Annotated in this window: 59 protein-coding genes and 1 pseudogene (1 of these 60 cut by a window edge); 28 read left to right on the top strand and 32 right to left on the bottom strand. The window is 59.3% G+C overall.

Features of this window, described 5'->3' with window-relative positions:
- Positions 1–408: 408 nt before the first annotated feature.
- Complete coding sequence (locus P9292_RS42040) at positions 409–600, bottom strand: hypothetical protein (RefSeq protein ID WP_309966072.1); 192 nt, start codon at positions 598–600, stop codon at positions 409–411.
- Between the two features lie 1,037 nt (positions 601–1,637).
- Between P9292_RS42040 and P9292_RS42045 the strand changes: the two genes are divergently transcribed.
- Complete coding sequence (locus P9292_RS42045; protein WP_309966075.1) at positions 1,638–2,291, top strand: DNA ligase; 654 nt, start codon at positions 1,638–1,640, stop codon at positions 2,289–2,291.
- A 106-nt stretch (positions 2,292–2,397) separates the two neighbouring features.
- Here the strand turns inward: P9292_RS42045 and P9292_RS42050 are convergent, their stop codons facing one another.
- Together P9292_RS42050 and P9292_RS42055 are read right to left on the bottom strand one after the other, a co-directional pair.
- Positions 2,398–2,592: a CsbD family protein gene (locus P9292_RS42050; RefSeq protein ID WP_309966078.1), complete on the bottom strand. Its 195-nt coding sequence runs from the start codon at positions 2,590–2,592 to the stop codon at positions 2,398–2,400.
- A gap of 117 nt (positions 2,593–2,709) precedes the next feature.
- Positions 2,710–2,976: a hypothetical protein gene (locus tag P9292_RS42055; RefSeq protein WP_309966082.1), complete on the bottom strand. Its 267-nt coding sequence runs from the start codon at positions 2,974–2,976 to the stop codon at positions 2,710–2,712.
- Between the two features lie 411 nt (positions 2,977–3,387).
- On the opposite strand from P9292_RS42055, the gene P9292_RS42060 reads away from it, so the two are divergent.
- The 5 genes and pseudogenes from P9292_RS42060 (at position 3,388) to P9292_RS42080 (ending at position 6,972) form a co-directional block, all read left to right on the top strand.
- Positions 3,388–3,513: a CHAD domain-containing protein gene (locus P9292_RS42060; protein WP_309966085.1), complete on the top strand. Its 126-nt coding sequence runs from the start codon at positions 3,388–3,390 to the stop codon at positions 3,511–3,513.
- A gap of 250 nt (positions 3,514–3,763) precedes the next feature.
- Positions 3,764–4,132 (top strand): CHAD domain-containing protein, encoded by a 369-nt coding sequence (locus tag P9292_RS42065; protein ID WP_309966089.1) that lies wholly within the window; start codon positions 3,764–3,766, stop codon positions 4,130–4,132.
- A gap of 428 nt (positions 4,133–4,560) precedes the next feature.
- A complete protein-coding gene (locus tag P9292_RS42070; protein ID WP_309966092.1) occupies positions 4,561–5,094 on the top strand; it encodes an SLATT domain-containing protein in 534 nt (177 codons plus the stop codon).
- A 590-nt stretch (positions 5,095–5,684) separates the two neighbouring features.
- Positions 5,685–6,094, top strand: a pseudogene (locus P9292_RS42075) (helix-turn-helix domain-containing protein); the annotation flags it as partial.
- A gap of 218 nt (positions 6,095–6,312) precedes the next feature.
- On the top strand, positions 6,313–6,972 hold the full coding sequence (locus tag P9292_RS42080) for a flavin reductase family protein (protein ID WP_309966095.1): 660 nt from the start codon (positions 6,313–6,315) through the stop codon (positions 6,970–6,972).
- Between the two features lie 242 nt (positions 6,973–7,214).
- Here P9292_RS42080 and P9292_RS42085 read toward each other — a convergent pair whose 3' ends face one another.
- Together P9292_RS42085 and P9292_RS42090 are read right to left on the bottom strand one after the other, a co-directional pair.
- On the bottom strand, positions 7,215–8,549 hold the full coding sequence (locus P9292_RS42085; protein WP_309966098.1) for a tyrosine-type recombinase/integrase: 1,335 nt from the start codon (positions 8,547–8,549) through the stop codon (positions 7,215–7,217).
- On the bottom strand, positions 8,539–9,219 hold the full coding sequence (locus P9292_RS42090; RefSeq protein WP_309966101.1) for a phage integrase family protein: 681 nt from the start codon (positions 9,217–9,219) through the stop codon (positions 8,539–8,541). The genes P9292_RS42085 and P9292_RS42090 overlap by 11 nt, the downstream gene beginning before the upstream one ends.
- 354 nt (positions 9,220–9,573) lie before the next feature.
- Here P9292_RS42090 and P9292_RS42095 point away from each other — a divergent pair, with 354 nt between their 5' ends.
- The 4 genes from P9292_RS42095 (at position 9,574) to P9292_RS42110 (ending at position 13,127) form a co-directional block, all read left to right on the top strand.
- Positions 9,574–10,083, top strand: a complete 510-nt coding sequence (locus tag P9292_RS42095) for a hypothetical protein (protein WP_309966104.1) — start codon at positions 9,574–9,576, stop codon at positions 10,081–10,083.
- Between the two features lie 73 nt (positions 10,084–10,156).
- Positions 10,157–11,683, top strand: coding sequence for a TonB-dependent receptor plug domain-containing protein (locus tag P9292_RS42100; protein WP_309966107.1), 1,527 nt, complete (start codon positions 10,157–10,159; stop codon positions 11,681–11,683).
- On the top strand, positions 11,592–12,416 hold the full coding sequence (locus P9292_RS42105) for a TonB-dependent receptor domain-containing protein (RefSeq protein ID WP_309966110.1): 825 nt from the start codon (positions 11,592–11,594) through the stop codon (positions 12,414–12,416). Before P9292_RS42100 ends, P9292_RS42105 begins: the two co-directional genes overlap by 92 nt.
- A 342-nt stretch (positions 12,417–12,758) precedes the next feature.
- Positions 12,759–13,127 carry a hypothetical protein gene (locus P9292_RS42110; protein ID WP_309966114.1) on the top strand — a complete coding sequence of 123 codons (369 nt, stop codon included), beginning with the start codon at positions 12,759–12,761 and terminating at the stop codon, positions 13,125–13,127.
- 116 nt (positions 13,128–13,243) lie between these two features.
- Here P9292_RS42110 and P9292_RS42115 read toward each other — a convergent pair whose 3' ends face one another.
- Positions 13,244–13,495 (bottom strand): hypothetical protein, encoded by a 252-nt coding sequence (locus tag P9292_RS42115; RefSeq protein WP_309966117.1) that lies wholly within the window; start codon positions 13,493–13,495, stop codon positions 13,244–13,246.
- A gap of 442 nt (positions 13,496–13,937) precedes the next feature.
- On the opposite strand from P9292_RS42115, the gene P9292_RS42120 reads away from it, so the two are divergent.
- From P9292_RS42120 to P9292_RS42135, 4 genes are all read left to right on the top strand, one after another.
- Positions 13,938–14,441 (top strand): hypothetical protein, encoded by a 504-nt coding sequence (locus P9292_RS42120; protein WP_309966120.1) that lies wholly within the window; start codon positions 13,938–13,940, stop codon positions 14,439–14,441.
- A 408-nt stretch (positions 14,442–14,849) separates the two neighbouring features.
- Positions 14,850–16,019, top strand: a complete 1,170-nt coding sequence (locus P9292_RS42125; protein WP_309966123.1) for an HPP family protein — start codon at positions 14,850–14,852, stop codon at positions 16,017–16,019.
- Entirely contained in the window at positions 16,016–16,426 is a 411-nt protein-coding gene (locus P9292_RS42130) for a MarR family transcriptional regulator (RefSeq protein WP_309966126.1), read from the top strand. The genes P9292_RS42125 and P9292_RS42130 overlap by 4 nt, the downstream gene beginning before the upstream one ends.
- Positions 16,427–16,452: 26 nt before the next feature.
- Positions 16,453–18,231, top strand: a complete 1,779-nt coding sequence (locus P9292_RS42135; RefSeq protein ID WP_309966129.1) for a chloride channel protein — start codon at positions 16,453–16,455, stop codon at positions 18,229–18,231.
- A 1,859-nt stretch (positions 18,232–20,090) separates the two neighbouring features.
- On the opposite strand, the gene P9292_RS42140 is transcribed toward P9292_RS42135, so the two are convergent.
- The 4 genes from P9292_RS42140 to P9292_RS42155 all read right to left on the bottom strand — a co-directional run bounded on the left by P9292_RS42140 (position 20,091) and on the right by P9292_RS42155 (position 22,721).
- Positions 20,091–20,345, bottom strand: a complete 255-nt coding sequence (locus P9292_RS42140) for a DUF378 domain-containing protein (protein WP_309966132.1) — start codon at positions 20,343–20,345, stop codon at positions 20,091–20,093.
- 175 nt (positions 20,346–20,520) lie between these two features.
- Positions 20,521–21,018, bottom strand: a complete 498-nt coding sequence (locus tag P9292_RS42145) for a DUF892 family protein (protein WP_309957885.1) — start codon at positions 21,016–21,018, stop codon at positions 20,521–20,523.
- Positions 21,019–21,145: 127 nt separating this feature from the next.
- The gene (locus P9292_RS42150) at positions 21,146–22,084 is read right to left on the bottom strand and encodes a hypothetical protein (protein WP_309966135.1); all 939 of its coding nucleotides are present in this window, start codon (positions 22,082–22,084) and stop codon (positions 21,146–21,148) included.
- 106 nt (positions 22,085–22,190) lie between these two features.
- Positions 22,191–22,721, bottom strand: a complete 531-nt coding sequence (locus P9292_RS42155; RefSeq protein WP_309966528.1) for a DUF4142 domain-containing protein — start codon at positions 22,719–22,721, stop codon at positions 22,191–22,193.
- A gap of 212 nt (positions 22,722–22,933) precedes the next feature.
- On the opposite strand from P9292_RS42155, the gene P9292_RS42160 reads away from it, so the two are divergent.
- Complete coding sequence (locus tag P9292_RS42160; RefSeq protein ID WP_309966137.1) at positions 22,934–23,488, top strand: DUF3005 domain-containing protein; 555 nt, start codon at positions 22,934–22,936, stop codon at positions 23,486–23,488.
- A 625-nt stretch (positions 23,489–24,113) separates the two neighbouring features.
- On the opposite strand, the gene nadE is transcribed toward P9292_RS42160, so the two are convergent.
- From nadE to P9292_RS42180, 4 genes are all read right to left on the bottom strand, one after another.
- The gene (gene nadE / locus P9292_RS42165) at positions 24,114–24,959 is read right to left on the bottom strand and encodes an ammonia-dependent NAD(+) synthetase (protein ID WP_309966140.1); all 846 of its coding nucleotides are present in this window, start codon (positions 24,957–24,959) and stop codon (positions 24,114–24,116) included.
- Between the two features lie 9 nt (positions 24,960–24,968).
- Positions 24,969–25,472, bottom strand: a complete 504-nt coding sequence (locus P9292_RS42170) for a CinA family protein (RefSeq protein ID WP_309966142.1) — start codon at positions 25,470–25,472, stop codon at positions 24,969–24,971.
- A 352-nt stretch (positions 25,473–25,824) separates the two neighbouring features.
- A complete protein-coding gene (locus tag P9292_RS42175; protein ID WP_309966145.1) occupies positions 25,825–26,850 on the bottom strand; it encodes an SDR family oxidoreductase in 1,026 nt (341 codons plus the stop codon).
- 663 nt (positions 26,851–27,513) lie between these two features.
- Positions 27,514–28,398, bottom strand: coding sequence for a LysR family transcriptional regulator (locus P9292_RS42180; protein ID WP_309966150.1), 885 nt, complete (start codon positions 28,396–28,398; stop codon positions 27,514–27,516).
- Positions 28,399–28,503: 105 nt separating this feature from the next.
- On the opposite strand from P9292_RS42180, the gene P9292_RS42185 reads away from it, so the two are divergent.
- Both P9292_RS42185 and P9292_RS42190 read left to right on the top strand, forming a co-directional pair.
- Positions 28,504–29,394: an NmrA family NAD(P)-binding protein gene (locus P9292_RS42185; RefSeq protein ID WP_309966153.1), complete on the top strand. Its 891-nt coding sequence runs from the start codon at positions 28,504–28,506 to the stop codon at positions 29,392–29,394.
- Positions 29,391–30,533 (top strand): alkene reductase, encoded by a 1,143-nt coding sequence (locus P9292_RS42190; protein ID WP_309966156.1) that lies wholly within the window; start codon positions 29,391–29,393, stop codon positions 30,531–30,533. The genes P9292_RS42185 and P9292_RS42190 overlap by 4 nt, the downstream gene beginning before the upstream one ends.
- 517 nt (positions 30,534–31,050) lie before the next feature.
- Here the strand turns inward: P9292_RS42190 and istB are convergent.
- The 6 genes from istB to P9292_RS42215 all read right to left on the bottom strand — a co-directional run bounded on the left by istB (position 31,051) and on the right by P9292_RS42215 (position 33,829).
- Positions 31,051–31,869 (bottom strand): IS21-like element helper ATPase IstB, encoded by an 819-nt coding sequence (gene istB / locus P9292_RS42195; RefSeq protein WP_121315176.1) that lies wholly within the window; start codon positions 31,867–31,869, stop codon positions 31,051–31,053.
- The gene (gene istA / locus P9292_RS42200) at positions 31,866–32,912 is read right to left on the bottom strand and encodes an IS21 family transposase (RefSeq protein ID WP_409015610.1); all 1,047 of its coding nucleotides are present in this window, start codon (positions 32,910–32,912) and stop codon (positions 31,866–31,868) included. The genes istB and istA overlap by 4 nt, the downstream gene beginning before the upstream one ends.
- Positions 32,913–32,980: 68 nt before the next feature.
- Positions 32,981–33,127 carry a hypothetical protein gene (locus P9292_RS42205; protein WP_309966168.1) on the bottom strand — a complete coding sequence of 49 codons (147 nt, stop codon included), beginning with the start codon at positions 33,125–33,127 and terminating at the stop codon, positions 32,981–32,983.
- The gene (locus P9292_RS43475) at positions 33,120–33,410 is read right to left on the bottom strand and encodes an MBL fold metallo-hydrolase (protein WP_409015612.1); all 291 of its coding nucleotides are present in this window, start codon (positions 33,408–33,410) and stop codon (positions 33,120–33,122) included. Before P9292_RS43475 ends, P9292_RS42205 begins: the two co-directional genes overlap by 8 nt.
- Positions 33,334–33,519: a hypothetical protein gene (locus P9292_RS42210; RefSeq protein WP_309966171.1), complete on the bottom strand. Its 186-nt coding sequence runs from the start codon at positions 33,517–33,519 to the stop codon at positions 33,334–33,336. Before P9292_RS42210 ends, P9292_RS43475 begins: the two co-directional genes overlap by 77 nt.
- Positions 33,512–33,829, bottom strand: coding sequence for a hypothetical protein (locus P9292_RS42215; protein WP_309966174.1), 318 nt, complete (start codon positions 33,827–33,829; stop codon positions 33,512–33,514). Before P9292_RS42215 ends, P9292_RS42210 begins: the two co-directional genes overlap by 8 nt.
- Positions 33,830–33,968: 139 nt before the next feature.
- Here P9292_RS42215 and P9292_RS42220 point away from each other — a divergent pair, with 139 nt between their 5' ends.
- Positions 33,969–34,859, top strand: coding sequence for a LysR family transcriptional regulator (locus tag P9292_RS42220; protein ID WP_309966176.1), 891 nt, complete (start codon positions 33,969–33,971; stop codon positions 34,857–34,859).
- 95 nt (positions 34,860–34,954) lie between these two features.
- On the opposite strand, the gene P9292_RS42225 is transcribed toward P9292_RS42220, so the two are convergent.
- Positions 34,955–35,509: a LysR substrate-binding domain-containing protein gene (locus P9292_RS42225; RefSeq protein ID WP_309966179.1), complete on the bottom strand. Its 555-nt coding sequence runs from the start codon at positions 35,507–35,509 to the stop codon at positions 34,955–34,957.
- Between the two features lie 277 nt (positions 35,510–35,786).
- Between P9292_RS42225 and P9292_RS42230 the strand changes: the two genes are divergently transcribed.
- The 3 genes from P9292_RS42230 to gcvA all read left to right on the top strand — a co-directional run bounded on the left by P9292_RS42230 (position 35,787) and on the right by gcvA (position 38,597).
- A complete protein-coding gene (locus P9292_RS42230; RefSeq protein ID WP_309851247.1) occupies positions 35,787–36,533 on the top strand; it encodes an SDR family oxidoreductase in 747 nt (248 codons plus the stop codon).
- A 56-nt stretch (positions 36,534–36,589) separates the two neighbouring features.
- Entirely contained in the window at positions 36,590–37,600 is a 1,011-nt protein-coding gene (locus tag P9292_RS42235; protein WP_309850729.1) for a D-cysteine desulfhydrase family protein, read from the top strand.
- Between the two features lie 79 nt (positions 37,601–37,679).
- Complete coding sequence (gcvA, locus tag P9292_RS42240; RefSeq protein ID WP_309966183.1) at positions 37,680–38,597, top strand: transcriptional regulator GcvA; 918 nt, start codon at positions 37,680–37,682, stop codon at positions 38,595–38,597.
- Between the two features lie 670 nt (positions 38,598–39,267).
- On the opposite strand, the gene andAa is transcribed toward gcvA, so the two are convergent.
- The 8 genes from andAa to P9292_RS42280 all read right to left on the bottom strand — a co-directional run bounded on the left by andAa (position 39,268) and on the right by P9292_RS42280 (position 47,051).
- A complete protein-coding gene (gene andAa, locus P9292_RS42245) occupies positions 39,268–40,485 on the bottom strand; it encodes an anthranilate 1,2-dioxygenase system ferredoxin--NAD(+) reductase (protein ID WP_309966186.1) in 1,218 nt (405 codons plus the stop codon).
- Positions 40,475–40,798 (bottom strand): anthranilate 1,2-dioxygenase ferredoxin subunit AndAb, encoded by a 324-nt coding sequence (gene andAb, locus P9292_RS42250; RefSeq protein WP_309850738.1) that lies wholly within the window; start codon positions 40,796–40,798, stop codon positions 40,475–40,477. Before andAb ends, andAa begins: the two co-directional genes overlap by 11 nt.
- Positions 40,799–40,808: 10 nt before the next feature.
- Complete coding sequence (gene andAd, locus P9292_RS42255) at positions 40,809–41,282, bottom strand: anthranilate 1,2-dioxygenase small subunit AndAd (protein WP_309850740.1); 474 nt, start codon at positions 41,280–41,282, stop codon at positions 40,809–40,811.
- A 15-nt stretch (positions 41,283–41,297) separates the two neighbouring features.
- The gene (andAc, locus tag P9292_RS42260; protein WP_309850742.1) at positions 41,298–42,566 is read right to left on the bottom strand and encodes an anthranilate 1,2-dioxygenase large subunit AndAc; all 1,269 of its coding nucleotides are present in this window, start codon (positions 42,564–42,566) and stop codon (positions 41,298–41,300) included.
- A gap of 96 nt (positions 42,567–42,662) precedes the next feature.
- A complete protein-coding gene (locus P9292_RS42265; RefSeq protein ID WP_309966190.1) occupies positions 42,663–43,775 on the bottom strand; it encodes a M14 family metallopeptidase in 1,113 nt (370 codons plus the stop codon).
- A 15-nt stretch (positions 43,776–43,790) separates the two neighbouring features.
- Positions 43,791–45,116, bottom strand: coding sequence for an MFS transporter (locus tag P9292_RS42270; RefSeq protein WP_309966193.1), 1,326 nt, complete (start codon positions 45,114–45,116; stop codon positions 43,791–43,793).
- 142 nt (positions 45,117–45,258) lie between these two features.
- Positions 45,259–46,569, bottom strand: a complete 1,311-nt coding sequence (locus tag P9292_RS42275; protein ID WP_309850751.1) for an FAD-binding oxidoreductase — start codon at positions 46,567–46,569, stop codon at positions 45,259–45,261.
- Positions 46,569–47,051, bottom strand: a complete 483-nt coding sequence (locus P9292_RS42280) for a DUF3830 family protein (RefSeq protein ID WP_250467730.1) — start codon at positions 47,049–47,051, stop codon at positions 46,569–46,571. Before P9292_RS42280 ends, P9292_RS42275 begins: the two co-directional genes overlap by 1 nt.
- Before the next feature lie 212 nt (positions 47,052–47,263).
- On the opposite strand from P9292_RS42280, the gene P9292_RS42285 reads away from it, so the two are divergent.
- Positions 47,264–47,890, top strand: a complete 627-nt coding sequence (locus P9292_RS42285) for a redoxin domain-containing protein (protein WP_309966195.1) — start codon at positions 47,264–47,266, stop codon at positions 47,888–47,890.
- A 26-nt stretch (positions 47,891–47,916) separates the two neighbouring features.
- Here the strand turns inward: P9292_RS42285 and P9292_RS42290 are convergent, their stop codons facing one another.
- The gene (locus P9292_RS42290) at positions 47,917–48,285 is read right to left on the bottom strand and encodes a hypothetical protein (protein ID WP_309966197.1); all 369 of its coding nucleotides are present in this window, start codon (positions 48,283–48,285) and stop codon (positions 47,917–47,919) included.
- A 63-nt stretch (positions 48,286–48,348) separates the two neighbouring features.
- Positions 48,349–48,678, bottom strand: a complete 330-nt coding sequence (locus P9292_RS42295; RefSeq protein WP_309966199.1) for a hypothetical protein — start codon at positions 48,676–48,678, stop codon at positions 48,349–48,351.
- Positions 48,679–48,838: 160 nt separating this feature from the next.
- Between P9292_RS42295 and P9292_RS42300 the strand changes: the two genes are divergently transcribed.
- The 4 genes from P9292_RS42300 (at position 48,839) to P9292_RS42315 (ending at position 53,117) form a co-directional block, all read left to right on the top strand.
- Positions 48,839–49,885 (top strand): alpha/beta hydrolase domain-containing protein, encoded by a 1,047-nt coding sequence (locus tag P9292_RS42300; RefSeq protein WP_309966202.1) that lies wholly within the window; start codon positions 48,839–48,841, stop codon positions 49,883–49,885.
- 5 nt (positions 49,886–49,890) lie between these two features.
- Positions 49,891–50,625: an SDR family NAD(P)-dependent oxidoreductase gene (locus P9292_RS42305; protein ID WP_309850757.1), complete on the top strand. Its 735-nt coding sequence runs from the start codon at positions 49,891–49,893 to the stop codon at positions 50,623–50,625.
- A gap of 11 nt (positions 50,626–50,636) precedes the next feature.
- A complete protein-coding gene (locus tag P9292_RS42310) occupies positions 50,637–51,872 on the top strand; it encodes a dienelactone hydrolase family protein (RefSeq protein ID WP_404989450.1) in 1,236 nt (411 codons plus the stop codon).
- An 81-nt stretch (positions 51,873–51,953) separates the two neighbouring features.
- Positions 51,954–53,117, top strand: a complete 1,164-nt coding sequence (locus P9292_RS42315) for an aminotransferase class I/II-fold pyridoxal phosphate-dependent enzyme (RefSeq protein ID WP_309966203.1) — start codon at positions 51,954–51,956, stop codon at positions 53,115–53,117.
- Between the two features lie 74 nt (positions 53,118–53,191).
- Here P9292_RS42315 and P9292_RS42320 read toward each other — a convergent pair whose 3' ends face one another.
- Entirely contained in the window at positions 53,192–54,295 is a 1,104-nt protein-coding gene (locus P9292_RS42320) for a porin (protein WP_309850766.1), read from the bottom strand.
- A 284-nt stretch (positions 54,296–54,579) separates the two neighbouring features.
- Here P9292_RS42320 and P9292_RS42325 point away from each other — a divergent pair, with 284 nt between their 5' ends.
- Positions 54,580–55,284: a GntR family transcriptional regulator gene (locus tag P9292_RS42325; protein WP_309850767.1), complete on the top strand. Its 705-nt coding sequence runs from the start codon at positions 54,580–54,582 to the stop codon at positions 55,282–55,284.
- Between the two features lie 860 nt (positions 55,285–56,144).
- A protein-coding gene (locus P9292_RS42330) for a type II toxin-antitoxin system ParD family antitoxin (protein WP_309966206.1) crosses the window boundary here: on the top strand, positions 56,145–56,317 show its 5' portion. 97 nt of this gene lie beyond the right edge of the window; 173 of the gene's 270 nt are visible here — the first part of the coding sequence; it begins with the start codon at positions 56,145–56,147; its stop codon lies off the right edge, out of view.

The raw sequence follows: 56,317 nt of genomic DNA on the forward strand, positions 1-56,317 counted from the left end.
CGATTCAATGCGACTCAATCTTGATCACATCAAGGCGATAGACAGAGTCCTTGGCCCAGCTCTTCACCTCATATGGACTCCGGCATCCAAAGATGCCTTTCACCGCTACATCATCGATAAAGATGCAGCCGGACCAAACGCCGCAAGAAGTGCAGTAGATCCTCAGGTATGTTTGCGGACGCATGATTTTTCCTGAGGGCCGAGGATGAGATCAGCATACGCTTGTCAATGGCCAAAAGCTGTCGTGACCGACTTGGCTCATTCCGTTATGCCGTCGCCGAAGAGCGGCGCGGATCGGATGCAACGCGCGAAGCACGTACTAGCACTTTCCGCATGCGTCCCTCTAGCAATTCCGCAAAGCTGGGCGCTGCCTTCCCTTCGAGAACAGACCATCGCTCGGTGCGGCAGTCACTCTGCGGCAGGCAGCACTCGAATGTCGGCGCCAGGACGAACCGCGTGCGCGAAAGCGATTGCCGCGCGCTCGTCGTCGACTAAATTGACAGCAACCCCGTCACCGGTCGGAATCTCGACCTGCCAGCGTCCATCAGCGGCCGGTCGAACGATGACCTCGGTGTCATCCGCGCCTTCGCGTGTAAGCATGTAGACTAGATCTCCCAATATGAAAAGAACATTGCACTCGTTCTTCGGGCGACGGAGCGCCTCATACAAATATATCGGCTAAGAAGCACGGCGATCTAATAAAGAGAGCAGTGCAAGCGCTGAAATGAGTACGCAGGTCGGTCAATGCTGAAAGACCCAAAAAGGCAAACCTCATGGACGTCACCATCACGGCCCTTGAAGTGGCCCACGCAGGAGGCCGACCTGCACAGGTTCAAGTTCTACGCGGACGGCGGCGCGAATAGCTTCCGCGAAGGTGTCAGTCTGCGTACAGCTCTCGTCCTCGCGCACGCATTATGGGGTCTTACGGGCCTGGACGCCATGATGGGGGCGATCGTTGCTGCCCTTCCTGCCGACACGATACGCTTATTGGCGAACGGTTCGGCGATACGTAAGTGCCCAGTGTCGGCTGCTACGAACGCGGCAACGACATACATCATGCCGGTTGCGCGACTCACTCAACGTCGTCCGCGTAACAACGTGCCGCCGCTTCGAGCAAACGCCGCTTCTCCGCCTTGACGTAAATCGAGATTGTTTGCAGGATGCGTCGCCCAAAATCAGTTGGACGACGTTGGTGGGCAACCTGGGCGACGGCGCGCTTGCCCAAAATGTATGGCGAAACCATATGGAAGGATTTTACTCGCTATGCTTCGCGCAAATGTTTGGTGATACGCTTCTGACGTCAGAAGTTTTCCCGCCGAAGTCGGGCCGTTCCACCTAATTTCTAAGCCATCAAGCGGGGCTCGGGCAGACTGCATCGGGAAGCCAGCTTCGCAGAGCTTTGTCGCACCGGGCACTCGGAATGCGACACATCGGATGTTGCGCTGCTGCATTGCTACCATGACGCATCAAATCGCTGGCGGCGCCGAACTGTTAGACGCAAGTCGACGTGGAAAACAGCGTTGAATGATCTCGAGCAGTTTTGCGCCTGCGCTGACAACAATGCACGCAAAGTGAGTCACGAAGCTTTTGCCCGGTGAAGCTGGATTCTGCCAGCGCGCATTTTGTGGAACCTGACCATGCTACTGTCGCTTGATGGTGCTGATCTCATGCATGGCACCTTGGCTCCCGGTCCGTTTTCCCGCGAAGGATGGATCTTCGAAGTTAAATACGACGGCTACCGGGCGCTGGTTCGGAAGATAGGCGGCTCAGTCGATTTGATCTCGCGCAACGGCAAGTCCCTCAACGAACACTTTCCCGAAGTTGTCGCTGCAGTTAAGGCAATTCCTGGCAGCTTCTCTTGGGACGCGGAGCTGACGGTCAATGACGGCACCGGTCGCACCTCATTGGAACGCCTTCAACGGCGGACGCGAAACCGCCATCCAATGAGCCTACATGCAGCCGCTACAGAGGATTCGGCCCGGCTCTACGTTTTCGACATGCTCGCTTGGGGCCACCACGACATGCGGCGCATGCGGCTTTTTGATCGAAAAGCGATGTTGCGCGAGAGCTTTGCAGACACGATGGTCATCGTGTACGTTGATGGCATCGAGGAGCAAGGCGAGCTGGCATTCGAGCGCGCAGCGCGATTGGACCTTGAAGGGGTGATGGCGAAACGGCTCAAGGCGCCTTATTCGGCTGGCTACACCCGTGACTGGCTCAAGGTCAAAAATCCGAACTACGGCCGTGCGACGGCGCCAATTAACTGGACCGGCATCCGCGGAGAAAGATAACAAAGTTAGCGGAACGTTGCCCGCGCGTTTCCATCGACGATCGTTGCCATAGGAAACGCCCACGGAACTAACCGCGGGCGTTCATTCGTTCGAGAAACGTATGCGGTTAGGGCTCTTGCGCGTCGTCGGCCGCGTCCTTCAGATCTTCCTTGGCGTCACCCACCTCTTTGCGAACTTCACCGCCTGCTTGTTGTGCGTCGCCCTTCGCTTCCTGCGTAGGATCATCCGTCATCTTCCCGACGCCCTCGTTTATCTTGCCTTTAACCTTCTCCCCCACGCCTTTTACCTGGTCTTCGTTCATGGTCACGCTCCTTGTCGCCTGCACCATGCGGGCATCTGGTCCGCGCAAAGGGATTGCCTCCTCGTTTTCGACGCAATCAAGAGCCGGCTAATTTGGCTAAAACCTCAAAGCTACTGGTTAGGTTCTCGGCTTTCGTTCGCGGCACTGCTCTCGCAGTTGATTTTGGGCACGCGCAATGTGGTCGAGCATGTCCGCTTGGTCGGCCCGGCTGGTCGGTGCGTCGAACGTGAGCGCGAAAAAACCTATGACTACGCCGCGGGCGGCACCCAGTTGCTCCCGAGCGACGTTTGGGTATTTCGTCAGATTGTTTGCTTCACCGATGTAGCGATTTACCGCCGCCCATGTCCGCTCGCAAAGCGTCTCGTAGGTATATTCCAGGTGCAAGTTATCAGTTATTTGACCTTGCGAGCATCGGTCGATTGCCAGGCGAGCACAGTGCTCTGTGCCTCGCTTCAAATGACATCGGACGTGAAAACGTGGAATTTTGTAAAAAGGTGAGGCCTCACATCTGATTAACTATCCGCGACCTTGGTGCTCCCCAAATTTGCCGCTTTTAGCTGCTGATCACACCCAGTGCGCATGCGGGAACCGGCTCGGCGCTTTTAGTGGCTACGCATCCTCATCCGAGTAATACCGTGCCGCCGCCTCGAGCATGCGCCCGCTTTTCCGCTTGCACGTACATGGAAGTTGTTTGCAGCGATGCATGGCCGAGAATCGACTGCACAACGTCGGTCGGCATGTCCCGAGCGACTGCGCGTACCGCAGGTATGGCGAAACGCATGGGCCGAGGTATCGATGCGCGTGGGCCGTCGTCGACTGCGCTCCGCGCTTGACTTGTTCGCGCCTGTGATCGCGGCACCGGCCGACTTCGACGCAGAACTGCGATGGATCGCCGGCGACTTAGGTGCGGCGCGTGACTGAGAGGTGCTTTCGGGGGCAACACTCCAACCAGCCTTCGGACGTGCTTCGAAGGACACTGACACGCTCACGCTTCGAAAGGCCGCGACCGACATTGCGACGCAGAATCGCAAGACCGCGGTCGCTGCAGTGGATTTCGTTCGTTACGCACGACTGATGCTTCGGTTTGCGCTGTGGGCTGAAACGATGGGATGGCGCGAAGGGCGGCAAGGCGCAACAGAGGCCCGTTGAAGACTTCGCGAACAAGACGCTCATGCAGCGGCATAAGAAGCTGCTCAAGCGCGGCGACAATCTTGCCGAGCTTGACGATGAGACTCGTCACCGTGCTCGCATTGCGGCTAAAAAGCTCCGGTACGCAACTGAATTATTCGTGTCGCCCTTGCCCAAGCGCGCCGTCAAGCACTACGTCAGCACGCTCACCGAATTGCAAGACGATCTTGGCTGGCGAAATGACGTGGTGGTTGCGGGCGGACTGCTCAAGTCGTTGGGCGAATCTAGACCTGAGACCGCATCGGGGACCGGATGTGCGCGAGGCTACTTGTCCTCCCGTGCCGCGCAGAACCACGATACCTTGAAAAAGTTGTGGAAGAAGTTTGGTTGCCTTGCTCCTCCCCAGGCGTAGCCTCGCGCGGAATTGGTGTCTACACGGCGGGGGACAACGCAACATCAGGTAGGCGGTAGGCGGCGCGTTATCGACCGCTAATCTGCGGTAGTTTGATCGATGCCGATCACGGAACTTCGATGTGCACACACGTAAAACGTGCGTCCGGCCCAGTCGGAAGGCAGCAGACACGCTGCGCTTCATACGGCGGGCCGGGGCACCAGCGCATCGTGCTCGCACCATATTTCAATACTGTGACAATGAAAACTTGATGCTTCGGAGCTCACCCTAGCGACCAATGTAAAGGTTCGCACGAGACGGCGCATTCGCCGTCACACTCAGACAGTCGAAACGGCTTTCTGGGCGGCCGCCGAGTGCAATACGAACCGGCGGGACGTGAAAAAGGCACGCGAATCTTGGCCGCGTCTCATGTTTGATGGAGACACGGTTTGTCTGCGGCGAGCGATAGACTGTTCTTACAGCCGGTCACCTTTTACAACATGGTCCGTCCAACTGAGAACGTCTCTTATGCTCCGCCACCCGACACGCGCCTTCTGGTATTGGAATGGCTAAGGCGCGCCCGCAATTCGCAGTCACGTCATTACGCGATGGCGGATCGACTTGCCAACTCTGGTCGTTATTTGGGCCTCGGTGTCATTGCAATCACATCGCTCACTGGAACGTCGGCATTCCTGTCGCTGATCGCGACGGCTGTCTCGCCGGCACTACGCGTGATTATCGGACTTACCAGCATCAGCGCGGCGGTTCTGGCCACCTTGCAGACGTTTCTGCGTTATAGCGAACGCGCCGAGCTGCATCGCCGAGCGGGCGCACAATACGGCGCGGTGCGTCGTCGGCTTGAGGCACTACATGCGAAGGGATCCCTCCTCGACTACGAACGAGAGGTCGCTTTGGCACGCGATGAGCTTGATCTTATCGCACAGTGTTCGCCTCATCTTCCGCGTCGCACGGTCGGGCGCTGAGTATGCCATGGGTCTGTTTGCAGGTTTCCGCCGGTGGTAGCGTATCAACATGCTTCGAGTGCTCGTCGCCTCATTGGCTCGGCGCGTGCGCGACATTTTTACGGACCCACTTGTCCACAGTTCACGTGGACAAGTGGGTGCATAACCCGGCTGCTGGGTTTTGGAGACGTTGGCTGAAAAGGGTTTTTAACGTGTGATTAATAAAGCAGCAGCAACGCTTGATTGCATTATTGGCGCGGTCAAAATGCCCGGAACGCGATATGCTTAATAACCGTCTGGTGTTTGGATGTCGCGCTGCAATCGTTCGTTAGCTAGCAATCTAAAACACGATGGGTCCAAGATGTTTTCGCGGCTCCACGTTAGCCGGCTGTCAGTCTTTTAAACGCGTGGACCACGTTGCGCGCATGGCTGAAGTAAAGCGCCAAGCGACAAGTGACGAGTGACGGCCTCACTTTTCTCCCTACTTAACGATCAGGTCGCAATATCGCGCACACGACGTGAGGCGGAACTCATGCGTCGGCGCTTTTGCTTCTTTAGCCACTGCAGCGATTCATGCACGACCTCGTCAGGCGTGCTGAAAGAGATATTCTTTTTTCGTGCTGACGGGCGAGCAAGGCGATGCAATGCGTGCATCGCTCGCGACGACCGGTCATTTCTCGCAGATCGCACGGGCGCTGCGCCGCATCCGCAGCGATTACGCCAAGCGTATCGACGTCGATAGTTTGAGCTACGCTAGCGGCACGAGCGTGCCGGCGTTTCACCGCGATTTCAAGGCTGTGACGCGCACTACGCCGATTCAATATCTAAAGTCGACGCGACTGCACCAGGCGCGCCTGTTGATGATCCGAACCGGGCTGACGGCAGCTGCCGCGTCCGCGACGGTGGCTACGAAAGCCCTTTGCAATTCACCCGGGAATTCAAGCGAGAATTCGGCCGATCGCCGACTGGGGAAGTCGAACAGATGAAGACGGCGTTCAATTGGTCCGCGTCAACGCTTTAAGCTGATCTTCGTTTTTTGCGCGCTTACCCCGCCCACGCTAATAGCAAGCCTAGTTTTCGACCCCGCCCGCAGCAGTTCACGGCCAAAGAAGATCGATTGAAAGCTTCCTGATGTGGATCGGACTGTTGCCATGTTGATCATAATTACGGAGCAAACACCGGAGTGTGCCTGACACGATGCGATCCCATCATGCATACATTAACTTCCGGAGCTAATTTATGAATGCGTCCCACGTCGTCGTCGAACCTCATATTCTGTATCCCGGCACCCCCGTTGTTTTAGTCAGCACGGTCAACGAAGATGGGAGCGACAACCTCGCGCCAATATCGTCGGCTTTCTGGCTTGGCTGGCGAGGCGTGCTCGGCATTGCGTCCGACTCGCAGACGACGCGCAATCTGCTTCGCAGCGGCGAATGCGTGCTAAATCTTCCGTCTCCCACCGAAGTCGGCGCAGTCGACCGCATCGCGCGGACGACCGGTAAGTATCCGGTGTCTGAGTTCAGGCGGGATATGGGCTACGTATATGAACCGGATAAGTTCGGCCGTGCTGGGATGACGAAATTGGCGTCCGAAACTGTCGAAGCGGCCCGCGCGCTCGAATGCCCGATCCAACTCGAGGCGGTCGTGGCGGCAACGCATGGGATCGGCGAGGACAGCGACGAGCTACGCGGCGCGATCCGTCTGATCGAAGTGCGTGTCCAGCGCGTGCACGTTCATCCAGATATGTTGATGGAAGGTCACGCCAACCGGATTAATCCGGACAAGTGGTCGCCGTTGATCATGAATTTTCAGAAGTTTTATGGCCTGAGCGGACAGGTGCATCCGTCCCGACTTGCCGAAATACCGGAGAGTGCTTACGCGTGCCTGGCAACGGTCTGACACCGTCTCCAGTCTTTACATCGAGCGCCGGAGCTTATTCGCCTTTCAATGAAAGGAGAACCCAGGTCTGTGCCGCTTTTGCGTAAAAAGCGTCCCGCAAGAGGGACCTACCGACCTTATTTCCAACGTCAGAAATAGCAGTTTGCGTCTATGACCTTTTGACGAGTCGACGCAGGCTTTGGGCCCAGGCGTGCGTAGCGCGTTGCACACGCGGGAAAGCTTTCTTGCGCGACCTCGCCACCCTACTGAGCATCGTCATCCGCGTAATACTTAGCTGCCGCCTCGAGCATGCGCCGCTTCTCGGCCTTCACGTAAATCGAGGTCGTTTGCAGCGATGCGTGGCCCAAGATTGACTGAACGACATCCGTCGGCATGTCGCGCGCGACGGCGCGCGTGCCGAACGTGTGACGAAATGCATGGGCCGAGGTAGTCACCAGTTGGACCAAGTCCTCCGTGCTCATTTCGCTCAACCCTGAGGGATCGGCACGAAGCTCGACTACGAGTCGCCGGACGGCCATGCGTACCACCCGCCCGAGTGCGTCCGGCGTATAAGCCACGTCATGATCTTCGGTGGTGTGTCGATTCTGCGCAGTGTCGGTTTCTGGAATCCAAAGCGGCGCAATGAGCGGCCCGTGCGCTTCGCCATCGAAGTCACGATCGCGGTCGGCCCAATGGGCGCGCAGTGCGTCAAGCGTGGCGCCGCTCACCGGCACCGTGCGCTGCTTGCGCCGCTTGCCAACGATCGTCAGGGTCCAGACGGTTCGAGGACGAGAGCCAGCAGCTTCGCCTGCAGTAGGCGCCTCGCCTGTTGGACGTGGAACGGACGTAGACGACTCGCTTCTGACGTCAGAAGCGCGCAGATCTTCGCGCCTGGCCTGCGCGGCTTCGACGCGACGCAGCCCCGAGTCCCCCATCAAAAGAATGGCCGCCCGCGCGGCCCGCCATTGAGGCGCCGCCTCTTGATCCGCACGCGCCCGCGCCTGCCTGCTCAAACGCGCCCCCACCTCTCCCGGCTCCATTCGCGACGGCAGAATCGGGGCCTTGCAACGTTCGTCGAGCAGCCGTCGTACGCGCGTCCAGAGATCCGCCGGTAGTGCGCGATGAACCTGAACAGCGGACTCGCGGATCACCGTCGCCGGCTCATGCACGGCGCTCCACGGATTGCCCGCGAGGTAGCGCACCTCCACGAGCCACGCGAACGCCGCACGAATCACGCGTACCGCATACGCTTGGCTGTCTTCCGACAGTCCCTCGGGCGCAAACGGTCGCCACCGGCCGCTCGTGCGCGGACGCTTCGGCCCGGTAAAGCTCGGGATCGGCGCCTTCAAAAAATCCTTGTACGCCTCGCAGTCTTCCACCAGCAGCGAAGAAAGCGCCTTCTGTCGCACCACCACGCTCCACAGAATGAGCCGCTCGAGCTCTCGCGTATAGGCGCGCAACGTCACCGGCCGATCGCGATACCGGTGCAGGTAGGCGTGCACGGCGGCCAGGTCGTGCTCGGCGCGGATGAAAGCAAAGCTGCCCGCGCGGTTGATGCCCCGGTACAGTCCATGCCCGCCCGATAACTCAGCCGGCACGGCGAGCTGTTTCGAAGGGCGCCAGACGCGGCACGGCCGGATCGCCGCCCACCACGATGGCGACCGGCTCGCCCGCTGCGCGAAAGGTGACGTCAAGTGGCCTCGCATCGACGTCGTCGGCCACGCGTGCGCCAAGGCTTCGCTCATGCCGACGCAGCCATGCTACCAGGGTCGCCGCGCGCAGCGGTCCGATGCGCGGCACGGATCGCCACCAGCTGCCGCCACGGGCGTTGCAGTACTCAATCAGGGCGCCCAGCCTGGTGATTCCCTCGCCGATCAAGCGTCGTGCGATCAGCGGCCTGAACCACAACTCGACCGGATGGCCCAGCGCCGGCGTGGCCGCCGCCAGGGTCGACGCCTGCTCGACCATGCGCAGCGTCATGGCCGTAAGCCGCGCGCTGCCGTGTTGCTTGATCGAGGCCTTCAGGTGATCGGCGAGCACCGATGAGCCGTGTTTGAGCGCCAGACTCACCAGGTCATCGCGCATCTGACGCAGGTAGCGCTCGGTGGTCTCGGGGCTCGCCGCATGGGGTGAGCGTTCGACGTCGTAGTACAGCCGCGCGATGGTGGCCGCGGGCACGCGCTGCACGAACGCGCGCAGCGCCGTGAAGTCGGTGCGGGTGTAGGTACGCGGCGTGGGCAGCGTCAATTGTTGGGGTTTATTGGCCATCAATCTGTCGCGCGCGTGCTCCCGCAGGTGCTCACCTCATCCATCAAGCGCTAGTTTTCATGTCCGTAGCGTTGTCGGTCGGACTTCAGCACTTCGCCGGAACGTCTCAACCCCAATTCGTCGAAACCCCGCCCCTGCCCCGTGCTATGGGCGTTCGGCGAGGCGTAAATGGCGCTATCCCCCATTTTACCCATTAAAACCTTTACTGCTTATGATCATTAGCAGTCCAGTGTACTGAGGAAGAACGTCGAACTTTTTAATGCAACGTGCTACCGCTCATCTTGTCGCCCTATGGGCATATGCGCAGCCTTTGCTAAATGCATGATTGCATGCCTTTCCACAACGAAAGGTAGAATGCGCGCTATGTATCCCTTTCGGCGCTTTTTGTTTCGGGGCAGCGCGATCGGCCGGCTACGCCTGCTGGCTGCGCTCGCCCTCTTGTTCGTGCGCGCGCTCCTGCCGGGCGGGATTATGCTCGACCCCATATCAGTGGCTACCGGCGATCTCACGCCTGTGATGTGTTCGGGGCACGGTCCAATGTTCACGCATCACGCCAGCCCAACCGCGGCGATCCCCGAAACATCGCCCGAAATGGACATGGGTCAGATGATGGGCACGATGGACAACGTCCCGGAGATGTCTGGCATGTCGGACTCTCACTCGCACGAATCGATGGCGGCAGACGATGGGATTTGCCCATTCAGCGCCGCGCTTGTTCTAGCGTGCGTGGGAGTTGCACTTGCCGTTGTGCTTTTCGGCCTGACACGTGTCGCGCCGTCTTGGAGTGCAGCTCCTGCACGTACGCCGGTTCGCCGTTCGCCTCATTCCCTGCCGCTGTCGCGGGCACCTCCTCTTTTCAGCTGAAAGACGCTTTCCCGCTGTGCGCGCCGTGACGGTGCCGCGCACGTTCGACCATTCTCTCTGCTGGATCGACATTATGAATATCACACAACGACCGCTTCTTGCGGGCGTTCGAAACGCGCGGACGTACGCAGCGCTCAATGACATCACAGCCAAGCGCGGCGCGCTGGTGCGTATGAAGACTGTACCGGCACATGTCGCGATTGCACTGGTATGCGCAGGGCTTATTCCTGCGCATAATGCGCGGGCCGCGGACTCGGCGACACCTTCAGCCGACCCGCAAACGCACGACAGTGCTAACGGTGTTGCGAATGATCAAGTGTCGGCGAGCCAGGCGTTGCCGCCTGTTGTCGTCACCGGCACGCACGGTTCGAGCTATGAGGCGCAAAGTTCGGACAGCACAACACAAACAAATACGCCCCTCAAGGACTATCCCGCATCCATTCAGGTCGTGCCGTCGGAGGTCTTGCAAGACCGGGGTGTCACTCGCATCGATCAGATAGCGGACAACGTGAGCGGGGTGCATGCCGAGGCGAACTACGGCGGCAACGGTGCGACCTTCTTCAACATTCGCGGCTTCAGCGAGAGCAATGGCTTGCGCGACGGCTTTCGCAACTACGGCTACTATGCTTTTCGCGACGTACAGAACATTGATCGCGTCGAAGTGTTCAAAGGTCCGGCGGGCGCGTTATATGGCGGCATTGGCGCGGTCGGTGGTTATATCAACACCGTCTCTAAACGGCCTGAGCGCGACAACTTTGGCGAAGTCGATGTGACAGCGGGGACCTACGGTCTGGTGCGCTCGACCCTGGATGTGAACCGCGTGCTGAACGACGAACTGAGCTTTCGGCTGAACGCCTCGGTTGAAAGCAACTCGACCTTCCGGGATAACGCGGCCTATCGCTCATGGTCGGTGGCGCCGGCGATCACTTGGGACAATCACCGGGGCACGTCGGTGACGCTGCTGACCGAGTACAACCATCTCAACCGCGATGGCTTCGACTTCGGTGTTCCAGCTGTGCCCAACTATCAAGACCTTTCTCGCACTCGCTACTACGGACTTCGTGACGGAGTGTACCCAGGAGTTCAAGGCGACTACGGCAGGAACGACACCTTTTCCGAAACTGTGCTATTCGAGCAGGCGCTATCAGCGAACTGGAAGTTGCGACTCTCTGGTCAATACGCCTACGCGCGCCAGCTCTCGACTCAGTCGTTTCCCGACAATACGACTGCTGTGGGCGATTTGCTCGACTATTCGGTCTATAGCGGCGCGAACGAATTCTCGCGGCAGTACACTGCCCGGGCCGAGCTGGGCGGCGATTTCTACACTGGAAGCTTCAAGCATTCCTTGCTCGCGGGCCTAGACTACGGCTATCTCAAACTTGGTAACGGCGGCTCGCAGGTGTCTAACATGACGCTGGACCTGTTCAACCCGGACTACGTTTCCGGGCTAACGCCGGGCGATCCGTTGCCCGGCTCACCAGAGCCAGGGCAAGGATTACGGCGCCTATGTGCAAGATCTGGTCGAACTGACGCCTCAAATCAAACTCCAGCTTGGCATGCGCGCGGATCGATTCTTCAATCGCGCCGAAGAAGTGGGTGAAGCGACCGCCCGAGGTCAGCAGTCCACGTTCTCGCCGCGCGTGGGCCTCGTGTGGCAACCCTTGGAGCGCACATCGTTTTTTGCGGACTGGAGCCGCAGCCATGCGCCTAACGTCGGACATAGCGGCAGCAACGTCACCTACGATGCGGAAGTCGCGGAGCAATTCGAGATAGGCGTCAAGCAAGATCTCATCAAGGATCGGCTGAGCGCTAACCTTGCCTTATTCAGTTTGAACCGAAATCACATTCTCACGACCGACCCAACCGACCCGTTGCTCCAGGTGTTGACAGGCAAGCAGAGAAGTCAGGGGGTGGAGCTCGACATCGCCGGCAACATCACGCCGCAATGGAAAGCCATCGTCACGTATGCCTACACGCTCGCCAAAGTCACGAGTGACACGACTTACCCCGTCGGCGATCTACTCAGTAATGTTCCGCGCCACAGCGCAAGCCTTTGGGCGGTCTATCAGTTGCAGCCCATACCGGGATTGCAGTTTGGGGCTGGCGTCTATTACGTGGGCTCGCGAGAGGCGACCCTGCCGAACACCTTCAAATTGGCCAGCTACCTTCGCACCGACGCCATGGCGTCCTACCAGCAAGGCCACTGGAAAACGCAGCTGAACATTTTCAACTTGTTCAATCGCAAGTACTACACCGGCGTGTTCGGCCGCGACTTTCGACTACGCGCTGATGCCCAGTCCTCCCTTGACCGCGCAAGTCACCGTTTCCTATAGGTTCTGATCACGGGCGGGCGGTGCGACACTGCCCGTTCATCGCGCCGCTCACGCCACGGTAGTCGACCCTGTAGGCGCTTCACACCGAGCGATCCGTCCGTCAAAAAGCCGCTTGTTGCATTCGTCACACCGTCTATTACACGATCGGATGTCGCTTGATGGCCCAAAGAATAAGCCAGGACCGACGTCGGTCCGCGCGGGACAGCGTACACACTTTGCGCCTCACGACCGCCGGGCAACGAGACTCGCGCCAAAGCCACTACTCGAGCTCCGCCAAGCTGGCTTGAATTGGCTGCTCGACTACTTTCTGATATGGTCCGTTATCAGATGGAGGAGGAAAGGATGGACCGTATCGCTACGCTGCGGCTAGCATTGGTGCGCTCGGCGGACGATGAGGCTACATTCAGCCCAAACTACCAACGCGAGCTCAGAGAGTTCTATCAGCTGGTGCGTGCCGACCGTACGCGGATGAGCGCCGTGTCATTCACAATGCACGGCGTACAAGACGATCGCGGTTTTACCGGCGAATTCATTGTGCCGCTCGCTCAAACGATCGGCTCAACCCTTTTGCGCGGCGCGCTGGCTTGGCGGCAAAGCCGTACCGGACGCACATTGCGGATGACCTTTAATAAATTGGAGTTTGATATCGGTACCTCAGATGAATTTGAGGCGCTCCTGAAGCGGGCGCAGTCGATCTACGGCCTAGCCTAGTTCTTGCCGCTTCGATAACGTATTTATGCGGCTTGGCCTCTGTGACGCTGACGGCGACAGATGTACGGTGGCGTTTCCGTGTAGCGTTCGGGAAACCAACAACTGGCCGAGGTGCGCTAGCCTCGAATCAATCCGATATCTGGACAGTTAAAAATTGCGTCGAGCCATGCCTTCGCCCAGGCGATGCCCCGATCACGCGCCTCGTTTTCGGTGTCGAAGTAGCCGATGTCGCTGAAGGTGAACATCTCATCGTCGTGTGCGGCGTCGAGCGATCGGCGCGCCACTGCCGCCCGAGAATGCCAATGATGGCCATCCCGCTCCGGGTAAGATCTGATCACCCACTCCCCATATTCAAGATTCGCGCCCATTAAGCTTCCTTATATCCGTTGCCGGCGTGCCTTTTCCTAACTCGTATCACACAGAATCAAAAGGTTGTTTTCCCTTGTTTATTTTAGGCGAGCATCAGTCGGCAGGGAAGTAACTCACAGACATGCTAGGACCGTCAATAGCAATGGTTTTTCATCCCGGGAGGTCGAATCCGTATAGCGAAGCCCCTGCCTTTTCAGAAGTAAGCACCGCAAAGCGCACATATTTTTTGGCGAACAAGAGCGAACCCCCGTTAGCGGGCTGCCTCAGGCCCGTCGCATGCTCGCCTTATTTCCATCACCTGCTTGCGCTACCCACGCGGAAATCGCACGCACACCAATGCAGGCAGTTTCTCAAACGGTTGACGAGGGCACCGACGAAGAAGAACGTGCCAGTGCATGCCGAGACCAAGCAGTCGGCAGTCGATAACCAGATTCACACGCCATGAATAGACTTGCTCAAGCGGAACGCCTTGAATGGCTCATCCGTTCCCTTACTTGCGGGCGGTATGGAGATTCGTTTCTCGGAACGGACGCACAACTCGAGGCCGACTACGTAGCCGCAACACAGGACGCTCTAACCAAATCCCGCGGTAAGCTGCGGCCTCGCCATCTCATCAAAGACCTGATTACCTTGAGCGAGCGTGGCATTTTACTTCGTCGGCGCATTAAAGGCGGCTTCAGCTACGAGGTGCGCCAGAGCACCAAGAACGAGACCCCCAAGCACGATCGTGTGTTGTCTTTGCCTTATACGCCTAGTCTTCGAACGCTTGAAGAGAATCTCCAAGCGCACTTAGTGGAAGCAAGTAAATACGAACCGGGCTCGCTCGGGTACCGTGCGAGTGTGCGCATCGCCGCTAATGTTCTCGAGACACATTTAGCGCGCTGGCCCCGAAGCTTAGAAGTGGAAGAACGACTGTGGAGGATGCTTAGCGATGCCTGGAAGTGAGGCGCGCGGACTATGCTGTGCTCCTAGCTGAACTATAGGCTCGCTACTTCATGCAAGGGAAACACCGGCGTCGCCGTCTGGTTGCCGTTGCGATTGCCGCCGCTTTTCAGATGCTACTGCTGGCCTCCTGGCTCTGACCCAGAGCCGCAGTTGCGCGGAGTGTAGCTTTAAGAGCGCTTGCGCCGCTGTTTCGGCGTCGGGGAGCGAACCGACACGGCAGTCTCGCACAATAACCGGAACACGCCTCGCGAGTGCAATCCGTGCGGACAGCCCGTCCCAGGCACGATGACGGAGCGCAGGCGTTTTAATAGCGAAAAAACTTTTGTATCACGATGAGATACAATTCCTAGCTCGAACCGTGTAAGTGCAACATCTTCGGGTCCATTACCATTCGCTCACCGTCCATTCGTGTCACGCACTTCCTTCCTTGATTGGTTACGGGACTTCCTTCCTGCCCCGGTTCTTCTTAAGTGGACCGAGCGCTTGCGCGCTGGCCTTGGTGCACTAATTGGCATCGCCATGACGGGCGGGATCGCACATCTGCTCGTCGGCGACGATGTCGCGATTCCCATGCTGATCGCGCCGATGGGGGCCTCGGCCGTGCTCTTGTTTGCCTTGCCGGCGAGCCCGCTCGCCCAGCCATGGTCGATCATCGGCGGCAACCTAGTTTCGGCGTTCATCGGTGTGAGCTGCGCATTGCTGGTCCGCGAGCCCATAGATGCCGCCGCGCTGGCCGTCGGCATCGCCATTTGTGCGATGTTCGCATTGCGCTGCGTGCATCCGCCTTCCGGAGCGGTCGCGCTTACGGCGGTGCTCGGCGGACCACCAGTCCATTCGCTTGGATACGGCTTCGTGTTGGCACCCGTGTTCATTCAATCCAGCGTGCTCATGAGCGCCGCGATTATCTTCCATGCATTGACGGGACATCGCTACCCTCACAGGCACGCGGTATCGAACCCGGTAAGCACTTCGTCGAGCGTCGCGTCCTTCACTCGGGCCGATCTGGACACTGTGTTGGCGGGCCGCAACGAATTGCTCGATGTCGATCCTGACGATCTCGAATCGCTGCTGCGCGATACCCAGTTGCGCGCCTATGCACGTGGTTTCGTCAACGTTACCTGCGCGGACATCATGTCGCACGCGGTCGTCGCGATATCGCCGGGGGCGAGCGCGCACGCTGCGCTGTCGCTCATTGCGCGGCATCGCGTAAGGGCGCTGCCTGTTGTCGACATGGGCAGACGCGTAGTCGGTATCGTCACCCGTATTGATCTCATGGCTGCCGACGTAGACCGGATCGCACGCCTGGTCGAGCGAATTTTGGGCGGCCGGCCAAGCGCATCGCGCACCGTCGCTTCGCTAATGACGAGCGAAGTGCGCTCGGTGCGATCCGACATGACGCTGGACACCCTCGTGCCGATCTTCGCCGACTTAGGACATCACCATATTCCTGTGCTCGATCACGAGGAACGACTGGTCGGCATGATTACCGAGACGGATCTGATTGCCGGACTGTACCGCCACTCCTTCACCACGCAAGGCGCACACACGCGGCCATGCTCTCGACCACCCGCGACATGACTACTTCCCGCAAGCTCGCCAAGTCGGACTTTGAGCAACTCTCCGAGTTCCGCTATCAAATGCGGCGCTTCGAGCGTTTCTCGGAACGCGCTGTACAGGAGGAAGGGGTCACACCGCTGCAGTATCTCTTGCTGCTTCATATCAAGGGCTATCCGGGGCGCGCATGGGCGACGGTCGGCGAGCTGGCCGAACGGCTGCAATCCCATCACCACGGTGTGGTGGCGCTCGTCACACGCTGCGAGGTGCTCGAGCTCGTGCGGCGCGCGCCGAGCCCCGACGATCGCCGTCAGGTGCAAGTTCATCTAGAGGCGCGGGGCGACCAGTTGCTCGCGCGGTTGGCGGCGCTACATCGCGCGGAACTTAAGTCGCTCGAGGGCGCGTTTCATGTGCCTCGAATTGATCTCTGATTTCACCCGTCTCACGGAGTTAACACATGGATCACAAACGCGATTTCTCCGTCAACGACCGTCTGCTGCGCATCTGTGCGATGGCCGCGCTTATTGGCGCGGTAAGCACACTCGCGGCCGTTTTACTGCTTGCATTGATTCATCTGTTCACTAACCTGTTCTTTTTTGGCGCCTTCTCGCTCGCGGAACGCTCGCCCGCGTCGAATCATCTGGGCGTATGGGTGATAGTGATACCGGTGATCGGCGGCCTGATTGTCGGCGTAATGGCGCGCTTTGGGTCCGAGAAGATTCGAGGACATGGCATTCCCGAGGCTATCGAGGCAATCCTCTTCGGCAAGAGCCGCATGTCGCCCAAGGTGGCGGTGCTCAAGCCGTTGTCGTCGGGCATCGTGATCGGTAGCGGTGGCCCGTTTGGCGCGGAAGGACCGATCATCATGACGGGCGGCGCGTTGGGTTCGCTGATCGCGCAGTGCATCGACGTTACGGCGGCCGAGCGCAAGACGCTGCTGGTCGCGGGAGCAGCGGCTGGAATGACGGCGGTGTTCGGTACGCCCGTTGCAGCGGTGCTGCTCGCGGTCGAATTGCTGCTGTTCGAATGGCGGCCTCGCAGCTTTCTGCCGGTCGCATTGGCGTGCGCAGTGGCAGGCTTCGCCCGGGCGTCGGTGTTCGGCACGGATGCGCTGTTTCCGCTAGACACCGCTCCCCCGCAAATGATTTCGCTTATCTCATGTCTTGCCGCTGGACTGCTCGCGGGCGCGCTGGCTGCAGGATTGTCAGCCGCGCTCTACAAGCTCGAGGACTTGTTCGGCAAACTACCGATCCACTGGATGTGGTGGCCGGCGCTTGGAGGCCTCGTCGTTGGTATTGGCGGATTCATCGAACCTCGGGCGCTCGGAGTCGGCTACGACGTGATCGGCGATCTGCTTCATGGCCACGTCGCAATGCAGGCGGCCGTGGCGATCCTCGCGGTAAAAGCGGTGATCTGGGTGGTGGCACTCGCCTCGGGCACGTCGGGCGGCGTGCTCGCACCGTTGCTGATGCTCGGCGCGGGCTTGGGCACGGTGCTCTCCTCGGTGCTGCCGGGTCATGACGCTGCGCTGTGGCCGCTCGTTTGTATGGCCGCGACCCTCGGCGCGACGTTGGGTGCGCCCCTCACTGCTATTGTTTTCGCGTTCGGTCTAACCCACGACAGCAATGCGCTTTTGCCGCTGCTCGCGGCGACGCTCGTCGCACACGGCTTCGTTACGGTCGTCATGCGGCGCTCGATCATGACGGAGAAGATTGCGCGACGCGGCTATCACATTTATCGCGAATACGGTGTGGACCCGATGGAACGGCACCACGTCGATGAAGTCATGACGCGCGAACCCCGCACTATTGACGCTGATACTCCGCTTAGGGAGGTGCTTGCAACGTACTTTGGGGCCGGGCAGGCGCATCGTGCATATCCGGTGGTGCGCGCGGGCGCGGTGGTTGGCATGGTAGACCGGTCGGTACTCACCGCGCTAAATCGTGAGACATCAGCGCATGGCGAAGGCACGAGCATCAGCTTAGCGTTGGATCAGCGCAACGAGCGCCTGCCAGTAGTCGCGCTGCCGGGCGAATCGTGCAGGCTTGTCGCCATGCGTCTGGCGGTGCATCAACTCGAAAGGTTACCGGTGGTCGCAGACCAAGGTTCAATGCGGCTAGTCGGCATCGTATCGCGCAGCGATCTTATTAAGCCCGCACGGACGCACTTTGACGAAGAACATCGGCGGGAGCGGTTCAGGCGGTTCAGGCGGCAAATAACGGCGCCGAGACACTGAGAACGCTGGACGCATGCCATGCGTTTACGACGCCGGTTCGAGCCCCCGATGTGCACGTTGCTCCGAACGAGCGGCGCGACCGTTCGTCACGCTGGTCGTGAGCGACAAGACCGAGCGTTTCTAACGACGAACAACGCTGGCCAACCTTCTTGTCAAACGACACAACCCGCCATGCCGCAACTTCCTTCGGGTTTGCAAAGTAACAGCATAGAGCTAACCAGGGTCTCAGGACAGGCAATTGCTTCACGTGATGCACCGCATGGTCGGAAACATCTGGCAAGCCATTGGAGGCAATCATGGATTCGTTTTTGCAAGCTGCAGCTATAATTTTCGGAGTTGCGACGCTAATTGTTGGGATTGCCGCCACGTTGTACTTAGCAGGTGCAGACACATAGGAACGGTGAGACCAGTTGAAACCCAACCGCGCTGTTGGCCTTAACCAACGGGCATCATCCATCATGACGAAAGCCCGCACCACCGCCGACGCTGACCCACAGTCCCAATCCCAGTCACTGGACCAACCGGGACGATCACAGGCTGTTTCGCGCGCGTCGGCGAGGCGCGGATCGCGCTGGAATTCATCCCTGAAGCCACCGTCGTCCGAGTTAAAGAACGGCCGGATTTGGTGAAATAGCTCCCGCAATCAGTGGGACGACATAATCTCAATCGCAACACCTTGCGTGAAAAACGTCCGGCCATGATTTCCTCAGAAGCACCTTTCCAACCGCCGCCATAAAGAGATTCTACGCGAGCCGCCGATTTAGATCGCGGATTCGGTCTACTAATTCTGCCTTTGTTAAGTCGTCCAGGGAGCTCAACATTAGCGCGGGCTCTATATGCGCGAGAAGATCCCGGATCTCACTGCGAGCGGAGACTCGGTCCTCCTCATCGCAATTCTGCCAATGACGCTCAACGATTTCGACTTCGCGGCGCCACATGGTTTGTTGATAGAGCTTATTCAGACGCTCGGATGGATATTTTCGCATTTGGCGCTTCACGCAAAAAAGGCCCGCCGAGGCCGGTAAAACGGTCAGAGAGATGATCGCCTATCAGGACGAGCGATGCAGCACACGCCCAGCGCGAGCGCAGAAACATTTGCATAGACCTTCGTCGGTTGAGCGTCGTTGGCATCCTGAGCGAACCAGACCAAATGCGAATCGCCCTGTCGAGCCACTATAGTGACACCCGACGAACACAGGCGTACATCTTTCATGTGCTAACTCTACGGCATGTCAGCGCTACACTTTATTCTCGGTCATCCATCCTATAGTGCAGCATTACGATCTCCCATAAAGCACGTACTTCACAGCCGACAGTTAATTGGATCGACCTAAAAATCGTGTTTGCCAACCAGAAATCACCATCTAGTTCATTGCGCGCATTGTCGAGCGCTAGCCTCTCGGATGCGAACTGTCGAGGTACGACACTACGGCTTTTCAATGAACCATCGGTCTGCAGACACCTCCACCGCCATACTTCATCAGAGCATTCAAAAGCGACAGTGAAAAAACGATAGCCACCAGGAACCCGTTTATACAATCGGCAGATTGAACTTTCACCCCTTCCCGAAACTGCGCGCCAGCGACTGATTGACCCTTCGATGGCGGCGGCCGCTGATATCATGCTACGCGTCTCACCATCAAAGGCGTTCAAGTTTCGACTACGGCGTACAGCCGCATCACATCTGTCACCGTAAGCACTGACGAACCAGTTCATCATCGATTTTTCTCAGATCGCGTACGAAGTAAAGAACGGCCGTTCATCATGGCGAGCGTCTATGCTATCTGCTCGGGACGACTGCTCGTTCAAAGATCCGTCAGGGGTAGAAAGTGGCAGCTGGGGTGCGCACTGAAGCTCGCTCAGCGACTAGCGAGAGCATGGCTACGGTTCGGGACAAATGCTCGAATGAGCAAGTACACTCCAGCCAGACCCACCAAGATATAAACGATCCGTGCGCCGGCAGATCCGGCACCAAAAATAGCGGCGACCAGATCGAAGTGCGCTAGCCCAACTAATCCCCAATTAATAGCTCCAATGACCGCCAGAGCTCCGGTAATCCAATCAACCGGGTTGCGACGTACGACTACCGTTCCGTTCGATGTCACTGTTGGCATAATTTGCTCCTCAAACTCTCACGGATATGAAGCCAATGACGCGCATGGTCTCGTCTTTGGCTGGGGGTGGCGACGGTTAGTTTGTTTAACAGAGTCAACCAGCACCCTCTGTACTTGGACATCGTTGGCTGCCCATCGCGGCAGCTGCCCTGCAAGGACCACTAGCCTCAACGATTCACTTGCCGACTTCTTCTTCGGAAAGCTCTTGCTCTGCAAGCAGCGTTAACTTCTGGTCCGTCGCCTTTTCTTCTTCCAACGTTTCAAGAAGAAGCTTCATGCCATCGTTGTAGCCGAGCTTCTTGGCGAGCGCAGCGAGCGTTCCGTAGGTCGCAATTTCGTAGTGTTCGACTTTTTGCGCAGCGGCAATGAGCGCCGCATCGAGGATCGGCCCCTTTTCGATTTCCTCAATCTGTTCCTGCCCCTCTTCGACTAAGCCCTCCATCGCGACGCACTTGACGCGCTTGAGCTTGATCGCGGATAGCTCGACGACTTGGTCAATTCGGTCAATCTGGCCCTGCGTCTCTTCCAAGTGCGTCTTGAACGCGGCGGCCAAGTCTGGATTCGTTGCCGCTCGCGCGAGCTTTGGAAGCGCCTTGGTCAATTGCTTTTCTGCACTGTAAACGTCGGACAAAGCATGAATAAACAGGTCGTTAAGGGTGGTTGCAGCAGCCATGATTCTCTCCGAGACAGAGGTTGGGTAAGAGCACGTTAGTAACTGCAATCCGCATGCCGCGTCGCGGCAATAGCGATCGCATGGCTAAATAAACCTCGAAGCGCGCGCTTCAGGGCGATTCCCGGCTTTAGAACTTGCCGTGTGTCTGTATTGACCAAGCAGCTGGCAGCGTCGGCTCGCATTGCTCGGCACCATGGGAAGCGCAAAGTTTCAGTAGCGCCGGTAGGCAGGCGCTAGGTACGGCCTGGAACCATCCTCGAAGTTGACGCTGCACGAGCGCGTCGGCTAGCGCATCGTACGGGAAATCGACAGACTTCAAAGCGATCGACAGCCGTTCCGCTGCGCAGCGAAGTGCTAGGCGCCGCTCCGCGGATGGCTGGAGACGATTGAGGTCTTTCAGAACTTGATTACGCTTTGATGCACATAGTGCGGAGTGCAGCAGCATTTGTTGTAGTACATAGTAAAGTGGAACACGACAGTCTTCAGGAATTGTCGTTAAAAGGGGGCCAAGCGATGATTCGACTTCGGCGACATCGGCGGCGCCAACCATGACACATGCGAGCCGTACCCACTCGGATGCAGATAATCGACGTAAGCCTACGGCAGCTGCATTGCCTGTCGCGCATGCCGAGGCCACCTCAGCTACCGCTTGGTAACTCATTGCGCCTTTTGCCTTGTTCGCTTTAACTGACATAACCATCAGATTGCCCGGCGCATACGCGCCATCGTTGTTAATCCGATCAACTGACCAATCTGTATCGCAAAGTGCTCCGTGTGTGAGAGGCAATAAGGTGATCGGGCAGAAAGGCACGTCAATTCGCCTCAGATACGAAGGTGTTACCCCTGCGTCTAGGATACGACGCCGTTTGTAGGCATTGATGCGCAGTTGCAGCCACTTCGACACAAACCGGTCCGGGCGGTGTTGGGGAACACGGAAATGCTCGCGTCCTGCAGCAAACCCTTCAAGTACTGCGGGATCGTGCACGCCTGCATCTAGCGTTCGCCCAAACCGAGCAAAGTCCCAGCCGATATCGAACGCGGTTTCAAGTGTGCTTGCCGATAACATTGCGTTACCCCGGCGAATGCATTCCGAATGAGTAACTGGCGGGCAGCACCTGCTTGCCCCCAGTTGACGATAAAAAAGTAGCTAGCGTCTTGGAAGCGCCTCCCGTTCATTGCACGCCCTTCTTGGCCGCAAGCGCCTGCGCCATCTCCAGGTGATGTTGAATAGTGGGCAATGCTTTCTGCGCGGCTTTCTTCAAATCGGCGTTTTGGCCTTCCTGGGCTTCCTTTTGGAACGCGGCGACGGCCTTCTCATGTCCCTCGATACCGACGGTTTTTATATAGGCCGTATCGAACGCTTTGCCCTTAAGCGGCTTAAGCGTGTTGAGTACCGCCGTGTCCGAATTGTCTTTAGGGACCGCAACGCCATGAGGCGCAGCCATTTTGAGCTGGACGGTCAGTTTCGTGTGATCAATCGTCATGTGATGCGCAAAGTCCTTCACGTCTTTATCTTGCGACTGCTTGCTCGCAAGCTTTGCCGTGTCGATTTCGGTTGAGCTCGATTCGGAAGCCGCCTGTACAAAGGCTTTATCGACCGCAGGAAGGTCGTTCGCCTGCGTGGTGCTGGCGGCCTGCGTTTGCGCGAACGCGGAAGGTCCCGCAACGACAAGCGCAGACATCAGTGCCGCAAAATGGACCATATTGAATTTCACTTTTGAGCTCCTAGCGTTCGGTTTGGAAGCACTTCTAACGAGCAACCGGTGTGCCGTAGGGATCTAGGGGTTCTCTAACGCTCCACACTCTAGAAAATGATCGTCTGCGGCACACGCAATGCTGTTCACACTTTGTCGAGCGGGCGACCGAGCCGCTCAGCTTCTCTTTCCCGCAACCTCATGCAACCGGCGGTATTCCCGTGAACAACGCTGAATCGAATCCGACTCAATCGCAGCAGAAGGAAATCCAGGCACGTACGCCATCTGAGACGCCTGCTACAGAAACCGCCCGCGCCGATCCGCAAGTGATGGAAAATGAACATGCGGGGAAAGAAAGCCCTCCTGCTTCATATGCAAATGGCGAGTCCGATCCGCTACCCGGGATTGATCTTGACTCGGTGACCGCGCAGTCATCAGACCCGATCGAGCGCGCGAAGTCTCGTGTCGTCTCTGTCGATAACGCAAATATGGAGGCCTCCGACGACACGGTCGACACGGACGGAAAGGGCCTCGAGGCAAAACGAGACCTATCGCCTCAACACGATAATGTGATCGGCACTAACGCTACATTGGTGAACAACGTTCCCGCGCCCGCCGGTGGCCTCGGCGGTATTGACAGTCGAGCGGAAGGCAATCGACCTGTGATCCATCTCCGCGAGGGATGGACAATGGTCTATCACGGGTGCGTGGAATCGGCGGACCGCAACGGCGGCCGTGTTGAGCATCTCATTTCAATCGAACGGATCCACCACTGAATATGTTTTCGTTAAATGAGCTCGGTCGCAGCGACTTCTTTCAAAGCAACTTTACGCTTGTCATGGCCAGCTTCCTTGCCATGGGCGCCCTATCTGCGAGCGGCTGCTCGTCAGGCGGCAGCTCGGCGCGCGAGGCGGTCAAGCAAGACACGCAAGCCTACCGATGCGCTGGTTTCGATCCGGTGGCTGACGAAATCGATTATCCAGCAGACGTTGAACGAGCGAGTAAGCGACTTCAAACCACTCCCGCCTGTCGCAGCGGCGCCGGAGCTGGTGCCAGACGGCCGGAAGCGTCTAGACCAGAGTAACGGGAAATTGGGTCAGTCGCAGCAATCAGCTTCGACAAGGAGGTTCCATGCTGCGCGCAAAAGTAGCCGTTTGTGTGGCAAGCGGCACGCCTGCCCTGAGAACAACCATACTGTGTCTGATGGCGGAAGAGGGACTCGTCTGCAGGCGCGAGAGCAAAGCGCTAGAGTTCGAGTGCGAAGGCGCATCGTCTGGATTCAGACGATTTGCCGCGCGAGCGATGAGCCTGCCTGGGATCGAGTCCGTTTCTGTGCACCGAACAATGAACACGTCCGGCTGAACACCAGAAAGTCATCCGAACGAACGCGAGAACTACTGTTTATGAGGCAGGTACCGATAACGGCAGCGAGCGTTTATGTCGCGTGGCGGTGTAAAAGCGTCGCACCGTGGCCACGACTTCAGAGCCGACGTCCCTGCCCTCCAGGAAATCATCGATATTCTCATAGCTGATGCCATAGCTGTCTTCATCGGGACGCTGTGGCGTGAGTGTTTCCAGGTCGGCAGTCGGAACTTTGCTGACAAGCCGTTCTTCTGCGCCCATCGACCGCGCCAGTGCCCTCACACGTCGCTTGGTCAGACCCGAAAGGGGCAAAACATCGGCCGCCCCATCACCATATTTAGTGAAAAAGCCCATTAACGATTCGGCGGCGTGGTCAGTGCCGATTACCACGCCCTGTCGAGCGCCTGCGATTGCATACTGAGAAATCATTCGCTCGCGGGCCTTAATGTTGCCCAGCACAAAGTCCCTTTGATAGTCATCAACATATTGAGCGCCCGCGTGTTCGAGCGATAGGAGCATCTCGTCAGCCGAGCCTTGGATATTGACGGTGAGCACTTCGTCGGGTCGAACGAATTCCAGTGCGTGTTGGGCGTCATGCTCATCGCGTTGAACCCCATACGGCAATCTGACGGCAACAAAATGTGCTTCATATCGGCGTGCCCGAAGGCGTTCAACGCTCAACTGCGCTAATCGGCCGGCAACCAAAGAGTCGACACCCCCACTGATTCCGAGCACATATGTTCTCAAGCCTTGCGAGGCGAGGTAGTTCGACAAGAATGTCACGCGTCGCTCACGCTCAAGGTCTTCGTCGAAATCTTGTGGAACGTTGAGCTCGGTGATCACTTCCTTTTGCCAAGCTCTCCAATCGTTATCTTCTTGCTGCATTTCGAACTCCTATGAGCTGCTCGACAGGCCGTTGAAGTGGTGTTCGATGCGTAACAAGGCGTAGAGCGCCGCAGCACGTCTAACGTCGTTACGTTCGCCGTTGAAAATCTTCGTTTCAGTCACGCACTCGATCTTGCCATTTTGGAACTTGTACGCCCACCCGAAGCACTGCGTACCTGGCGCGGGAACATCACCCGCGTTTCCATCGGCCACCCCCGTATTGGAAACAGAAACATCTGCACAACACGCCTCAAGGCGAAGTGCCCCTTCTGCCATCTCCTTTGCGACTTCTTCACTGGTCAAGCCGTACCTGTCCATTGTCGACTCCTGAACGTCGAGCAATCCCGCTCTACCGGAAGGCGAATAGGTAATGAAGCCAACATCCAGGCAGGCACCGCTGCCTGGCACCGACGATATAAGCGATGCAATTAAGCCTGCAGTACAGGACTCGGCGGTAGCCAGCTTGAGACCTCGTGAAGTTAAGAACGAAACGACCTGCCTCGGGATATCCATGTATCTGTCTCTCTGACTTCTTGATTTAATTTCCGTCCTGCGCGTACATTCGAGCAATCGGTACACCAGCTGCCATGCAAGGGATTAACCAACGAAGTGATGCTGGCGACGACGCGGGATCGTGGATTGCCTGGGTCACATCCGTCAATGCGGGAAGCTGACGAAGATCCGGCCCGTCGGCGAGACCGTTACACCCGTGAACTGATGTTCGAATTACGCGACCAGTCGCAGCCGCGCGCACTCGCGGCTGCATCGCCCTGTGGCTCTTGTGCGAGCGAGGATCGCGCGACGAATGCGAGGCTTGCGGCGGCGGTACTGCGACTCAGTCGGTGCGTGATCAGCTCCTAATTGGTCAATAGGCGTCGCGCGTCTGGCGCACGTAGCGCCGCGCCATCATCACGAGCAGCACGGCAGCCGCTCCGGCAAATGCAGCCCGCGCGCCCGCCGGTTGCAGCCGCGCGTCGGTGTACAGGCTGAATTCGCGTACGCGGCCATTCTTGCCCGAGCGTTCCCGCAAGTCGCCGCCGCGTTCGTAGAGCGCGTCGCCGCTTTGTTTGGGTTCGTCCTTCGATTGCGCCTTCACGCCAAGCAGGCTCGTGATTGCGTCATAGAGACGCGGCGCGCGTTGGCCGAAGCCCGCCATCGCGCGCGACGCGCCGCCAACATAAATGTCGCGCTCCGGATGCACGGCCGCGTGAAGGATCGCCTTTGCGACGATATCCGGCGCATAGACCGGCGGCGGCAGCTTCGGCTCTTCGTCAAGGTAATTCTTCGCATGCTCTACGAACAACGTGTCGATGCCCGCCGGTTTGATAAGCGTCACCGAAACGGGCACCTTTTCGTTCTTCAGTTCGATGCGCAGCGAGTTTGTGAAGCCCTTCACCGCGTGCTTCGACGCGACATAAGGACCTTGCAGCGGTACCGCGACGTCCGACAGTTCGCTGCCCAGATTGATGAGCGCACCGCCGCGTTCACGCAAATGCTTTAGGGCCACGCGCGAGCCGTTCACGACGCCCCAGTAGTTTGTCTCGAAGAGCTTGCGCTGGTCTTCGAGCGATACATCGGCGATGCGGCCATAGACCGAGACGCCCGCGTTGTTGATCCAGGTGTCGAAGCCGCCGAATCGCTCGATGGCGCCATCGGCGGCGGCTTTAAGCTGGCTTTCGTCGGCGACGTCCGCGGGCGTGTACGCAACTGCGGGCGCACCGTCGCGTGTAAGTTCGTCGGCAAGCACAGCGAGCGCTGTCTCGTCGCGGGCGATCAGCATGAGGCGCACGCCGGCCTTCGCCGCGCGCCGCGCCGTGGCTAGACCAATCCCGCTCGTCGCGCCAGTGAGAACGATCGTTTGTTGATCGAGAGGCTTCAATTGGATTTTCATGGCCGGTCCGGAAGTTGAAAGAAATAAGTGCTTGCAGCATCCCTTGTTCCTTGGCTGCGCGGATGACGGTTTGCGCGTCAGCTTGCGGACTGCGTTGACATGGCCTCTCGACCGTGACCGGCCAGGACGGGTCGTGCTGGCCTTTCGACGTTTCCATACCGGCCATTCCGCGTCGCGACCCGGAGCGGCGGGCCTTCGCAGACGACGCGAAAACACGGATATTTGGATAACTACCCATCTCCTAACGGATCGATTTTCCGCCGCAACTCGACGAACGCGACAGCGATCACCCTCTTCCGCGTAATCGATCCTGTTCGGCGTTTCGTCGATGTTCGGCGGCCGCGTTGTCGGCCGTCGACGAACGGTGATCGGCCACTACTAAAACGTACTAAGTAAAGAGTATCAGGCCGCGATCAACGCTTCAGCATCGATGATAAAAAGCTCGCTTGTCGGCCTTTGCGGACGTTCCGCGTTAAGCAGCCCTGCGGCGGCTGCTCGCCGCATCGCTGTCATTCACGACGCGGCGCCGGGAAACGTCGGCTCCTCGCCTGGCAAATGAGTCTTGACGACCCAATGCCGTCGTTCGTTTAGCCGCACGATCAACGTCTGCTATGTGACAGATAGCAGACGATTAAACGATCACGCGGCACGCGACTGGCCGGGTCAGGTTGTGGGTCCTAGATGGGATACCAGACTGTCGATAAAGACTCTGACTTTCGCGGAAAGGCTCCGGTGACTGGGGTATAGAGCGTGCGCATCAACGGACATCTTGCTCGAATCAGAAAAAAGCCGGATCAATCGGCCGTCCGTAACGGCGTCGGATGCATGGAAATCTGGCAGCAACCCGATCCCAGCGCCTCCGATCAACACGGTCTTCATAACGAACGGTTCCGTAATCACCATGGCCGATTTTACCTCGATTGCCGACGCCCCCAAAGCGTCCGGAAAGCGCCAGACTTCCGGATGGTCCGCGTGCGCAATGAGCTTATGCTGCAACAGTTGCTCAGGTCGGTCGATCGCGGAGTGATCGCTCAGATAAGCAGGACTGGCACACGGCCATAGCGCGATGCTGGCAAGCCGGCGCGAGATCAGACTTGAATCTTCGAGCGGTCCAATTCTGATTGCTAAATCTATCTTTTCCATCTGAAGGTCCGTCAGCCTGTTCTCTACCGTCAGGACGACGCGCACCTCGGGATATTTTTCCAGGAATCCAGGCAGCATCGCAGCCAGTGGTCCACCGGCAAATGTGAACGGTGCATTTATCTGGAGATCACCGCTAGGCTTTCCAATCAGTCCGCCGATTGCGTTTTCCGCCTCGCCCACATCATCAAGGATTCGCTTCGCATGGCGCTTAAGGAGGAGCCCGGCATCCGTCAGGCGCAGATGCCGCGTTGATCGCTCGACCAGAACTGTACCGACTGCATCCTCAAGCCGAAGCAACGCGCGGCTGACCGACGACTTTGGCATGTTCAGCGCTCGGGCAGTCGCGGAGATGCTACCGAGGTCGGCAATGTACGAAAAAACAGTGAGATTCGCAAAATCGAGCATAGATGTCGTTCCCAGTCTGGAACGTGCAGTCCAGTCGTGAGTGACTAATCAAACTATCTGGAACGACATACGATACCAGCGTATACAACTCATGGAGTGAATCTCATGGCACAGACGGTACTGGTAGTCGGCGCAACCGGCATGCTCGGCGGGCGCATAGCCCATCATCTGCTTCAGGATCACGTAAGCAGCGTGCGCGTCCTCGTGCGACGTAGCACCGATGGAAATAAGCGCAGTGCAGTTGACGCGCTGTCGCGTGCGGGCGCAGAAGTCGTTGAAGGGGACCTGGCGATCCCCGCGTCGCTCGAACGCGCGACACAAGGCGTTGACGTTGTGGTCTCCGCAGTACAGGGTGGTCCGGCCACCATCGTTGATGGCCAGCTGGCACTAGCCGAGGCCGCGAAGCGCAATGGCGTGCGCCGCATCCTGCCTTCGGACTTCGGGCTTGATCTCTTTAAAGCTACGCCGGGCGAACATGCCGCATTCAACTGGCGCGCAAGCGTGGACGAGAAGATCAGTTCGCTTGGTCTGGAGCATATCCACATGCTTCAGGGCGGGTTCATGGACCTTTTCGGTCCTGTTTCCCCGCTTGTCAACTATGAGAAGCATACGGTCCACTTTTGGGGCGATGGCAAACGACCCATTGAAGTTACGAGTGTCGAGGACACGGCCAGGATGACGGCACGGGTTGCACTGGACCGGACCGTGCCGAGCGGAAAATTTGCTTTCTCCGGCGATCGAATTTCTTTTCAGGAAGTTGCTGACGAGGCGGAGCGACAAACGGGGCATGCATTCACGCGTCATTCGCTTGGCACGGAGAGTGAGCTTCGGGCGGCAATGGCCAAGGCCGACCCCGGTGAGGCCATCATGCTGGCCTACCAGCTATACATGCTGAACGGACAGACATCGCTGGAAGACCTTAAGAACGATCACTACCCCGACCTGCGGATGCTGCCCTTCGCGGAGTTCCTTCGTCAACGTCTCGGCGGGCGATGACCGTCAGCAAAAGCGTTCACGATCTTCCTACGAACACACTATCCAATGCAACGATGAAAATACTAGAGCCATTCGCGCTCGGCCTGGTAGCCATGAGAAATCGCGTCGTCATGGCGCCGATGACGCGCAGCAGGGCAGATTCTCATGGCCTCGCGGGCCCCTTGATGCGGGAGTACTACAAGCAACGTGCGTCGATGGGTCTGGTCATCTCCGAGGGATTGAATACTTCCCCACAAGCGATCGGAGTTCCATCGACCCCCGGCATCTACACTGACGCGCAAATCGCTTCCTGGCGCAAGATCACTGACGCCGTCCACGATTCGGGTGGAGCAATCTTCGCACAACCTTGGCACACGGGTCGGGTTGGGCATTCATCGTGGAGAAATGGCGCGCTCCCTGTCGGTCCGTCTGCGATCCGGATCGAAGGACAAAAGCCATTCACGGCAGGTGGCATTGCTGACTTTGAGACCCCGCACGAACTGTCGGTTCAGGAAATCGTTGCCGTGGTCGCAGACTATCGGCGAGCTGCGGAGAATGCGCGCAGCGCCGGCTTCGACGGCGTCGAACTGCATGCTGCGTTCGGTTATCTGCCTAACCAATTTCTTGATGACAATTCAAACAAACGGGCGGACCTGTATGGCGGTAGCATTGCCAATCGGTGCAGATTTACACTTGAGGTGATGGATGCCCTGCTCGATGTGTGTGGCGTGGATCGGGTTGATATCAAGCTGTCCCCCGCCATTGCCTACAACGGAATGGCAGACAGCGACCCGCGTGCCTTATACAGTCATCTGATTAACGAGCTAAGCACCTGGCGCCTTGCCTATTTGCACCTAATGCGACCGATGTTCCCGCTGGACCACGTTCCTCACTGGCCGAAGGACGTACTCCGGACATGCGCACAATTTTTCGACGGTCCAATCGTTGCCAATGCAGGCTACACGCCCGATGAAGCTGAGGAAGCCTTGCTGAGGGGCGACGCGGATTTGATCTCATTCGGCACGCTGGCACTTGCCAATCCCGATCTCCCCGCAAGGATTGCGTCGCTCGGTCCTTTCAACGAGGCGGATCGGAACACGCTCTATGCTGGTGGCTCAGAGCGGGGATATACCGATTATCCTGCGTTACCGAATCGGTGATCGAGGATCAATCTGTTCGGCTAAAAACACGGTTCCGCCCCATCGCAGTCACTATGCGTTGGGGCGGATATCCGATCTACCGTCAACTGAGTCTCGTCGAGCTCTGGTCAGTGCTTCGGTCCCTGACGCGAAAAAGTTGTAGCCGTGGCCGTCGCGCTTCAGATAACCACTCCCTCCAAGGTGCATCCCCAACACTTTCAGATCGTCTTCAGCCACTGTTTTGAAGAGGGCCGAACGGGTTGCTGCTGCTTGATCAGGGTCTACGTCGAAGGCAATGAGCCATTCCGGTTGCGCTAGCTGGAGTGTCGCGCAGTGGATTATGTCTCCCCAAATCAGTAGCTTTTCATGCTGGTCTTCGAGCATTACCCCGATGTGGCCTGGCGTGTGCCCCGGCAGCGAAACGGCCGTCATTCCGTTGGTGATTGGCCTTGCGACATCGAGATGTCAACGGCACTCAGGAATTGATACAGATTCTGCCGGCATCGGCATTTCAGATTTGATACACCGGGTTGTAGTGTTATTGCGGTGCCGACCGCATTCCGTTGGCGGCGTTCTCCTTTGTTGTAGTCGATCTCTTCATAACCAGTCCAGCGCGTCGCTTGTCGCGTAGTCGATAGCTCTCGCCCTGGATTGCCACGACGTGAGCGTGATGCAACAGCCGGTCGAGCATGGCAGCAGTGAGCGTTGCGTCATCGGCGAATGTCTGGTCCCACTGCCCGAACGGAAGGTTGCTGGTCACGATCAGACTGCCGCGCTCGTATCGTTTGGCGATCACCTGGAAGAACAGGTTGGCCTGCTCACGGCTCATCGGCAGGTATCCGATCTCATCGATGATCAACAGCCTGTACGGGTTGATGAATCGTTTTAGCGCGTCTCCCAGCTGATTCTGTCGATGTGCCGTGGTCAGTATCATCAACAGGTCCGCTGCGGTGATGAAGCGCACCTTGATCCCGGCTTGCGTTGCTGCATATCCAAGTGCCATTGCAATGTGCGTTTTGCCTGTGCCACTCGGTCCGAGTAATACGACGTTCTCGTTTCGCTCCAGAAACGTCAGACTCGCCAGCTCCTGGACCTGAGATCTGGGCACGCCACTGGCTGCTGCGAAGTCGAAACCGTCGAGGGTCTTGATCGTCGGGAAGCCTGCCAGGCGCGCAAACGTCGCGCGCTGCCTGACGAGCCGCGCTGTGTGCTCGGCCTTTAGCACCGATTCGAGAAACTCTGTCAGGTTCACCTCGTCGGCGATTGCCTTTTGCGCCAGGTGTGGCAACGCGTCCGCGATGGTCGTGAGCTTCAATTGGGCGCATAGCTGCGCCACGCGTTCGTGTGCGATGTTCATGCCGCAACCCCAATCAGCTGGTCGTACACGGACAGCGGGTGCTGTAGCGGAGACAGCCAGTCGTGGAATCGCTCGCGCAGCTCTTGTCCGCTCGCCGGTGTCGTTGCTGGTAACAGCGCCGGATACGGTGGCGGTACGCTCTGCAAGGCCTTCTGCTCAACAAGCAGTTGCTCGCCTGGCTTCAATCGGGTTGTTCCATGTATCCGGACATGCGCAACTTCGCGTAGCCAACGCCAGACTTCAGTGTTGGCGGTCGTCACGTCCAGTTCGACGTTAGCCGCCTTGAACTGAGCGGCCAACGGAACGTAAAAACTGCGGCGCAAATATCCGTTCATCCGTTCGACCTTGCCTTTGGTCTTCGCGCGATAGGGCCGACAAAGCTGGGGCTGAAACCCGTAGTGCCGGGCGAAGTCGAGAAACCCCGGCTGGAAGCGGTGCTGCTTTGGACCGTACGCATCCCGCTCGATGACAACGGTCTTCATATTGTCGTACAGCGCACGGCGCGGCACACCGCCGAACCAGTTAAAACAGTTGACGTGACACCTCAGCAAAGTATCGAGCCGCATGTCGGAAACGAATTCGACGTAGGTCGCACGGCTATAGCCGAGAGTGGCCACGAATGCGAACAGATTCGCTCCTTTGCGCCTGCGGAACTCGACCCAGTCGACCTGCATCTGATCGCCCGCAGCAGTCTCGAATCGCACCAAAGGATCGGGCGCCGGTGCGGGCCTCAATGTGGCAACGAACTTGCGCACGATCCTCTCGCCGCCATCGAATCCCTTCGACTGAATCTCGCGCCACAGAACTGTCGCTGGAATCCAGTCCGGAGCCGCTGACGCGATCCGTTCCCGAAGATAGGCTTCGAACGGTTTCAGTATCGACTCGCGCGGAGTCGCCGCGGGCCGAAACGTTGGCGCGTCCTCCGTCGCCAGATACTTCCTCACAGTGTTGACGGAGCAGCCAACCTCACAAGCAATGGCACGCAGGCTCTTGCCCTGCTTGTGCAATATCCTGATCTGCATGTATCCCTCGTACGAGATCATCGCCGCTCAAAGCGGCCATTATCCCTTCGTCGAGGCGTATCAATTCTTCAGTGCCGACCGTGTATCAATTACAGGTGCCGATGACAGAGATAACGTACGCGACTGCCGTAGGCCTCCAGCACCTTGGCGGCTGCGTCGAAAAATACGCCGAAAGCCGGCGGCGAGGCTTCGCGCGAGCGGGCGTCGAGCCAGTATTTTACTTCTTCTTCAGTCACTACTAGCTCCGCATTGGCGAAGCGCGGTTCGCCTTTTTCGAGCACCAGACCCCCCAATATGGTCCGGGTGCATGTGCGTCAGGACGACTGTGTCGACCCGTGACGCCGTCACGCCGGCTGCTTCAAGTTTGTCAGGAACGTTGCCGAGCGCGGGACCGAAGAGCCGGCCGCAGCCGGAGTCGATCAGGATTCTCCGACCCCCCTGCTCAGCGAAACGCGTACACAGGCTCGATCGAAGGTCCGGTACTGGGTTGGCCCGCAATCTCCAGCAGTTGTCGTCCACGCTCGCAATCCGCTTGCGGCATGACGTCGAAACCGATTGGAAACATGCCGTCAAGTAGAGGCGTGATTGCGAAGCTGCCCACTGTCAAAGGTTCGAACTGCTCATTCATGTTCGTTGTCCTTCAACAGATTCTTATCGAAGAGCTTTTCAAGCGGAAGCCACGGGCCCATCGTGACGATGCGAGCCTGAAGAAGTTCGTGCCTGATGAGAGGCAACTTTGCAAGTTCGGACCGCACAGCTTCCGTGCCCGCTGACTCCAACACGAGCGACACAACGAGGGGGTCCTTCTGATAATACATCTCGCGCAAGGCGCCTCTGCGGTAAGCATCCCAAACAGCTATCTCTTCGCGAAGAAGATGCGGCCCTAGAGCCGAAATCTGTTGGTCCGGGCCCAGTTCGAGTAGAGCGAGATATTTCATTTCCTTCATCCGGTTAATGACAATGCAGGCAGTATCGCTGTGGACGTAGCGCCGCGGTACACTTCACCGAGTCAGGTCACTGGTGACAAAATGTCCGCACAAAACGAGATTCGCGGCCTCATGAGCCTTTTTTTCCTTCGTGCGTGTCGTCGAAGCAGGCTCCTTCGCCGAAGCAGCGCGTCGGGCTGGAACCACCAGCTCCGCCATGTCCAAGTCAATTGCCCGATTTGAGCAGCGGCATGGCGTCCGGTTGCTTCACCGCACCACCCACTCGCTCTCACTCACGCAGGAAGGCGAACGGCTGCTGGAAGGTGCCCGCCGTCTGCTCCAGGATGCGGAGCGTCTGGGCGCTTCACTGACGGAGGGCGATGAACCGATTGCGCGAGGGCGAGTAAAGGTTAGCCTGCCAGGCTCCTTTGCGCATGCCTGCGTGCTCCCCTATCTATCCGAATTCCGGGCATCGAACCCCGAGATTGAACTCGATCTGAGCCTGGAAGACTCATTAGTCGACCTTGGCGCTGAGGGCGTTGACATAGCGGTTCGGGCGGGCGAAGTTGACCGCCAGCCGGGGCACGTGGCCACCAGGCTTCTTTCCTATCCCTACGTGCTTTGTGCAGCGCCTGAGTATCTGGACGCGCACCCTGCTCCCAGCGCGCCATCCGATCTGGCGACGCATCGGCATATTGTTTTCCGCAACAAAGGGAACGGGCAATTACTGAACTGGCAATTTCGCTCGCCTGCTGCGGATCAGCGCCAGGTCCGTATTCAACCGAACACTCACATGATCGTTGACGACGGTGCCGCCGCATGGACGCTGGTACGGCAAGGATTCGGCCTGACATGGGCGCCGGGCTGGCTTGGGTTGGATGATCTCCGATCGGGCCGTGTCGTTGAAGTCATGAGCGACTGGCGGATGCCTGATTTCCACCTGTTCGCAGTGCGGCTACAAAGAAAAAACACGCCCGCGAGAACCCGCGTAGTGCTGGATTTCCTTAGGATGCTGGTTCCCCGCTGGCAGCACGTTCAATAAATTATAGAAGCCGCGCGAATGCCCGGCCATTGTCGGCTTTTCCGACGTCAAAAGTAGCACGGCGAATACGGCAAGCAGCTGGAACCGCTCATTGCTTACGTCGAAGGAGGAAAACGTAAGTGAGCTTTGAGATATCGCAGAAACCCTCGCAATTTTGGCGAAGGCGCGCGCGCTCCTGGAGATAGCGCATGCAGGTGCTGCGGTGGGCCACTCCAATCAGGCAGCACCTTGCACAGCCTTCCCGTCGCGACTTCCGGCGCCATAATCCATTGCAAGCAAAATTCCATTGCCAGCGAGAGCAGCGTCCAGAAGCAAAACCGGATCGCTCGCCACGATGGCGGGCGTAAGGCGAAGCTCCTTGCCTTGCGTCCCTTACTGCTCAACGTCCATATTAACCCGCTTACGGTGCGTGCCTGATGGAGCACGAGCGTTGGGCGAAGACACAAATCGTCCGGACTTTCAGGCGCACCATGCGTGCCGATGTACGCGGGGCTGGCATACGTCGTTGTCGAGAAGCTGCCGAGTTTTTGGGCCATCAAACTGGAATCGGGCAATGCGCCGAAGCGCAGAGCAACATCCATGTTTTCGCTGTACAGGTCGAGCGGAACGTGTGTCGCCGGTATCTCGATGCGAATATCAGCGTACTGCAAGCAGAATCCGGCTATTGACGGCGCAATCCACGTTGCGCCAGAGAAAACGGCAGTGTCACACGTAGCCAGCCCGCCGGCGCGCCACGGATCATCTGAACGGCGTTCTCCGCATCATCGACCTGCCTGAGGATCCCGCTGCAACGGTCGAAATACCAGACTAGATTTCCTACTTTGGGTGGCTAGTTCTTCTCATTTGTCGCGGGTTGGTCGCTCGACCAGAATGGTTTCCATCGAGGACGCCAACGGTTCTCGCCAACCCACCTCAAGGAGAATTGCCATGAAGCTGCAAAACAAGGTTGCACTCGTTACCGGCGGTACATCCGGTATCGGTCTGGAAGCTGCGAAGCTTTTCCGTGCGGAAGGAGCCAAGGTTGCCGTCATCGGCTCCAATCCCGGTCGACTGGAAGCAGCTGCAGAAGAACTGGGAGGCGATGCGTTGGTGCTTTCGGCTGACCTGCGCAGTCCCGCGGACATCGACCGTGCCATCGGTGACGTCGCTGCAACTTTCGGCCGAATCGACATCGTTTTCGCCAACGCTGGCGCTGGCACGGCGGCCCCGCTCGAAGCCGTCACGCCGGAAATGATTCACGAGCAGTTCGCCCTGAATTTCACCGGGCTGTTCCTTACCATCCAGAAGGCTGCTCCTCTCATCCCGAATGGCGGTAGCATCGTGGCCACTACATCGTTCCTGAACGCGGTGGGAACGCCGGGGCTGTCCATCTTATCGGCAACCAAGGCAGCCACGCGCTCGCTGGTCCGCTCTCTTGGCGCGGAGCTCGCGCCGCGAGGCATTCGCGTCAACGCCGTCAGCCCGGGGCCGATTGCCACGCCGTTCCACACCAAGCTCGGACTGTCGGAAGGGCAACTGTCGGATACGGCTGCCGCAATCCAGGCTGCCGTGCCGCTCAAGCGATTCGGTGAAGCCGCCGAAATTGCGAAGGCCGCGTTGTTCCTCGCCAGTGCCGATTCGTCGTTCACGACCGGCACGGAGCTCGTCGTCGATGGTGGTCTGTCGCAAATCTGATTCGGTGCTGGGGGTGTACTTGCGGCACCCCCACCTGGACACACGGAGAAATCGGCATGCAACTCGTGAATACGGGCCTCACGGCCTACCCTCGCTTTGACCTGCTGGATGGCGTAACGCCCATCCAGCGACTCACCCGGCTGGAACGTGAAGTCGGCGACGTGGGCATCTTCGTCAAGCGTGACGACCTTATGGGCCTTGGCGGGGGCGGCAACAAGCTCAGAAAGCTGGAGTTCCTGATAGGGGAAGCGCTGGCGCAGCGTGCCGATACGGTCATCACGGTCGGCGCGCGTCAGTCGAATCACGCGCGGCTCACTGCCGCGGCCGCTTCCCGCGCCGGCATGCATTGCGAGCTGGTCTTGACGCGCTCGGTTCCGCGGACCGACGCGGCGTATACGGAGAACGGCAATGTTTTGCTGGACGAGCTGCTAGGGGCGACCATTCACGACCTGTCCAGTTCGGAAGACCCCATGACGCTTGCGACGCGACGGGCAGCCGAACTGTCGAAGAATGGTCGGCGAGTCTACGTCGCCCCGTTGGGCGGCTCGAGCCCTGTCGGCTGCCTGGGTTACGCGGCATGCGCGCTCGAAATTGAGACGCAGGCCGCCGGGATGAACCTGCAGTTCGACGAGGTTGTCGTGCCTCACGGAAGTGGCGGAACGCACGCCGGCCTGGTTGCAGGTTTCATCGCTTCAGGAAAAGACCCAGGCTACGTTCGCACGCATGCCGTTCTCGCCAATGAAGGAAAAGCTCGCGCGGTTTCGTTCGAAAAGACGACAGCAACCCTGCGACTGCTGGGACGCGAACCGGTCCATGTAGCCGATGACCTCAACGTCGACGATTCACACCTCGGCGATGGGTATGGTATGCCTACCGACAGCATGCGCGACGCGCTACGCACGCTCGCTCGCGCAGAGGGGCTTCTCCTCGACCCGGTCTATAGCGGCAAGGCATTCGCAGGGATGTTGCACGACATACAGAATGGTCGTTATCGCGCTGGGCAAAATGTCTTGTTCGTGATGACCGGCGGTCTGCCAGGGTTGTTTGCGTATCGCAGCGCGTTCTGACACTGCTAAAAGGGCTCGTGCTGCGACCGAAGAAACGAGCAGGCCGATAGCGTTGCCTTCACTCAAGCGACTTATTCCAATGCGAGCACCCAACAATCTAAACGCACTCCGGGCATTCGAAGCGGTCTCCCGTCACCTGAGCTATTCCGCCGCCGCCGAGGAGCTCAACGTCACGCCGGCTGCTGTCGGACATCTGGTACGTGGTCTGGAGGACGCCCTCGACGTCGAGCTGTTTCATAGAACTACGTCGGGGGCCACGCGCCTTTTCCTGACTGATGCGGCGAGGTCGGTATTGCCCGCTCTGCAGTCGGGTTTCGATCTGCTGTCCGAGACTGTTGAGCAACTCAAGGCAAGCAAATCCCGTACGGCGTTCACGGTCACGGTTCCCGCCGCGTTCGCCGACAAGTGGCTGTTGCGACGTGTGGACCGCTTCCAGCAGCGGCACCCGTATCACGACCTGCGCATCGATACGAGCAACCGGCTCGTCGACTTCGCTGCTGACCGGGTCGATGTTGGCATTCGCTACGGTGCCGGCACATGGTCCGGGCTTACCTCCACGTTTCTGCTGAGAGACGAGTTTTTCCCAGTGTGCAGTCCATCCCTGTTACGCGGCAAACAAAGATTGAAGACGCCGGCGGACCTTCAGCACCATCTGCTGATTCATGACGTCTCGATGCAATCATCTGGAGCGTTTCCAACGTGGCGCTCGTGGCTTCATAAAGCAGGTTGCCGGAATGTCGTCGACTGCAATCGCGGCATTCAGATAAATGACGCGGCAGCTGCGTATCAGACGGCCATTTCAGGAAATGGCGTTGCGCTGGGACGAACGACACTCGTCGAGCATGACCTGAAAGAGGAGAAGTTGGTGAAGCCGTTCGATGTTGTGCAGACGTGCGAACTCGCCTACTACCTTGTGCATAAAAAAGGCAGTGAAAGCGCCGCCCCTATTGTCGCCTTTAAGGAGTGGCTAATATCCGAGGCCGGAAGTCGCACATAGCGTCTCAGACATCGAAGAAGGGATGGGCAAACGTCGACGTCATCATCTGGATGTCGCTTCGGAAGAGTTTCCGGCATGAAGCGCTAAGCGCCTTTCTGCTTGCGGCATACGGACCGTGGTGGCTACCCGGTTTTTGGCTCTCTTAACTGAGAACTATCCGGCTGCGTTTCATACGTCAAAAAAAAGCACAATCTGGCCGTCATCGACCCCTGCAGTCCGTTGATCCCACGCGGCAGCAAAGGCGGTTGTGAGCGACATCGGTCATTCGTGCGGCGTGTCGGCCGGCGTTTATCCGCGCTGCGGACATTATTGGGATAACAGGGCGAGACAGCGATATGGCCGATGGCCCACATTGGCGGCATCTCGAAATATCCGCTTGGTCTTGTGTTGAAAAACTTACGTCAACGCAAACGTCAGCGATTGATATATCGCATAGGAAGAGTCAGCTATAAACGTGTTCTCGCAACGAAAGTCGGGTCGACCTATGATAGAAAGTGCAAGGCGTCAATCCGGAACGCCTGCATGCTGGTTCGATTGGCAGAATCGCGTGCATTTTCAGGCTGGGGTGCCGACCGAGACGAGTAAAGCAAGTAAGGCGCTTGCCATTCCAAACTCGCCGGCGTCTCCGGCTTCGGTCAGGAGCGCGTACGGCGCAGATAACGCGGAGCTTTCATAACAAGGTTCTGAGCGAACGAGAAGCGTCGCCGAGCGCCACCTTATCCAACGGCTTGCCCGATGAGATTAATCGCTTGCAAGCACCGATGTCACGTCCTGCATTGACGGCTGCAACCGCGGCAAGCGCATCGGAATCACTTACCGACAACATGACGAACGCCCCGCTCGCAGGATCGCCGCGCAAAACGCGCGCATGCCCTTCTTCGAATACCCCGAGCGTTTGCACGTTGCATTCGTACTGGTCCGACCAGAGCCACGGTGTTTCCGCATAACGCTCGCTCGCGCCGAGCATGTTCGCGGCCGCGATGGCGGGCTGATTCTGCGCCACTTGCCACGACTCGACACGCACATGCCGCTTCAGCAAGGGATTGAAATGCGCCGTGACTTCACCGGCCGCGAAGATCGCCGAATCAACGGTCCTGCATTGTTCATCGACGACGATGCCTCCATTCACATTGAGGCCCGCTGCTTCGGCAAGCTCGACATTTGGCACCACACCTATTCCTGCCACGACGACATCCGCTTCTATCGAGCCGCGATCCGTTTCGACCACTGTGCCGTCAATGCCACGACGAACCGCAAGCGGTTTCGTGTTCATGCGCACATCGACTCCCTTCACGCGATGCAAGGCGACGATGAACTCCGCGACTTCGCGCGGCATCGACCGCATGAGAAGCCGTGGCGCTGACTCGATCAGCGTCACCTGACAGCCCGCATAAACCGCCGACGCAGCAACCTCCAGTCCGATGAACCCACCGCCCAGAACCACCACACGCTTGCCCCGCGCAAGCGCGGCACGCAGCGAGCGCGCATCCGCGACGGTGCGTACGTAATGCAGCGTCACGCCGTCATCGAGCGGGCCGGGGAAACGGCGCACGCGCGAGCCGGTCGCAAGCAGTAGCCGCTTGTATTCGATGCGCGTTCCATCGCTCACTATCACACGCGAAGATGCACGATCGATCGATTCGACCCGCTGACCGAGCCGCAACTCGATACGCTGGGCGTCATACCACGCGGCGTCTCGTATAAACGCGCGCTGCTCGCCCTTTTCCGACAGCAGCGCGCCCTTTGACAGTTCGGGCCGGTCGTAAGGCAACGCGTCCTCGTCGCCGATCATGACGATATACGCTTGAGCATCCCGTTCGCGCAGCGTTTCGGCAGCGCGACGCGCGGCATGCCCCGCACCGACGATCACATACGACTCACTCGACATGGATTTCGACCTGCCCGTCCACGATGCGAATCGGATAACTGCGCACCGCTTCCGTCACGGGCGCACATTGCGGCGCGCCGGTGCGGATATCGAAAAGCCCTTGGTGCAGGGGACATTCCACGCAACCGTCCTCGACGAAGCCTTCCGACAGACGCGCGTGGCCATGCGTGCAAAGATCGTGCAGCGCGAAGACTTCATCGCCCATGCGGAACACGGCGATGGGTTTGTCGCACGCGACCACCGCCGACGGCTCGCCTTCGGTGAAGTCCTCAAGCGTGCCGATGACCTGCCATTCGTTCGTCAATTGATCCATGTGTGTCTCCTCAGATCGGCGTCGCGAGCAAGGTCTGCACGCGCGAGGTATCGTAGATCACGCGCTTGGACCGATAACGCAGACCGTCCGGCGTGCGCACCACGCGGTCGAAATACTTGCCCGCCTGATACACGTTCGACTCGCCGTTCGTGCGCGTCTGGATCACCACGTAATTGCTTTCCGTTTCGATCACGCCATCTTTTTCATCGATCACGGTCAGGCCGGATGTCATGTGACGGTAGCTGTGTTCTTCGTAGATATTCGCGTGACGCAGCGATACGACGCGATCGCGCAGCATCTTCTGGTTCGTGCAATAGATGATGCCGATGGGCAACCCCATGTCGGCGTTTTCCTTGGGCACGATCTCGTAGATGCAGTCTTCCGTGAAGAGCGCGGGCCACGCTTCGAGCTTGTCGTTATCGAGCGTGTTGATGTACTGATCCTGCAACATGTGCAGTTCGAACCACAATGTCATTCGTTCCATGGTGCCGGCCTCGATTCAATAGCCCATCAGCTTCTGATAGCCCACCCAGAACTTGCGGATCAGGCTCTCGGTGATGACGGTGTCCTGCTGGTCCGGATTGCCGCGCGACATTTCGATCACCGAGGTCGCATCCGCATCGCGCACGGTGCCGCGCTGGACGAGCTCGGTCGCCTCGGTGTCTTCCATCGAGATATAGCCGGCCGGTCCCACCAGATTCGCCTGCTTGATGCGAAGCTCGCGCAACTCGGGCGTGTCGTCCGTGTAGCCGAAGAAGTGGAAAATCAGTTCGAAGCTGTTTGGCCCCTTCGGCAGAAGCTGGCGGGCGACGAGCGTGTTGTGAATCTGCTGGATGACGAGTTGCGGGAAGATCGGCTGAATATGGTTCGTCGTGTCTTCTTCGTATTCGGAGACGAGGCCGAGAATCGAATCGTCTTCGAGCGCGAAACCTTCATCGAACGAGCGGATGTTCTGCTGCTTGTACGCCGACGAGGTATCTTCGCCCGTCTTCGTCACGGTGATGATGCTGTGCAGCCCATGCGTGGCGTCGGGAATCGAGCGCGCCTTCATGCCGACGCGAAAGATATTGAACGTCGTATGGAACAGATGCAGCATGCTCGCGTGATACGGGTCCTTCACGTTCTCGAAATACAGCTTCCAGTTCGACTTCGAGAACTGGCGCGTGCAGCCGAGATATTCGATCGGCTTGTGAAAAATGCGATCGATCCACGGGCGCATTTCCGCCCCGAGATAGTCGGGCAGCGGCGCGACTTCGTCGCTGAAGCTGGCGAATACCAGACCTTTGTAGCTATCCACGCGCAACTGGCGCAGGCTGTGGTTCTTCGGATTGAAATCGGCAGGCATGCCGGTCATGCCCTTCTGGCCGCGCCGGAACGGCACGCCGAGCAGGTTGCCGCTGTTGTCGAAGCTCCACTGGTGATACACGCACGTATGCGATGTCGCATTGCCGCGCGACTTGCGGCACACCGACGCGCCTCGATGCGCGCAGCGGTTCACCCAGGCCGCGAGGCCGCCGTCTTCCAGTCGCGTGACCACCACGGGCGTATCGCCCACGAAGGTGCTCTTGTAGTCGCCCGCGTTCGGGACTTCCGCTTCGAGCGCGACGAAATTCCAGGTCGGGCCGCGGTAGATACGCTCCTGCTCGCGGTCGTACACGGCCTGCGAACTGAAGACTTTATAGGGCACGCGCGAGCCGTCGTCATGGGGAAAACGAACGTCGGCATCATTCGCGTCTTTCGGACGGTAGTGTAGTTCAACCGTTTCCACGGGCGCTTCTCCTGCTTTAAGAATAGGTATCCTGATGATTCGTCAAAGCATGTCTCTCGGGAAGACATGCCAAAGGGCATTGCGTGAATCTGCGGCTCAGTCGCGCGCGAAGTCGTTGGCGGCGATCTTGATCACGATGTCGTTGGGCCGCACCAATCGGTTCGACACCGCGGCGTACAACCTGCCTGGCCGTTTCGCGCGAATCTGTGTGCGCGCCTGCGCGGGGTCGTCCGCGTTGGGATCGACGATCTCGGCGATGACATCACCCGCTTGCACGTCCGTGCCAAGGGGATACGGGTACACGATCACCCCGCCGACGGGCGTGCGCATCATCGAGATGGCTTCGTGCGGGGTTTTTTCTCCGGACCACGTTGCGCGCGGATCGAACTCCCCTTCCACGACACCGATGCGCGCAAGGTGACGGAAGATGGCGTTCGCGTCGCCGCTTGCGAGTTCGTCGGAGACATCGGCAGCGCCGCGCATTTCGATCGTCACGCTCACGTTGCCTTGCGGAATCGGATAGCGATCCCCGAGCGTTTGCCGCAGGTCATGCCACGGTTTGCTGCACGTACCGTCGAAAAGCGTGGGCGTATCGGTCACATGCACCAGCCCCGGATCGATCTCGGCGACGAACCGATCGAGCATCGCCTCGCACCAGGGCGCGACCACCATGCCGGCAATCGCGACGAGTTCGGTGTGCGAATCCACGACGAAATCGGCGTCGATGGCGAGCTTGAGCAGTTCGGTCTGCATCGACTGCACTTCGGTCGGCGGACGCAAGGCGTCGAGCGTGTCACGCAGCGCCTGGCGAATGGCATCGATATTGGCGTCGCCGTTTGCGCCGAGCTTGCCTTCCAGACGCGCGTCGAGACCCTTCGACAGATCGGGCCAGCCACGGTTGTAGTTGCCGCCGCCATCGAGCGCCTCGCGGCCGATCTGATTGCCGAGCACGTTGTCCGACAGACCGATTGGATTGGCGAACGGCACGATCACGAGTTCACCCTTAAATTCGCCCGCGCGGTCCGCTGCAAGCGCGAGACTCAGCAAATGATGAGCGATGAGCAAACCCGGCGTTTCATTGGCATGCAGCGACGCCTGAAAATACGCCTTGGGCCGCGCGCCGATATTGCCGATGCGATGAACCTTCAGCGTTCGTTGCGTACCCGGACTGGACGACAGAACAGATACGGTTTCGATCACATGTGCCATGAGAATTCCTCGTTCTTACTTCAGGTCGCCGGAGGCGTTCGCAGGCATGCCGCGACCGGACGACGATTTCGCCACGTCGTCGTTACCCGCTGCGCGCGGATAAGCGCCGAGAAACAGCAACACACCGGCACCGACCACGACAATGGCAGCGTTGATGATCAGCACGGCGTCGTAGCCATCGAGCATCGAAAGCAGCTTGCTGAAGGAGAACGGCCCCAGCCCTGCGCCCACCGCGAAGCCGATGAACACACCGCCATAGATGGCCGAATAGGCGCGCATGCCGAAGTAACGCGAGACCAGATAGGCAAGCGCATCGTACTCCACGCCCGAAGATGTGCCGACGATCAACACCAGCAGCGACGCCACCCAGAAACTATTCACGCCGTGCGCGAGCAACAGGAACGCGGCCGCGCAGGGCAACAGCATCGTGAAGACGACGAGCGGTGCCCAGATGCGATCCAAGAACCATCCCGTGATCAGTCGTCCCAGAACGATGCCGATGCCATACCACGACGCGATACTCACCGCATCCGACATGCTGAAGCCGGACTTGGTCCAGAAGCGCTCCAGATTCGGCGCGATGCCTGCCAGCGACAGCGACAACAGAAAGAAGCTCGCGCTCAGAATCCAGAAGGCCGGCGTGCGCAGGGCCTGCTTCATCGTGAGTCCGGGCAACGCCGTGGAGGCATCGCTCGCGGTGGTTGCATGGGCCATGTCATCGACGGCCGGCTCGCGAAAAAAGAAGAACGCAATCGGCAAAGTGATGACGAGCAGAAATGCGCCGAGGCTCACATACGCCATGCGCCAGCCGAACAGGTTGAGCGTGTGAAACGCGTACTGCTTGATGAGCGCGCCGAAGATGCCCGTTCCAACCAGACAGATACCGAGCGCGATGCCGCGTTTCTCCTTGAAATGCACGACCACGCTCTTGGTCCACGTCACGGGCAGCGTGCCCGCACCGAGCAAGGTGATGATCGCGAAGATCGCATAAAAGGAGATGATCGAACTCGTGGTGAACGCCAGCAGCATCCAGCCGATGGCGAGCCCCACCACCGAACACAGCACGATCTTGCGCGGCCCGATGCGATCCGCCAGCGTGCCGATGGTCGGCCCGAGCAGGCTGGAGCCAAAGAACAGGATCATGAAGGTGATCATGACCTGCGAGTCCGCCCAGCCGAACGTTTTGGTCAGCGACGGCAGGAACACGCCCGCGCTGTATGACGCCATCGTGGTCAGGCTGGTCCCGATCCCAATCGTTGCGGCGAGGATGATGCCCCAACCCGTCTTGAATTCCCTTGCACCCGACACATCGTTCCCCTTGATCCAATTTGGCGTTAGCAACTACGGAGCGGCTCGAACCTTGTGGAGCCGTTTCGCATCGCGTTGATATTTGATCAAACAATCAAATGATCTGGATGGATTCTTTTGCGGCAATAAAACGGTGTCAAGAAAAAGTCCTTCGTGTTGCAGATAATTTTGCGTCTCAGCGACGCATCGTGTCCTGGATCATGCCGAGCGGCAACAGCAATTGCGGCGCGTAGCGTGCGACCGCGTGCGCCTTGATTGGCGCTGCGGACATCAGCGGAACCGGCAGGCGCGAGGCATCGCGGTCGACGGCGTAATCGGCCATGCGCTGGCCCAGTGTGGTCGTCATTGCGATGCCGCGTCCGTTGCAGCCGATGGGCGCATACCAGTTCGGTCCGACCTCGAACAAGCGTGGCAGAAAATCAGGCGTGAGCGCAGCGCCACCGCGCCAGATGAAGTCGAAACGCACGTCGCCCAGTTGCGGAAAAATCCGCTCCATGCGGCGCGCAAGCGAGTGCAACAAACGCGGCTCGGCCATCCACTGCGTGAGCGGCGCCATGCCGCCGGTGACGATGCGGCCATCGACCGTAAACCGGAGTGCGAACAAATTATTGCGGGTGTCCGAGAGCGCTTCGTTGCCCTTGAGCATGGCGCGGCGCGCGGCCTGCGGCACGATCGAGGTGGCGAGTTGAAACACCGTCAGCGGCACGACACTGCGCGCGACCGCCGGCGCCAGCGAGCGCGGACCGGATGGCGCGGCGTTCGTGCATTGCAGGATGGTGGTGGCGCGTACCGTGCCGGTCGGCGTGCGCAGAAGGTAACGGCCGCTCGCTGCATCGATGCGCAGCACCGGGGAATCGATATGGATTCGCGCGCCCTTCATACTCGCCGTGCGCGCGAGTTCCTGCGTGTAGGCAAACGGATTGAGATGCCCGCCGCTTTCATCGTAAAGCGCGCCGTGGAACGACGCGCTGCCGATGCGCTCGCACGCTTCGGCGCGATCCATCCAGCGCGCACGCGACCCGGCGCGGCTCCAGGCATCCACGCGCGCCTTGAGCCCGTCCACCAGTTCGCCCGCATGCGCGGGATTGATCCAGCCGCCCTGAACGGCATCGCATTTCATGTCGTGACGGGCGATGAGATCGAACACCGCCTGCGCGCCACCCGCGACGAGACTCACGAGACGCGGGCCGTAATCGTCGCCGAGGAGGCGCATCACATCGGCTGGGCCGACGCGCGGCAGGCTCGGCACCACCAGTCCGCCGTTGCGTCCGGATGCCGCCGTCGCGGGATGCTCCGCTTCCAGCACCGTCACGCTGGCCCCGCGTTCGCGCAACGCCAGCGCGCTGTTCAGACCCATGATGCCCGCGCCGATCACCGCGTAATCGCAGTCGATGTCCGCGTCCAGCCGATGAAACGCGGCCGCCGCGCCGGCCGTGGTCGGCCAGTAGTTCTGCCTGAGCGCGTCGGGTGGAGTGTCCGTGCTCATCAGGCCCTCGCGAGACTGAGCGTGCAAGCGCCATTCTTGCGGATGGCGGCACAGCCCGAAGCCAGCGCCTGAAGATCCTGCGAATCGACGCGCGCGACGACATTGCCTGCGAGCCAGCCGATCGGAAACAGCATGCGTCCGCCCGGACCGTAGAAGAAGCCGAGATCGAAGACCGGCTGCGGATTGCCGCCCCACATGTGCGCCGGCACATAGGCCAGCACCAGATCGCCAGCCTGTGGCGTGATGGTGGCGTTTTCCGGCGGCAGCGCGCGGGCGTTGCGCGCCGGGTCGATCATCGCGGTCGGCACCGGGCAGGAAATCTCCGGCCCGGTCCACATCGCGTGAATGGCGGGAATATCGCGCGGCGTGGCGAGCAAGTCCCACACGAACTCCGCACTTTCGGGCGCTTGCTGGTCGAGCAAGGTGAAACGGGCTTGCAGGCCGCTGTTTGCTTCAGTCACGACAATACTTCGGGTAGTCATCTTTTCTCCGTGGTGAGGCATGCGGGGCTGGTTCACTAAAGCCGCCGCATTCGCATGACGATCATTTGATCAAATAATAAAACGTTAGGCAAGTGAATGTCATAACCGGGCTTGGTTTTCGACGATGCCGGTCAAATGCGCTTGACAGTAGGTTTTGTAGCCCCGACACTGTGCGCAGATATCATTTGATCAAATTATTTCGGATGAACCGCATGACACTGACCGTCGGAAGCGCGCTGCCTGATTTCGAGGCGATCTCATCGCACGGCCCGATGCGCCTGCACGACTGGCTCGGCGGCGAGTGGGCGCTGATCTTCGCGTTCAAGGCGATGTCCCCCACGTGCAGCACCGAATTCGCCGCGCTCGAAACGCTGCGCGAAGCTTATGAGGCGTGCGGCGCGCGCGTGCTCGGCGTATCCGTCGACACGGAAGAAATGGTCGCCGCGTGGCTCGGCGATTTGCGCGACGCGCTCGATTGCACACCGTCGTTCGCGCTCGTCAACGACCCGAGCCGTGCGGTGCCGCGCGCGCTCGGTTTCGTCGACGAATCGGCTTTGCAGGCCAGCTTGTATCGCACCGCCTTGCTCGTCGCGCCGGATCGCCGTGTTGCCATGACGCTGACTTATCCGGTGACGAACGGCCGCAGCTTCACCGAAATCCTGCGCACCCTGCAGGCGGTGCAACTCACCGCGAAGCGCAAAGTCGCCACATCGTCGACATGGTTGGACGGACAGCCCGTGATGCTACCGCCATCGCTCGCGCAGGAGCAGGCCGAAGCGATGTATCCGCAAGGCGTGAAGGTTCTGCGTCCGTATTTGCGCGTCGTCGCGCAGCCGTAAAAAGCGCAGTCCAGGAGAATTCAATGTCAGGTGTAACGAGATTCGAAGTGCTGTCGCGGCATCCCGTGTTCGACGGCATGGTGTTCGGCAAGGACGGCCGGGTCGGTGCGTACGAATTGTTGTCGGGCCGCGCGCATTGCGAGATCGACCCGGATGCGCCGCTCAATCGCGGCATCGTCAACCTGGCGCGTGCGCCGAGCGCGGCAAACGGACGCGTGCAGTACAGCGTGGACTTTCATGTCTACAAGCCCGTCGATCTGTCGCGCGGGAATGGCTGGCTGTTCTACGAGTACCTCAATCGCGGCACGCAACGCGGCATCGTGCGAATCAACAATGCGCCCGTGGTGGCGCTGCCATCGACGCCCGATGACATCGGCAATGGCTTTTTGATGCACGAAGGCTACGCGATCGTCTGGACCGCATGGCAAGGCAATGTCGAGCCGGGCGGCGGACGCATGCTAGCGCAGTTTCCGGTGGCGAGCGAAAACGGCCAGCCGATCACCGGCACGGGCTGGGAAGAGTTCGTGCTCGATGCGCCCGATTCCATTCGCGGCGCCATCGTGCAGGAGATGGACGGCGAGCGCACCGTGCTGACGCTGTCCTACCCCGCGGCAAGCACGGAACCCGCCCGCGCGACGCTCACCGCGCGCCAGCACGAAATCGACGCGCGCACGCCCGCGCCCGGCATCGAATGGCGCTTTCTGGATCGAAACACCATCGAGGTCCGGCGTCTGCCGCATTGCACGCTGGATCGCGGCGCGATCTTCGAGTTCATCTACGAAGCGCAAGATCCGGTCGTGATGGGTCTCGGCTATGCGAGCGTGCGCGACGTGATGGCCTTCCTGAAGTACGAATCGCACGACAGCGAAGGCACGCCCAATCCGCTTTGGCCGGAGGACGCCGCGCCTCGTTCGCGCGCTCGGCTTCGGTCTTTCGCAAAGCGGGCGCGTGCTGCGCGACTTCATCCATCAAGGCTTCAACGAGACGCTCGATTCACGCATCGTCTTCGATGCCGCCGTGCCGATCATTTCCGGCTCGCGGCGCGCGTGGGTCAACGCGGCGTTCTCGCAGCCGGGCCGCTACTCGCGTCAGCACGAAGACCACAGCTATCCGGGCGACCAGTTTCCCTTCGCCTATCAAACGCTCACGGACCCGATCAGCGGAAACACCGACGGCATTCTCGCGCGCGCGGAGGCATCGAACACGGTGCCGAAGATCATGCAGATGGATACCGATTCCGAAGCATGGTCGGCGCGCGCATCGCTGGTCGCGACCGACTGCGAAGGCCGCGATCTGCCCGGGCATCCGGATGTGCGCCTGTATCTGACGACCGGTATCGCGCATGGCGACTATCCGTTGCCGAAGTCGAAGGTCACGCGCCATGCCACCAATCCGCTCACGTATGGCGCCATCCTGCGCGCGCTGTTCGTGGCCATGCGTGAATGGGTCGATGAAGACATCGCGCCTCCTCCGAGCGCGTTTCCGTCGCATGCGGACGGCACATGGTGGACGCTGGATCGATTCGACGAACGCTTCGAAGCGACGACCGGCATCGACAGTCCGCGTGTCATCAACGAATTGCAATTGCTCGATCATTCGCAGGTTCCGCCGCGGCCGGGACCGCGTTATCCCGTGTTCGTCCCCGCCGTCGATAGCGATGGAAACGGCAGCGCGGGCGTGCGTCATCCGTTCGTCCAGGCGCCGCTCGGCACGCATGCGGGCTGGGCGCCACGCGCCGAAGGCTTCGCGCCGGGCGGCCTATATAGCGTCTACGGTTCGTACATTCCCTTTGCGCGCGATGGCCTGCGCCCGGCCGGGATCGAAAACGACCGACGTCCCGCGTTCGAGGCCCGCTACGCGAACGCCGATGCATGGCGCAGCGCGTTGCTCGACGCTGCTGCATCGCTGGTAGAACAACGCTTCATGCTCGCCGATGACGCCGCGCGACTTGCCGCCGAAGTCGATTGCGCCGACGATATTTTCCACATCATCTGACTCTTATGATCGATCACAACACTGTCGCGCTCGTCACTGGCGCCGATCGCGGACTGGGCGCGATGTTCGTCGAAACGCTCGTCGCACGCGGTGCGGGCAAAGTGTACGCAGCCACGCATCGTGCTGCCGATGCTGACGCTTTTCAGAACCCGCGCGTCGTGCCCGTCACGCTCGATGTCACGAATCCGGAAGATGTGAAACGCGTGGCGGCGATGGCATCCGACGTGAGCTTGCTGATCAATAACGCGGGCGTGAACACGCAAACGGGCGCGCTGCACGCAGGCCAGCCCGAGCGCGCACGCCTCGAAATGGAAGTGAATTTCTTCGCGATGCTCGCTATGGCCAATGCCTTCGCGACGCATCTGATCGCATCGCGCGGCGCAATGGTCAACATCCTCTCGGTGCTCGCACGCGTGAGCCTGCCTTCGATGACGTCGTTATGCGCATCGAAGGCGGCGGGTTTGCGGCTCACCGAAGGACTCGACGCCGAACTCGCGCCGCAAGGCGTGCGCGTCTACGCGGTGATGCCCGGCGCCATCGACACGGACATGAGCCGCGATTACATCGGCGAGAAACTCACGACGCGTGAAGTCGTCGATGCCACGCTCGATGCAATCGGCGGTGCACCGCGCGAAATCTATATCGGTGCAATGGCGCAAGGCGTGGCCGGGATGCTGGCCGCGGATCGCACCACACTGCACGCGCAAATTCTCGGTGGCGCGCAAGCGCAGCCTCAATGAGCGGGGAACGCATGAGTCAAATGATTGAAATCAAGAGCCACGATAGTCGGAGTTTCGCGGCATACAAAGCCGTTCCCGCGCAAGGCTCCGGACCGGGACTCGTCTTGCTGCAAGAGATTTTCGGCATCAACGCGTACATGAAAAGCATGGCGGATCGCTATGCGGAAGAAGGCTATGTCGTGCTCGTGCCCGATCTCTTCTGGCGCATGGAACCGGGCGTAGTGCTCGGCTATGAACAGGAAGACTTCGCGAAGGCGCTGGGCTTCAACGAGCGCGTGGATATCGACCTCGCGGTGCGCGATATCGAATCCACGGTCGATGCCATGCGCATGCAGCCGGAACATGCGGGCAAGATCGGCGCGCTCGGCTATTGTCTCGGCGGCAAGCTCGCGATGCTCGCCGCTGCGCGCACGCAGATCGACTGTGCGGTGAGTTACTACGGCGTCGGCCTCGATGCCTATCTCGACGAAGTGCCGGCCATTCAGTGTCCGATGGTCTTTCACTTCGCTGGTGACGATGCCTTCTGTCCGCTCGACGCACGTGAAGCGATCATGCGTGCGCTGGCGACGAATCAGGGCATCGAACAATACGTGTATCCGGGATGCGATCACGCCTTTGCATCGCCGGGGCGCCCGCACTTCGACAAGCCCGCGACCACGATGGCCTACTCGCGCTCGCTCGCGTTGTTACGCAAGGTCATGGGTCCGGTCCACGATCTGAACGCGCTGTGGGAGCGCCACTGCTATTACGAATTCGCCACGCGCGATGTCGATGCCGTCATGCCCACCATGGTCGCCGAACCCTACGTCAATCATGTTCCCACGATGACCGGCGGTGTCGGACACGACCAGCTCAAGCGCTTCTACAAGTACCACTTCGTCGATGCGAACCCGGCGGACACGCAACTCATTCCGGTGTCGCGGACGATCGGCTCGGATCGGATCGTTGATGAATTCGTGTTCTGCGCCACGCACGACCGCGAGATCGACTGGCTGCTACCGGGACTCGCGCCCACCGGAAAGTACTTCGAGATTCCGATGCTGGCGGTGGTCTGCTTTCGCGGCGACAAGCTCTATAACGAACACATCTACTGGGATCAGGCCTCCGTGCTCGTTCAGATCGGCGTGCTGGACCCGAAGGGCCTGCCCGTCGCCGGAATCGAAACGGCAAAGAAGATGATCGACGAAGGTCTGCCAAGCAACACGCTCATGCGCAACTGGGCATCGAGCGAAGACAAGCCCGTCTGATTCGCACGCCGCATTCACCATCGCTATCGAACGGCCCGCGTTGATCGCGACACGGGCCATGACACTGTTATCGCCAACGCCATGAAACTCGCCAAACGCATCACCGAAACATCGAAGAAATCGTACGGCATGTACGAGAAAGCCCGCAATCTGCCCGGCGACACATCCGATGTGATTCACCTCGAACTCGGCTGCCCGCACGCGGACACGCCGATGCCCATCAAGCAGGCCACCATCGACGCCCTGCTGCGCGGCGACGTTCACTACAGCGACATGCGCGGCCTGCCCGCGCTGCGCCAGGCACTGGCCGACAAACTGCGCACGCGCAATAAGCTCGACGTGACCGAGAACGATATTCTCGTGACCAACGGCCTCACGCATGCTTCATTTGCAGCCTTTTTCGCGCTTATCGATCAGGGTGACGAAGTCATTTTGCTGGCGCCGTACTATCCGCAGCACATCGGCAAGATCGAAATGGCGGGCGGCAAACCGGTGGTCGTCGATCTGGATCGAAAGAACTTTTCCATCGATGCCGGCGCGATCGAGCGCGCCATCACGCCGAGAACGCGCGCTATCGTGATCGTCAATCCGGCCAATCCGACTGGGCGCGTCTATACCCGCGACGAACTGAGCGCGCTCGCGGATATCGCGATTCGCCACGATCTCGCGGTGCTTTCCGATGAAGTGTACGAAGAGATCGTCTACGACGGTGCGCGTCATGTCAGCATCGGTTCCTTGCCGGGCATGAAAGAGCGCACGCTCTCCATGTTCGCGTTCACCAAGTCGCACGCGATGGATGGCTGGCGCGTCGGCTTCATGACCGCCCCCGCCGATGTGATGCCCGCCCTGCTCAAAATCACTGCCAACGATGTCACGCACGTCAACACGTTCATTCAGGCGGGCGCGCTGGCGGCCGTGAGCGGCGACCGCGCGATGCTCGAACGACTCGTCAACGAGGATGCGCAGAAGCGCGCGAGCGTCGTGGAAAGCCTCAACGCCATGCGCAACGTGCAGTGTGCGTCGCCGGAAGGCACGATTTACGCGTTTCCAGACATCAGCGCGACAGGTCTGTCGGCTCAGGAATGTGCGGACCGAATCCTCATTGAAGCGCGGGTCGTCGTGGAAGCAGGCAGCTTCTATGGCGCGGCGGGCGAAGGCCATCTGCGCGTGTGCTTTGGGTCGGAATCGAAAGAGCGAATCGTCGAAGCGATGCAGCGCCTGCACACTTTTTTCGATAAGCTCTGATATATTAAATGTAGTACTAAATAAAAAGGCCGATAATCAATCGGCCTGTTTTTCCGTACATAGATTGCGTTTACTCAGAAACGGTGACGAATGCCGACATCCCCGACGATCTGATTCGGGCTGGACGATGTGCCGATTCCGATGATCGACGCGCGAGCGTCATGTCCCTGCATGTGCTCGGCAAGCACCATTGCGTACACGTCGGTACGCTTGGACAACGCGTAGTCGAGCGTCGTGCTCAACTGATTGAATCGCGTGGAGCCGAGCGTCGTGAGCGTGTAGCCGGTGGCTGCGGTCAGTGACGGCGTGAAGGAATACGTCATGCCGAGTTGTCCGTTGCGGAACAGCGCATTCTCTACGCCCACGCCACGAATGCCCGCGTAGAGCGACTGTGTGTACATCGCATAGACGAAGGTCTTCTGGAAACGGTAGCTCGTCGCCACACCCATCGTTCGCAAGTAGCTTCCGCCCAGCACGGTGCGGCCCGTCGGCTGCCCGTAGATCGACGATATATCCAGCAGCGAGGACGTGCCGGCCACTTCCGTATAAGCCGCCGCGATGTTCCAGGCGCCCGCCGTGTAGCTCGCCGAATAGCTGTAAGAGCGGCCATTGCCGTTGATGTCGCCCGCGAGATTGGAGAAGCCGTACTGCGCGCCGAACTGAAATCCGCTCCACACCGGCGTCAGATATTGAACGGAATTCGGCACGCGCTGGGCGTTCGCACGGTCGTTGGCGAACGGGTGATCCGAGAACTGACCGAGGAACCACGTCGACGTTTCATACATGCCGAGCGTCAGACCCATGAAGTCATACTGATTACCGAAGGTCAGTGTGCCCCAGCGCTTGTCGGTCAGCCCGACGTAAGCCTGACGTCCGAACAGCTTGCCGCCCTGCCCCAATGCGCCGGTGGTCGTGCTGTAGCCGTTTTCCAACACGAAGACGGCGCTCGTGCCGCCGCCCAGATCCTCGACCCCGCGAAAGCCGAGCCGATTGGCCTGCATCACCGAGTTGGTCGCCATCCAGTCCGTCTTCCCGCCGACATTGCTGACATAGGCTACGCCGGCATCGACGATTCCGTACAGCGTGACCGAGCTTTGCGCGCGCGCCTGCATCGGCACGCCGAGCGCGGCGCAGGCGCCGAAGACCGCGAGCGCCGCGCGCCATGGGGGACGGGGCAATGGAGTTCTTGAAGTGGTGGTTCTGATCATGTGCCAGGAGTATGAGCGATGGGTTGTGGGTCAGACGCGCACCATCACAACTAGGCTTTGGCGGCGCTCCATCATTTGATCAAATAATCAAATGATGGAGCGGATTTTTCTGGGACCAAAATTTCTTGTCAAGCAATGACGTACAGCTTCACAACAGGGGCGGGAAATGCGTATTGCTGCATTTTGTGGAGCGTGGAGAACTGGTAACATAGCAGCGCCAACCAACAGAAATGATCGATTGATCACACAACACCATGACCGAGCAATTCACGCGCGTCGTGAAACGATCCACCATGCAGGAGTCGATCTATGCGCAACTGCGCGCATCGCTGATGCAGGGTCGCTTCGAGCCGGGCCGGCAGCTAACGGTCGCAACGCTGGCCGAAGCGTTCGGTTCGAGCGCCATGCCCGTGCGTGAGGCGTTGCGTCAGTTGGTGGTGGAGAATGGATTGGTTGCCCTGCCGAACGGAACCATTCAGGTTCCCGAAATCAGCAAGAAGCATCTGCGCGATCTGTGCGATGCCCGCATCGCGCTGGAAGGTCTGGCCACCGAAATGGCCGCGAAGCATATCGATGAACCCGCGGTGCGCCGCCTGCGTCGTCTGATTTCGGAACACGAACTCGCCATCAAGCACGATGGCATTCATGAAAGTCTCGTAAAAAATCAGGATTTCCATTTCCTGATTTATCGCGCATCCGGCTCGACGGTTCTTCCTCCCCTAATCGAAACCGTGTGGCTACAATGCGGGCCCTATATGCGCGTGATCACCGAAGAGGTAGAGCGTGACGAAAAGGTGCCCTACAACACGGCGGGCACGGACTTGCATGATGTCGTTGTGGATGCGCTGGAAGCACACAACGCATCGGCCGCGCGCAAGGCCATGGAGAAGGACATCCGCATGTCGTTCGACTTTCTGATCAGAACCATTGAGAAACGAGAGGTTTTGGCGGCCGGATAGGGACGCAACCTAGCTCACGTCGATCGGACCAACTCGACGTGACGACGTTATTTGAAGCGTTACGAGTTGCAACGGGTCTGATAGGCAACGCCGTGGTAAGCAACGTGTTTATGCTTGCAGTTCGCTTGGCAGCAAGCCGTTGCTCCCTCCCCTGGTGAGCTAAGTGACGCGTGCAGTCGAACCAAAAGCAGCAACGGTGCAAATGACTGGGGCCGCACGCGAGTCGGGCTGGCACAGCGGCTGTCGCCCCGTCTATCTTGCTTGTTGCCGCGTGGATCGACGAGGCAGTCCATGCCGTCACACGGCCCGGAAGATCCATCTCGATGGCTATCATCGCGGACCACAGCAAAGACTCTTCGGGCCGACGCGCTTGCTTCCTTTCGCTGCTCTAGCGGTCTTTGTCTGCAGCGTAGGTTCAACTTCTGGTAGACAAGGTCGCGGATGGCAAGGTCTTGCCCTTATTTCTCGCGACTTCGCCGTTAAGAATTCGCCGAACGCCTGCCGTTGCATGTGAATGACTTCGATGTCGGCGATAACCAATGAAGAAGCGTTCTTCTCAGGCAATCGGATGGCCGGTTCGGGGGGCGAAGCCGACGCCTGACCGTCCGACCAACGACGTCTACGACCGGCGGCTTGTGGCCGGCAGCGGGCTTGGCAGGTCCGCCCGATTTCAAGCCTCACAATCGACCTAGCCGACACGCAGCCTGGTCGAGACCGCATCTATTCGCTGATTGTGTATAAAAGCATTGCCACTTTTTTAATTACGGCGGTTGGAGGTTAGGCAAAAAGGCATCCCACGTAGGACCGTTGCAGACGCGCTCAGAAACGAGTAGGATTGAATCCTACTGAAGGAGGCGGCAATGAGAACGACGCAGCAGATGAGCATCACTTTGCCTAATGAGATGGCCGAGTTCGTCCGCACAAAAGTTGCAAGCGGCGATTACGCCTCAGATAGCGAAGTGCTGAGAGACGCGCTTCGCGCGCTGCGTGAGCGTGACCGTGCCGTCGAGGTGTGGTTACGAAACGAAGTGGT

It is taken from the genome of Caballeronia sp. LZ001 (assembly GCF_031450875.1).
Taxonomy (GTDB): Bacteria; Pseudomonadota; Gammaproteobacteria; order Burkholderiales; family Burkholderiaceae; genus Caballeronia.

Coding starts and splice junctions, on each gene's coding strand:
- P9292_RS42155 (WP_309966528.1), bottom strand. CDS start 22,721: ATGGTCCATTTTGCGGCACTGATGTCTGCGCTTGTCGTTGCGGGACCT.
- istA (WP_409015610.1), bottom strand. CDS start 32,912: ATGATCTCGTACGAGGGATACATGCAGATCAGGATATTGCACAAGCAG.
- P9292_RS42315 (WP_309966203.1), top strand. CDS start 51,954: ATGAAACTCGCCAAACGCATCACCGAAACATCGAAGAAATCGTACGGC.
- P9292_RS42325 (WP_309850767.1), top strand. CDS start 54,580: ATGACCGAGCAATTCACGCGCGTCGTGAAACGATCCACCATGCAGGAG.
- P9292_RS42190 (WP_309966156.1), top strand. CDS start 29,391: ATGACCGTCAGCAAAAGCGTTCACGATCTTCCTACGAACACACTATCC.
- P9292_RS42080 (WP_309966095.1), top strand. CDS start 6,313: ATGAATGCGTCCCACGTCGTCGTCGAACCTCATATTCTGTATCCCGGC.
- andAa (WP_309966186.1), bottom strand. CDS start 40,485: ATGTCGAGTGAGTCGTATGTGATCGTCGGTGCGGGGCATGCCGCGCGT.
- P9292_RS42145 (WP_309957885.1), bottom strand. CDS start 21,018: ATGGCTGCTGCAACCACCCTTAACGACCTGTTTATTCATGCTTTGTCC.
- P9292_RS42120 (WP_309966120.1), top strand. CDS start 13,938: ATGAATAGACTTGCTCAAGCGGAACGCCTTGAATGGCTCATCCGTTCC.
- gcvA (WP_309966183.1), top strand. CDS start 37,680: ATGCGAGCACCCAACAATCTAAACGCACTCCGGGCATTCGAAGCGGTC.
- P9292_RS42045 (WP_309966075.1), top strand. CDS start 1,638: ATGCTACTGTCGCTTGATGGTGCTGATCTCATGCATGGCACCTTGGCT.
- P9292_RS42215 (WP_309966174.1), bottom strand. CDS start 33,829: ATGAAATATCTCGCTCTACTCGAACTGGGCCCGGACCAACAGATTTCG.
- P9292_RS42060 (WP_309966085.1), top strand. CDS start 3,388: ATGCGCGTGGGCCGTCGTCGACTGCGCTCCGCGCTTGACTTGTTCGCG.
- P9292_RS42265 (WP_309966190.1), bottom strand. CDS start 43,775: ATGGCACATGTGATCGAAACCGTATCTGTTCTGTCGTCCAGTCCGGGT.
- P9292_RS42115 (WP_309966117.1), bottom strand. CDS start 13,495: ATGGGCGCGAATCTTGAATATGGGGAGTGGGTGATCAGATCTTACCCG.
- P9292_RS42230 (WP_309851247.1), top strand. CDS start 35,787: ATGAAGCTGCAAAACAAGGTTGCACTCGTTACCGGCGGTACATCCGGT.
- P9292_RS42285 (WP_309966195.1), top strand. CDS start 47,264: ATGACACTGACCGTCGGAAGCGCGCTGCCTGATTTCGAGGCGATCTCA.
- P9292_RS42210 (WP_309966171.1), bottom strand. CDS start 33,519: ATGAATGAGCAGTTCGAACCTTTGACAGTGGGCAGCTTCGCAATCACG.
- istB (WP_121315176.1), bottom strand. CDS start 31,869: ATGAACATCGCACACGAACGCGTGGCGCAGCTATGCGCCCAATTGAAG.
- P9292_RS42280 (WP_250467730.1), bottom strand. CDS start 47,051: ATGACTACCCGAAGTATTGTCGTGACTGAAGCAAACAGCGGCCTGCAA.
- andAd (WP_309850740.1), bottom strand. CDS start 41,282: ATGGAACGAATGACATTGTGGTTCGAACTGCACATGTTGCAGGATCAG.
- P9292_RS42150 (WP_309966135.1), bottom strand. CDS start 22,084: ATGTTATCGGCAAGCACACTTGAAACCGCGTTCGATATCGGCTGGGAC.
- P9292_RS42275 (WP_309850751.1), bottom strand. CDS start 46,569: ATGAGCACGGACACTCCACCCGACGCGCTCAGGCAGAACTACTGGCCG.
- P9292_RS42135 (WP_309966129.1), top strand. CDS start 16,453: ATGGATCACAAACGCGATTTCTCCGTCAACGACCGTCTGCTGCGCATC.
- P9292_RS42170 (WP_309966142.1), bottom strand. CDS start 25,472: ATGGATATCCCGAGGCAGGTCGTTTCGTTCTTAACTTCACGAGGTCTC.
- P9292_RS42040 (WP_309966072.1), bottom strand. CDS start 600: ATGCTTACACGCGAAGGCGCGGATGACACCGAGGTCATCGTTCGACCG.
- P9292_RS42065 (WP_309966089.1), top strand. CDS start 3,764: ATGCAGCGGCATAAGAAGCTGCTCAAGCGCGGCGACAATCTTGCCGAG.
- P9292_RS42235 (WP_309850729.1), top strand. CDS start 36,590: ATGCAACTCGTGAATACGGGCCTCACGGCCTACCCTCGCTTTGACCTG.
- P9292_RS42185 (WP_309966153.1), top strand. CDS start 28,504: ATGGCACAGACGGTACTGGTAGTCGGCGCAACCGGCATGCTCGGCGGG.
- P9292_RS42090 (WP_309966101.1), bottom strand. CDS start 9,219: ATGGCCAATAAACCCCAACAATTGACGCTGCCCACGCCGCGTACCTAC.
- P9292_RS42305 (WP_309850757.1), top strand. CDS start 49,891: ATGATCGATCACAACACTGTCGCGCTCGTCACTGGCGCCGATCGCGGA.
- P9292_RS42095 (WP_309966104.1), top strand. CDS start 9,574: ATGCGCGCTATGTATCCCTTTCGGCGCTTTTTGTTTCGGGGCAGCGCG.
- P9292_RS42130 (WP_309966126.1), top strand. CDS start 16,016: ATGACTACTTCCCGCAAGCTCGCCAAGTCGGACTTTGAGCAACTCTCC.
- P9292_RS42100 (WP_309966107.1), top strand. CDS start 10,157: ATGAATATCACACAACGACCGCTTCTTGCGGGCGTTCGAAACGCGCGG.
- P9292_RS42110 (WP_309966114.1), top strand. CDS start 12,759: ATGGACCGTATCGCTACGCTGCGGCTAGCATTGGTGCGCTCGGCGGAC.
- P9292_RS42180 (WP_309966150.1), bottom strand. CDS start 28,398: ATGCTCGATTTTGCGAATCTCACTGTTTTTTCGTACATTGCCGACCTC.
- P9292_RS42050 (WP_309966078.1), bottom strand. CDS start 2,592: ATGAACGAAGACCAGGTAAAAGGCGTGGGGGAGAAGGTTAAAGGCAAG.
- P9292_RS42140 (WP_309966132.1), bottom strand. CDS start 20,345: ATGCCAACAGTGACATCGAACGGAACGGTAGTCGTACGTCGCAACCCG.
- P9292_RS42175 (WP_309966145.1), bottom strand. CDS start 26,850: ATGAAAATCCAATTGAAGCCTCTCGATCAACAAACGATCGTTCTCACT.
- andAb (WP_309850738.1), bottom strand. CDS start 40,798: ATGGATCAATTGACGAACGAATGGCAGGTCATCGGCACGCTTGAGGAC.
- nadE (WP_309966140.1), bottom strand. CDS start 24,959: ATGCAGCAAGAAGATAACGATTGGAGAGCTTGGCAAAAGGAAGTGATC.
- P9292_RS42310 (WP_404989450.1), top strand. CDS start 50,637: ATGAGTCAAATGATTGAAATCAAGAGCCACGATAGTCGGAGTTTCGCG.